At 63.9% G+C, this 45,279-nt stretch carries 40 protein-coding genes, 1 tRNA gene and 1 other RNA gene (1 of these 42 running past the window's edge); 34 read left to right on the forward strand and 8 right to left on the reverse strand.

Going from position 1 to position 45,279, the window contains the following annotated elements; all coding sequences use genetic code 11:
* Positions 1 to 1,715, reverse strand: the 5' portion of a protein-coding gene (tkt, locus tag DRB19_RS04800) for a transketolase (RefSeq protein ID WP_245439282.1). Its footprint begins 220 nt before the window's first position; 1,715 of the gene's 1,935 nt are visible here — the first part of the coding sequence; its start codon is at positions 1,713 to 1,715; its stop codon lies off the left edge, out of view.
* Between the two features lie 239 nt (positions 1,716 to 1,954).
* On the opposite strand from tkt, the gene DRB19_RS04805 reads away from it, so the two are divergent.
* From DRB19_RS04805 to tolB, 17 genes are all read left to right on the forward strand, one after another.
* Positions 1,955 to 2,248, forward strand: coding sequence for a DUF4164 domain-containing protein (locus tag DRB19_RS04805; protein ID WP_114184896.1), 294 nt, complete (start codon positions 1,955 to 1,957; stop codon positions 2,246 to 2,248).
* A 1-nt stretch (position 2,249) separates the two neighbouring features.
* Entirely contained in the window at positions 2,250 to 2,624 is a 375-nt protein-coding gene (locus tag DRB19_RS04810) for a cell division protein ZapA (protein ID WP_114184897.1), read from the forward strand.
* A 12-nt stretch (positions 2,625 to 2,636) separates the two neighbouring features.
* Complete coding sequence (locus tag DRB19_RS04815) at positions 2,637 to 3,407, forward strand: GNAT family N-acetyltransferase (protein ID WP_114184898.1); 771 nt, start codon at positions 2,637 to 2,639, stop codon at positions 3,405 to 3,407.
* 73 nt (positions 3,408 to 3,480) lie between these two features.
* A non-coding RNA gene (ssrS, locus tag DRB19_RS04820) (6S RNA) lies at positions 3,481 to 3,635 on the forward strand.
* 4 nt (positions 3,636 to 3,639) lie between these two features.
* Positions 3,640 to 4,215, forward strand: coding sequence for a 5-formyltetrahydrofolate cyclo-ligase (locus DRB19_RS04825; protein ID WP_114184899.1), 576 nt, complete (start codon positions 3,640 to 3,642; stop codon positions 4,213 to 4,215).
* Positions 4,216 to 4,232: 17 nt separating this feature from the next.
* The gene (locus DRB19_RS04830; protein ID WP_114184900.1) at positions 4,233 to 5,054 is read left to right on the forward strand and encodes a TIGR00282 family metallophosphoesterase; all 822 of its coding nucleotides are present in this window, start codon (positions 4,233 to 4,235) and stop codon (positions 5,052 to 5,054) included.
* Positions 5,055 to 5,127: 73 nt separating this feature from the next.
* Positions 5,128 to 5,799 carry an exopolysaccharide biosynthesis protein gene (locus DRB19_RS04835; protein ID WP_162815585.1) on the forward strand — a complete coding sequence of 224 codons (672 nt, stop codon included), beginning with the start codon at positions 5,128 to 5,130 and terminating at the stop codon, positions 5,797 to 5,799.
* 274 nt (positions 5,800 to 6,073) lie between these two features.
* Positions 6,074 to 6,820 (forward strand): YebC/PmpR family DNA-binding transcriptional regulator, encoded by a 747-nt coding sequence (locus DRB19_RS04840; RefSeq protein ID WP_114184902.1) that lies wholly within the window; start codon positions 6,074 to 6,076, stop codon positions 6,818 to 6,820.
* A 105-nt stretch (positions 6,821 to 6,925) separates the two neighbouring features.
* On the forward strand, positions 6,926 to 7,429 hold the full coding sequence (ruvC, locus tag DRB19_RS04845) for a crossover junction endodeoxyribonuclease RuvC (RefSeq protein WP_114184903.1): 504 nt from the start codon (positions 6,926 to 6,928) through the stop codon (positions 7,427 to 7,429).
* 132 nt (positions 7,430 to 7,561) lie between these two features.
* The gene (gene ruvA / locus DRB19_RS04850) at positions 7,562 to 8,179 is read left to right on the forward strand and encodes a Holliday junction branch migration protein RuvA (protein ID WP_114184904.1); all 618 of its coding nucleotides are present in this window, start codon (positions 7,562 to 7,564) and stop codon (positions 8,177 to 8,179) included.
* Between the two features lie 23 nt (positions 8,180 to 8,202).
* On the forward strand, positions 8,203 to 8,652 hold the full coding sequence (locus DRB19_RS04855; RefSeq protein ID WP_114184905.1) for a hypothetical protein: 450 nt from the start codon (positions 8,203 to 8,205) through the stop codon (positions 8,650 to 8,652).
* Between the two features lie 159 nt (positions 8,653 to 8,811).
* The gene (gene ruvB, locus DRB19_RS04860) at positions 8,812 to 9,858 is read left to right on the forward strand and encodes a Holliday junction branch migration DNA helicase RuvB (RefSeq protein WP_114184906.1); all 1,047 of its coding nucleotides are present in this window, start codon (positions 8,812 to 8,814) and stop codon (positions 9,856 to 9,858) included.
* A complete protein-coding gene (ybgC, locus tag DRB19_RS04865) occupies positions 9,851 to 10,324 on the forward strand; it encodes a tol-pal system-associated acyl-CoA thioesterase (RefSeq protein ID WP_174799925.1) in 474 nt (157 codons plus the stop codon). Before ruvB ends, ybgC begins: the two co-directional genes overlap by 8 nt.
* Positions 10,325 to 10,500: 176 nt before the next feature.
* Positions 10,501 to 11,241: a protein TolQ gene (tolQ, locus tag DRB19_RS04870; protein ID WP_114184908.1), complete on the forward strand. Its 741-nt coding sequence runs from the start codon at positions 10,501 to 10,503 to the stop codon at positions 11,239 to 11,241.
* Between the two features lie 11 nt (positions 11,242 to 11,252).
* A complete protein-coding gene (locus tag DRB19_RS04875; RefSeq protein WP_114184909.1) occupies positions 11,253 to 11,693 on the forward strand; it encodes an ExbD/TolR family protein in 441 nt (146 codons plus the stop codon).
* Positions 11,694 to 11,724: 31 nt separating this feature from the next.
* The gene (gene tolA, locus DRB19_RS04880; protein ID WP_114184910.1) at positions 11,725 to 12,840 is read left to right on the forward strand and encodes a cell envelope integrity protein TolA; all 1,116 of its coding nucleotides are present in this window, start codon (positions 11,725 to 11,727) and stop codon (positions 12,838 to 12,840) included.
* Positions 12,841 to 12,872: 32 nt separating this feature from the next.
* Positions 12,873 to 14,201, forward strand: coding sequence for a Tol-Pal system beta propeller repeat protein TolB (tolB, locus tag DRB19_RS04885; protein ID WP_114184911.1), 1,329 nt, complete (start codon positions 12,873 to 12,875; stop codon positions 14,199 to 14,201).
* 39 nt (positions 14,202 to 14,240) lie between these two features.
* On the opposite strand, the gene DRB19_RS04890 is transcribed toward tolB, so the two are convergent.
* A complete protein-coding gene (locus DRB19_RS04890) occupies positions 14,241 to 14,867 on the reverse strand; it encodes an HdeD family acid-resistance protein (RefSeq protein WP_114184912.1) in 627 nt (208 codons plus the stop codon).
* A 58-nt stretch (positions 14,868 to 14,925) separates the two neighbouring features.
* Positions 14,926 to 16,434 carry a phospholipase D-like domain-containing protein gene (locus DRB19_RS04895; RefSeq protein WP_114184913.1) on the reverse strand — a complete coding sequence of 503 codons (1,509 nt, stop codon included), beginning with the start codon at positions 16,432 to 16,434 and terminating at the stop codon, positions 14,926 to 14,928.
* Positions 16,435 to 16,683: 249 nt separating this feature from the next.
* On the opposite strand from DRB19_RS04895, the gene pal reads away from it, so the two are divergent.
* From pal to DRB19_RS04935, 8 genes are all read left to right on the forward strand, one after another.
* Positions 16,684 to 17,184, forward strand: coding sequence for a peptidoglycan-associated lipoprotein Pal (gene pal, locus DRB19_RS04900; protein ID WP_114184914.1), 501 nt, complete (start codon positions 16,684 to 16,686; stop codon positions 17,182 to 17,184).
* 154 nt (positions 17,185 to 17,338) lie between these two features.
* The gene (gene ybgF / locus DRB19_RS04905; protein ID WP_114184915.1) at positions 17,339 to 18,361 is read left to right on the forward strand and encodes a tol-pal system protein YbgF; all 1,023 of its coding nucleotides are present in this window, start codon (positions 17,339 to 17,341) and stop codon (positions 18,359 to 18,361) included.
* A gap of 41 nt (positions 18,362 to 18,402) precedes the next feature.
* A complete protein-coding gene (gene tilS / locus DRB19_RS04910; RefSeq protein WP_245439278.1) occupies positions 18,403 to 19,428 on the forward strand; it encodes a tRNA lysidine(34) synthetase TilS in 1,026 nt (341 codons plus the stop codon).
* 146 nt (positions 19,429 to 19,574) lie between these two features.
* A complete protein-coding gene (gene ftsH, locus DRB19_RS04915) occupies positions 19,575 to 21,494 on the forward strand; it encodes an ATP-dependent zinc metalloprotease FtsH (RefSeq protein ID WP_114184916.1) in 1,920 nt (639 codons plus the stop codon).
* Positions 21,495 to 21,723: 229 nt separating this feature from the next.
* Positions 21,724 to 23,076, forward strand: coding sequence for a phosphoglucosamine mutase (glmM, locus tag DRB19_RS04920; protein WP_114184917.1), 1,353 nt, complete (start codon positions 21,724 to 21,726; stop codon positions 23,074 to 23,076).
* A 261-nt stretch (positions 23,077 to 23,337) separates the two neighbouring features.
* A complete protein-coding gene (locus DRB19_RS04925; protein WP_114184918.1) occupies positions 23,338 to 24,102 on the forward strand; it encodes an outer membrane protein in 765 nt (254 codons plus the stop codon).
* A 150-nt stretch (positions 24,103 to 24,252) separates the two neighbouring features.
* Positions 24,253 to 24,984 carry an outer membrane protein gene (locus DRB19_RS04930; protein ID WP_162815586.1) on the forward strand — a complete coding sequence of 244 codons (732 nt, stop codon included), beginning with the start codon at positions 24,253 to 24,255 and terminating at the stop codon, positions 24,982 to 24,984.
* Positions 24,985 to 25,065: 81 nt separating this feature from the next.
* On the forward strand, positions 25,066 to 25,290 hold the full coding sequence (locus tag DRB19_RS04935; protein ID WP_114184920.1) for a hypothetical protein: 225 nt from the start codon (positions 25,066 to 25,068) through the stop codon (positions 25,288 to 25,290).
* 419 nt (positions 25,291 to 25,709) lie between these two features.
* Here the strand turns inward: DRB19_RS04935 and DRB19_RS04945 are convergent, their stop codons facing one another.
* Together DRB19_RS04945 and DRB19_RS04950 are read right to left on the reverse strand one after the other, a co-directional pair.
* Positions 25,710 to 28,862 carry an efflux RND transporter permease subunit gene (locus tag DRB19_RS04945; protein ID WP_114184922.1) on the reverse strand — a complete coding sequence of 1,051 codons (3,153 nt, stop codon included), beginning with the start codon at positions 28,860 to 28,862 and terminating at the stop codon, positions 25,710 to 25,712.
* 104 nt (positions 28,863 to 28,966) lie between these two features.
* Complete coding sequence (locus DRB19_RS04950) at positions 28,967 to 30,238, reverse strand: efflux RND transporter periplasmic adaptor subunit (protein WP_114184923.1); 1,272 nt, start codon at positions 30,236 to 30,238, stop codon at positions 28,967 to 28,969.
* A gap of 226 nt (positions 30,239 to 30,464) precedes the next feature.
* On the opposite strand from DRB19_RS04950, the gene DRB19_RS04955 reads away from it, so the two are divergent.
* From DRB19_RS04955 to purU, 3 genes are all read left to right on the forward strand, one after another.
* Complete coding sequence (locus DRB19_RS04955; protein WP_114184924.1) at positions 30,465 to 31,634, forward strand: phosphoserine transaminase; 1,170 nt, start codon at positions 30,465 to 30,467, stop codon at positions 31,632 to 31,634.
* Positions 31,635 to 31,756: 122 nt separating this feature from the next.
* Positions 31,757 to 33,349, forward strand: coding sequence for a phosphoglycerate dehydrogenase (gene serA / locus DRB19_RS04960; RefSeq protein WP_114184925.1), 1,593 nt, complete (start codon positions 31,757 to 31,759; stop codon positions 33,347 to 33,349).
* A gap of 12 nt (positions 33,350 to 33,361) precedes the next feature.
* Positions 33,362 to 34,231 carry a formyltetrahydrofolate deformylase gene (gene purU / locus DRB19_RS04965; protein WP_114184926.1) on the forward strand — a complete coding sequence of 290 codons (870 nt, stop codon included), beginning with the start codon at positions 33,362 to 33,364 and terminating at the stop codon, positions 34,229 to 34,231.
* A 65-nt stretch (positions 34,232 to 34,296) separates the two neighbouring features.
* Here purU and DRB19_RS04970 read toward each other — a convergent pair whose 3' ends face one another.
* Entirely contained in the window at positions 34,297 to 35,199 is a 903-nt protein-coding gene (locus tag DRB19_RS04970) for a DMT family transporter (protein WP_114184927.1), read from the reverse strand.
* A gap of 77 nt (positions 35,200 to 35,276) precedes the next feature.
* Here DRB19_RS04970 and DRB19_RS04975 point away from each other — a divergent pair, with 77 nt between their 5' ends.
* From DRB19_RS04975 to DRB19_RS04985, 3 genes are all read left to right on the forward strand, one after another.
* A complete protein-coding gene (locus tag DRB19_RS04975; protein WP_114184928.1) occupies positions 35,277 to 36,140 on the forward strand; it encodes a type 1 glutamine amidotransferase in 864 nt (287 codons plus the stop codon).
* A gap of 140 nt (positions 36,141 to 36,280) precedes the next feature.
* Positions 36,281 to 37,573, forward strand: coding sequence for an adenylosuccinate synthase (locus DRB19_RS04980; RefSeq protein ID WP_114184929.1), 1,293 nt, complete (start codon positions 36,281 to 36,283; stop codon positions 37,571 to 37,573).
* A 32-nt stretch (positions 37,574 to 37,605) separates the two neighbouring features.
* Positions 37,606 to 38,811 (forward strand): histidine kinase, encoded by a 1,206-nt coding sequence (locus DRB19_RS04985; RefSeq protein ID WP_114184952.1) that lies wholly within the window; start codon positions 37,606 to 37,608, stop codon positions 38,809 to 38,811.
* Between the two features lie 54 nt (positions 38,812 to 38,865).
* On the opposite strand, the gene rpoH is transcribed toward DRB19_RS04985, so the two are convergent.
* A complete protein-coding gene (gene rpoH / locus DRB19_RS04990) occupies positions 38,866 to 39,753 on the reverse strand; it encodes an RNA polymerase sigma factor RpoH (RefSeq protein WP_114184930.1) in 888 nt (295 codons plus the stop codon).
* Positions 39,754 to 39,942: 189 nt separating this feature from the next.
* Positions 39,943 to 40,935 carry an RluA family pseudouridine synthase gene (locus DRB19_RS04995; RefSeq protein WP_114184931.1) on the reverse strand — a complete coding sequence of 331 codons (993 nt, stop codon included), beginning with the start codon at positions 40,933 to 40,935 and terminating at the stop codon, positions 39,943 to 39,945.
* Positions 40,936 to 41,028: 93 nt separating this feature from the next.
* On the opposite strand from DRB19_RS04995, the gene DRB19_RS05000 reads away from it, so the two are divergent.
* The 3 genes from DRB19_RS05000 (at position 41,029) to DRB19_RS05015 (ending at position 44,041) form a co-directional block, all read left to right on the forward strand.
* Positions 41,029 to 41,104 (forward strand) — tRNA-Glu (locus DRB19_RS05000).
* A gap of 1,691 nt (positions 41,105 to 42,795) precedes the next feature.
* Positions 42,796 to 43,011, forward strand: a complete 216-nt coding sequence (locus DRB19_RS05010; RefSeq protein WP_162815587.1) for a helix-turn-helix domain-containing protein — start codon at positions 42,796 to 42,798, stop codon at positions 43,009 to 43,011.
* Positions 43,012 to 43,297: 286 nt separating this feature from the next.
* Positions 43,298 to 44,041, forward strand: coding sequence for a hypothetical protein (locus DRB19_RS05015; RefSeq protein ID WP_114184934.1), 744 nt, complete (start codon positions 43,298 to 43,300; stop codon positions 44,039 to 44,041).
* Positions 44,042 to 45,279 lie beyond the last annotated feature (1,238 nt).

Consider the following 45,279-nt stretch of genomic DNA (forward strand, 5'->3'; position numbering starts at 1 on the left):
TGAGCCAGGAAGAGGTCGAGCGAGGGCACCGATACAACGCGAACGGCGAAGCTTTGTTCATTCAGAAGCTTCTGGGCCGCAAGCGCGATCTCCACCTCGCTGCCCGAGGCGAAGATCGTCGCGCGGGCCTTTCCGCCAGCCGGCGAGAGTTCGTAGGCCCCGGTCGCCGACAGATTGTCGCCTGATGCGTCCTTGCGCACCTGCGGCAGGTTCTGGCGGGTGAGGGCCAGGACGCTCGGTCCGTCCGTGCGCTCGAGGGCGAGTTGCCAGGACTCCGCGGTCTCCACCGCGTCGGCCGGGCGGAAGACCCGCATCTTCGGCATGGAGCGCAGCGCCGCCAAGTGCTCCACCGGCTGGTGGGTCGGTCCGTCCTCGCCGAGGCCGATGGAATCGTGGGTCATCACGTAGACCACCGGAATGCCGGCGAGCGCCGCGATGCGCATGGCGGGCCGGGCATAGTCGGTGAAGACCAGGAAGGTCGCGCCGACGGGCACGAGGCCGCCATGGAGCGCGATGCCGTTCATGGCCGCCGCCATGCCATGCTCGCGGATGCCGTAATGGATGTAGCGGCCGGCGAAGGAGCCGGGCGAGATGGCGTTGAGGTTCTTGGTCTTGGTGTTGTTGGACGGCGTCAGGTCAGCCGAGCCCAGCACCAGCTCCGGCACCGCCTCGGTGATCACCTCCAGGGCGATCTCGCTGGCCTTACGGGTGGCGACTGCCTGCGGCTCGGCGATCAGCCGCTCCTTCAGCTTGGCGACTGCCGCGGCCAGACCCTGCGGGCGGGTGCCGGAAATGCGGCGCTCGAACTCGGCGCGCTTATCGGCCGGCAAGGTGCTCAACCGGTCGGCCCAAGCCTTGCGCAGATTGTTGCTCTTCCGGCCGGCTTGCGCCCAGGCGTCCTTGATCTCGCCAGGCACCTCGAAGGGCGCATGGCTCCAGCGGTAGGCGGCCTTCGCGCCCGCCAGCTCTTCGGCACCGAGCGGCTCGCCGTGGGCCTTCGACGTGCCGGCCTTCTTGGGTGCGCCGTAGCCGATGGTGGTCTTACAGGCGATGAGGGTGGGGCGGTCGGAGTCTTGCGCCCGGGACAGGGCGTCGGCGAGCGCCTTCGGGTCGTGCCCGTCGACGCGCTCGGCCCGCCAGCCGCAGGCCTCGAAGCGCTTCACCTGATCGACGGAATCGGAGAGCGACAGGGGGCCGTCGATGGAGATTCCGTTATCGTCGAACAGAACGATGAGGCGGTTGAGCTTCAGGTGGCCCGCAAGCGCGATCGCCTCGTGGCTGATGCCCTCCATCAGGTCGCCGTCCGAGGCGATCACGTAGGTGCGGTGGTCGACGAGGTCGTCACCATACTCAGCGTTGAGCATGCGCTCGGCGAGCGCCATGCCGACCGCCGTGGCGATGCCCTGGCCGAGCGGGCCGGTGGTGGTTTCAACGCCCGGCGTCATGAAGTTTTCGGGGTGGCCCGGGGTCTTCGAGTCGAGCTGGCGGAAGCGCTTGAGCTCCTCGACAGTCATGCCGTCAACGCCTGTCAGGTGCAGGAGCGAGTAGAGCAGCATCGAGCCGTGTCCGGCCGACAGCACGAAGCGGTCGCGATCAGGCCATTTCGGGTCGGCGGCGTCGTATTTCAGGAATTGCGTGAAGAGCACGGTCGCCATGTCGGCGGCGCCCATGGGCAAGCCCGGATGGCCCGATTTGGCCTGCTCCACGGCGTCCATGGCGAGAACGCGAACGGCATTCGCCAGATCGGAATGGGTGACGCGATCGGCGGAGACGGTATCTGACACGGCTTGATCCACAGGTCTTGCGGGCCTTGGAGGCAGGCCCATCCAAAAAGCCCGGGCTCCTTAACACGCGGGCGGGGCGAGTCAAAGGCATGAACCTGCTTAATTCCCAAAGGACCGTTGCCCGTCGATATCGACGGGCCTAGTGTCTTTGCCGATTCCCGGATGATCCCATGACCTCCACTCTCGACGACGCGTTGAAACGGCTTGAGATGGCCGTCGGCCTGCTGGAGGCCTCGGTCTCGCGCAGGCTCGAGGCCGAGAACCGGCGCGGGGACCTGGAAACCGAGCTTCAGCTCATGCAGGACGACCGGGCCCGTCTCGCCGTGGAGCTGGACAGCGCCTTGACCCGCCTTCATCGGTTCGAGGCCGCCACCGACGACGTGAGCAGGCGCGTCCGCCAGGCGATCGGAGCCGTGCAGAGCGTGCTCGTCCAGGCCGGACAGCTCGAGCCGGAGGAGGGCTGAGATGTCTCAGGTGACCGTGGAGATCGCCGGAAAAACCTACAGAATGGCCTGCGCCGACGGTGAGGAGCGGCACCTGGAAGGGCTGGCGGCTTTGTTCGACTCCAAGATCTCCGAGATGCGGGCAGCCTTCGGTGAAATTGGCGACATGCGCCTCCACGTGATGGCCGCCATCACGCTCGCGGACGAAATGCACGACATGAAACGGCGGATCGCGGCCCTGGAGGCGGAACTCGCGGAGTCGCGTGGCTTCGAATCGTCGGGAGACGAGCGCACGCAGCGGATCGAAGCGAAGTTCGCGGAAGGCATCCAGAAGACCGCGGAACGGATCGAGCGGTTGGCCAGAAGCCTGAACGCGCCAGGGCAAGGGCAGGGCTGAGGCCGGCCCGCCATGGAGCACGCCCAACGAGCCCGCCTGACCCGAAGCGTTGAGGAGGCCTGCCTCAACGGCTGGCCTGCCTTGCGCGAGGCCGTGTTCGACGGTTGGCTGCTGCGCTTTGCCGACGGGTATACCCGTCGGGCGAATTCGGTGCACCTGCTGTCGTCCGGAACCTGCGACCCGCACGAGAAGATCCGCTCCTGTGAGACGGCGTATTCCGCCCAGGGGCTGCCAACGATCTTTTGCGTCTCTTCGATGATGCAATCCACCATTGGCCCGGCGCTGGACGGGAGAGGCTATGGCCCGCCTGAAGATGAAACCCGGGTCCTCTACAGGAGTTTTGCCGATGGACTTCCGTCGATAGGCGAGGTCGAACTCACGGAGCGCCTGCCCGGCGCGGAATGGCTCCGGACCATTGCCCGGTTGCAGGGACAAAGAGCCGACGCGCAGGAGATCCATCGGCGGATCTTGGAAAGCCTCGCAGTGCCTGCGGTGTTCGCTGCCATTCCGGTGGCCCCGGGACGCCTCGGCGCCGTGGCCTTCGGGGCCGTTCACGATCGCATCGTCTGCGTGAATTCGGTCGCGACCGACCCCGACTTTCGGCGGCAGGGACACGCCCAAAGAGTGATCTCGGCCATTCTGGCATGGGCGCAGGACCGGTGCGGGGCGAAGGGGGCCTGCGTGCCGGTGGTGGCCGGCAATGCCCCGGCCGTCGCCCTCTATGAAGGCCTGGGGTTTGGAACCGAGGCCTACCGGTATCACTACCGCCGTCATGCTCTGTAGGCGGCAATTTTAAAAGCTGGCGTCGGTCGATTTCCCTCTTTCCCCGGACCCCTATCGTCCCTACATAAGGAAGGCGGGGCTGCGGGGCGCGTCAGGAGTTCATTCCCCGGGGCCTTAACGATCCTATGGGAGCTGTCCCTGACCCGGTCCCTGGACCGGGATACACGGCGCCCACCTACTTATGTAGGTTCCCGGGATCGCTTCTCCGACGGCTTTTGTGGCTCCGCACTCTATGACTTCTCTGCCCGCTCCCGAGTATAAAGACCAGCTTCGCGCCGAGGGCTTCACCCGCCGCGACGGCCTCGACAAGGCGTTCCGAAAAAAAGCCGCGCAACGTATCGCCGAGCAGGTTCTGTCTCTTCCCGATCTTCGTGAATTGACCCCGGTCGGCTCCTATTGGCCGATCCGCAGCGAGGTCGACACGCGCCCGCTCATGGAGGCGCTGCTCGCCCGTGGGCAGGACGTCGCCCTCTCGCAAATCCTCCACCCCCATTTGAGCTTCCGCCTCTGGCAGCCCGGCGACGTGCTGGTGAAAGGCGGCTTCGGCGTGCGCGAGCCCGGGCCAGACGCGCCCGAGTGCTTTCCCGTGGCGCTCCTCGTGCCCCTGGTGGCCTTCGACCGTTCCGGCGGGCGCATCGGCTACGGCAAGGGGCATTTCGACCGGGCCATCGCGGCGCTCGAAGACAAGCACCCGGTCTTGACCATCGGCTTGGCTTATGCGGTTCAGGAGATCGAACGAGTTCCGGTGGAGCCCCACGACCGGCGGCTTGACGTGGTCGTCACCGAAGCCGAGCTCATTCGGACCTGAGTTTGTAAGGAATTTCCATGCGTCTTCTGTTCCTTGGCGATGTGGTCGGGCGGGCCGGCCGCAATGTGGTGGTCGAGCGCCTGCCTCATCTGCGCGACCGCTGGCGGCTCGACTGCGTGGTCATCAACGGAGAGAATTCGGCGGGTGGGTTCGGCATTACCGAGGCCATCTGCGACGATCTCATCAACGCGGGCGCCGATGCGGTGACCCTCGGGAATCACAGCTGGGATCAGCGCGAGACCCTGGTGTTCATCGAGCGCCAGTCGAGGCTCCTGCGTCCCGTGAACTACCCGCCTGGAACGCCTGGCCGTGGCGCCAACCTCATCGACACGCGCGGGGGCCACCGGGTCCTGGTCGTGAACGTCATGGGTCGCCTCTATATGGATGCCCTGGACGATCCTTTTGCCGCCGCCGACCGGGAGCTCGACGCCTGTCCCCTGGGTCAGGTGGCTGACGCGATCATCGTGGACGTTCATGCGGAGGCGACCAGCGAGAAGGAGGCCATGGGCCACCATCTCGACGGGCGGGCGAGCCTGGTGGTGGGCACCCACACCCATGTGCCGACCGCCGATCACCGGGTCCTGCCGGGCGGCACGGCCTATATGTCGGATGCGGGCATGTGCGGCGACTACGATTCGATTCTCGGCATGCAGAAGGAGGAGCCGATCCGCCGCTTCCTCCAGAAGACGCCCGGGTCCCGCCTGGAGCCGGCGCTCGGCGAGGGCACCCTGTCGGGCATCGCGGTCGAGACCGACGACCATACCGGCCTCGCAACCAGGGTCTCGGCCCTGCGGCTCGGGCCTCATCTCGAGGAAACCTGGCCCCGGTTCTGGGATTGAGGGTCTGGGACTTCCGCACAAGTACCTTGGCCTGAGCGAAAACATCCCCATCTGTGCTCAAACGGAGGATCAGGTGGACGCCGAAATCAAGAGAAGGCCCTATCGCGAGGTGGGCGCCACGGTACCCGAGGTGCTCGAGCACAAGAGCGCGTCGGCTGTCCTGCGCGCGGTCATCAACAACGCCAAGGGCGAAGCGATCTCCATCGGAGACATCATCGAGGCCTTCGGCGAGCGCGCCTTCGGATTCGTCCTGATCCTGTTCAGCCTGCCCAACTGCGTGCCGGCGCCGCCGGGCATCGCGGGCATCGTCGGGACGCCGGTCCTGATTTTCGGCGTTCAGATGATGCTCGGCCACAAGCACCCCTGGCTCCCGGGGTTCATCCGCCGCCGCACCATCTCGACCGCGAAGTTCAAGCGCCTCATCGACATCGCCGAGCCCAAGCTCCAATGGCTCGAGAGCTGGTGCAAACCGAGGCTGACCCAGCTCTTCAGCGCGTTCGGCGACCGCGTCGTCGGGCTTTTTGCCTTCCTGGCGGCCCTCTCGGTCCTGATCCCGTTTCCCGGCACCAACTTCCCACCGTCCATCGCCCTCGTGATCGTGTCCATCGCCGTGATGGAGGAGGATGGCTATCTCCTGGTCCTGGGGTATCTCATCGGCCTGGCGGGCCTCGCCTATACGGTCACGATCCTCGGGGCGTCCTATCACCTGATCCAAGCGGCGATGACGAGCTGGTTCGGCTTCTAGGCTGGATCTCTCATAGGTCTGGGCGTCGGCGCGACGTTCGGCAGAGATGTCCCCTTGCCGGAAGAGCATGGGGGCTTGGCCTCGGGCGCAACAGCGTTTTATAAGCCCCGGAAGCATCTTCAGGCGCGGCGCACGCCCGTTCGCCCCTGGAAAGTGCAGAAACGAAATCAGGAGTGATATCCTCTGCCGGAGGTGTATTGCTCTACCATCAACATCCGTGGCCTGACGGGCTCTTGACCATCAAGACGCTCTCGGCCGCGATCGCGGAGGCCCCATGGCCGGACATTCACAATTCAAGAATATCATGCACCGCAAGGGCAAGGTGGACGCGGTCCGCTCCAAGGTGTTTTCCAAGCTCGCCCGCGAAATCACCGTGGCGGCCAAGATGGGTATGCCCGACCCCAACATGAACCCGCGCCTGCGCGCCGCCATTCTGGCGGCCCGGGCCGAGAACATGCCCAAGGACAACATCCAGCGCGCCATCAACAAGGCGTCGGGCGGCGACAGCGAGAACTACGAGGAGATCCGCTACGAGGGCTACGGTCCCGGCGGCGTTGCCCTCATCATCGAGGCCATGACCGACAACCGCAACCGCACGGCCTCGGACATCCGCTCCTACTTCACCAAGAGCGGCGGTAACCTGGCCGAGACCGGCGCGGTCTCGTTCATGTTCGACCGGGTCGGCTTCATCGAGTTCGGGCCCGAGGCCGCCAGCGCCGACGATATGCTGGAGGCCGCCATCGAGGCGGGCGCGGACGACGTGGTGTCGAGCGAGAACGGCCACGAGGTCTATTGCGAGCAGACCTCCCTCAACGAGGTCACTAAGGCGCTTGAGGAAAAGTTCGGCGAGCCGAAGGCCTCCAAGCTCGTCTGGAAGCCTCAGACCCCAGTGGCTGTCGACGACGAGACGGGCGAGAAGCTCATGCGCCTCATGGAGACCCTGGAAGAGCACGACGACGTGCAGAACGTCTACGGCAACTTCGAACTCTCCGACGCCCTCATGCAGAAGATGGCCGGGTGATATAGCATCGTCGTGGCCGGACTTGATCCGGCCATCCACGCCTTTGCGCGGTTGGAAGACGTGGATACCCGGGACAAGCCCGGGCATGACGGTGGAGATTGATCAGTGACTGAACGCATCCGCATCCTCGGCCTCGATCCCGGCCTGCGCAACACCGGCTGGGGCGTCATCACGATCGAGGGGACGAAGCTCTCCTTCGTGGCTTGCGGCGTGGTCACGTCGGACGGCGACTTGGCGCTTGCGCTTCGCCTCAAGCAGCTCCACGACCGGTTGACGGATGTGGTCGGCACCTGGACCCCCGACGAGGTCGCCGTGGAGGAGACCTTCGTCAACAAGGACGCCCAGGCGACCCTGAAGCTGGGACAGGCCCGCGCCATGTCCCTGCTGGTTCCGGCCCTTCACGGTCTGCCGGTGGCGGAATACGGCGCCAATCAGGTGAAGAAGACCGTGGTAGGCGTCGGCCACGCCGAGAAGGACCAGGTCCAGGCCATGGTGAAAATCCTGCTGCCCAAGGCCGACTTCAAGAAGGCCGACGCCGCAGACGCGCTCGCCATCGCCATCGCCCACGCGCACCACCGCAAGGCCAGGGCTTTGGCGGCGAGCCTATAGGGTGTTACAACGCAACAGCAGCCGTCATCCCGGACGCCGCAGGCGATCCGGGATCGTACGCAGGACAAGGCACCATTCTCGTTGAACGATCTCGGGCTCTGCTTCGCAGCCCCGGGACGACCGGAGACTCAATTGATCGGCAAACTCAAAGGCGTGGTGGATTCTTACGGCGACGACTTCGTCATACTCGACGTCCAGGGCGTCGGCTACGTGGTCCATTGCTCCTCCCGCACCCTCCAGAACCTGCCTCAGACCGGCGAGGCGGCGGTTCTGTCCATCGAGACCCATGTGCGTGAGGACATGATCCGCCTGTTCGGCTTCCGGTCGGATGCGGAGCGCGAATGGTTCCGCCTGCTGCAATCCGTTCAGGGCGTGGGCGCCAAGGTGGCGCTCGGCATCCTGTCCGTCCTCGATCCCGGAGCTCTCGCCACCGCCATCGCCACCGGCGACAAGGCCTCCGTGGCGCGCGGCCCCGGCGTCGGCCCCAAACTCGCCCAGCGCATCGTGTCCGAGCTCAAGGATAAGGCTCCGGCCTTCTCCAGCGTCGACCCAGCCCTCATCCGCCTGTCCGGTTCCATCGAGGATCGCAGTGCCCCCGTACCCGTCTCGGACGCCATCTCGGCTCTGGTCAACCTCGGCTATCCCCAGATCCAGGCCTCCGCGGCAGTCGCCGCCGCCCTGAAGCAGGCGGGTGAGGAGGCCGAGGCCAAGACACTCATTCGGCTTGGTTTGCGAGAGCTCGCGAGATAACATTACACTCATGGAGGTTTTCCATGAGAAGATTTGTTCTTCGGTTCGTTCTCCTCGCCCCTCTGCTGCTTTGGCTCTCGGCAACAGTAGCATTGGTTGCAACAGCTCCGATTTGGCTAAGTTTCCCAACCTGTTGCGTCATTGACGATGCAGCCATGCTCGGATGGCTATATATGCTTCCAAAGCTGTATGTTGTCGCGGCATTCCCAGCAGCGTTCGTGGCGTCCCTGTTGTTCAAGCTATATGCTTGGCACGATGAATTCGAACCTATAGCAATGTTCATAAGCTTGCTGGTGGCTTTGATAGGATTCTTTATTTGTATAGTGGCCATGGACGTGAAATTTAAGTTTTACGAGAGCATCTTTGACGCAACTTCTCTTGTGTTTTCCTGTGCCATATTTGGGATTTTGTTTGTTTCAACCGCACTTTCTGCGCTCATGGCGCGACGGTTGTCGCGAAAGTCCATCAGCTAGCAGCGGTGCAGGTTCGCGTGTTGGAAACCGGCAATGCACTTGTTAAGACGACCCAACTGCGCTGCTGATGACATTGTTTGTGTTCCCGTTTTGATCTTTTTAAGGATTGGCGTATGAGAACGGGTGCGCCCATATCAAATCTCTGAAGGGTACGTTTCTTTGACCGATTCCCGCCGCCTGCTCAGCCCTGAAAAGCGCGAGGACGATGCCGAAGCGTCGATCCGGCCGCTGTCGCTCGACGATTTCACGGGCCAAAAGGCCGCGCGGGCGAATTTGCAGGTGTTCATCAACGCGGCGAAGACCAGAGGGGATGCCCTCGACCACGTGCTCTTCGTCGGCCCGCCGGGGCTGGGCAAGACGACGCTCGCGCAGATCGTGGCCCGCGAGCTTGGGGTGAATTTCCGCTCGACCTCGGGCCCGGTCATCGCCAAGGCGGGTGACCTGGCGGCGCAGCTGACCAACCTGGAAGAGCGGGACGTGCTCTTCATCGACGAGATCCACCGCCTCAACCCGGCCGTGGAGGAGATCCTCTATCCGGCGATGGAGGATTACCAGCTCGACCTGATTATCGGCGAGGGCCCGGCCGCCCGTTCGGTGAAGATCGAGCTGCCGAAATTCACCCTCGTCGGGGCCACCACGCGCGCGGGCCTTCTCACGACCCCGTTGCGCGACCGGTTCGGCATCCCGATCCGGCTTGAATTCTATACGGTCGAGGAGCTGGAGCTGATCGTCCGGCGCGGCGCCCGGGTGCTGGGGCTCGGCATGAGCGAGGAGGGCGCCAACGAGATCGCCCGTCGCTCCCGCGGCACCCCCCGCATCGCCGGCCGCCTCCTGCGCCGGGTGCGCGACTTCGCCATCGTGGACGACGTGAAGACCGTGACCCGCGAACTCGCCGATAGGGCCCTGCGCCTCCTCGACGTGGACCCCATCGGCCTCGACCTCATGGACCGCAAATACCTGACCATGATCGCTAATTCCTTCGGCGGCGGCCCGGTCGGCATCGAGACCATCGCGGCGGCCCTCTCCGAGCCCCGGGATGCCATCGAGGAGATCATCGAGCCCTACCTGATCCAGAAGGGCTTCGTGCAGCGCACCCCCCGCGGCCGCATCCTCACCCCCCACGCCTTCAAGCACCTTGGCCTGCCCGAGCCCACCCGCGAAACGGTGGCGCAGTTCGGGCTCTTCAACGCGGACGAGGATGAGTGATATGCGAGGCGGAGAAGCGCAGGGCCACGCCTTTCCTCACCTCTCCGGTCGCCTGGATAACGGCACCCATATCCTGCCCGTCCGGGTCTATTACGAGGACACGGATTTCTCCGGCGTGGTCTACCACGCGAGCTATCTCCGGTTCCTGGAGCGTGGCCGTACGGACTTTCTCCGTCTGGCCGGGGTGGACCAATCGACGCTGCACGCAGACGGGGAAGGCCTCATCTTCGCGGTCCGGCGCATGACCATCGACTATTTCAAGCCTGCCCGCATGGACGACATTCTGACCGTCGAGACCCACACGGCGGATGTACGGGGCGCATCCCTGGTCATCGCCCAGCGCATCCTTCGCGGCGAAGAGGTTATCGTCACGGCGGACGTGCGCGTAGCGGCCATTTCAGGGGGGCGTCCGGCCCGCATTCCAGATGATCTCCGGGGGATATTGGCCCCTGCCGATCAGGCTTAAACCAAGCCTTAACCCTACTGTGTGCTTAACATGTAACGGACGGAGAGGAAGTGCGCCTCCTGGACGGCCGCCCTTATTTTCGACAGATTCCGGGGCGAACGAACAGTGATACGCAAAAAGATTTTCCTAAGCGGAGCCTTGGCTTAAGGCTGCTCGAAGAGCGAGGACGCGAGATCATGAATCCGGCTGATGTGGCCCAGGCCGCCCCTGTGGTGCACGACATGTCCCTGTTCGGCCTGTTCTGGCAGGCGCATTTCGTCGTCAAGCTCGTGATGGTGGGGCTGCTTGCGGCGTCCGTCTGGTGCTGGGCGATCATCGTCGACAAGACCCTGCTCTACACCCGCACCAAGCGCGCCATGGACCGGTTCGAGGAAGTGTTCTGGTCGGGCCAGTCCCTGGAGGAGCTCTACCGCTCCCTCCAGAGCCGCACGCCCACGGGTCTCTCGGCGGTGTTCGTGGCGGCCATGCGCGAGTGGAAGCGCTCCTTCGAGGGCTCGGGCCGCTCGTTCCAGAGCCTGCCGCAGCGCATCGACAAGGTTCTCGACGTCACCATCCAGCGCGAGGTGGAGCGCCTTAATGCCCGCCTGACGGTGCTGGCCTCCATCGGCTCCGCCGGCCCCTATATCGGCCTCTTCGGCACGGTGATAGGCATCATGAATTCGTTCACGTCCATCGCGGCTTCCAAGAACACCAGCCTGGCGGTGGTGGCCCCGGGCATCGCCGAGGCGCTGTTCGCCACCGCCATCGGCCTCTTCGCGGCCATTCCGGCGGTTTTGGCCTACAACAAGCTCCAGTCGGAAGTGGGCAAGCTGCAGTCGCGGCTCGAAGGCTTCGCGGACGAGTTCTCGGCCATCCTGTCGCGCCAGATCGATGAGCGCATGGGACATGGAACCCACCACCCGGCGAACGCGGCGTAGGGGAAGCGGTCATGGCAACCAGCACAGGCATGGCGGGCGGACGCCGCCGCAGGCGGAGCCGGCGCGGAGGCGCCATCAACGAGATCAACATGACGCCGTTCATCGACGTCATGCTCGTGCTCCTCATCATTTTCATGGTAGCGGCTCCCATGATGACCGTTGGCGTGCCCTTGGACCTGCCGCAGACCACGGCCGCGCCCCTCAACATGGATTCCAAGCCTGTGACCCTCTCCATCAAGGAGACGGGACAGATCTTCATCGGCGACGCCGAACTGACGGACGACGCTATCGTGGGCAAGCTCGCGGAAGTCTCGAAGCAAGGCTTCGACGAGCGTATCTTCGTGCGCGGCGCAAAACAGGTGGATTATGGCCGGGTCGCACAGATCATGTCGCTGGTGACATCGGCCGGCTACAAGCGGGTTGCGCTCGTGACAGAGCCCGACCAGCGCTGACGAGACGGACAAGGGGCAGGCAGCCGTGGCGTTGAAGCTTAAATTCAACCCTTCCGAACCAGGGTTCTGGGTCTCGGGCGTCGCGCATGCGGCGATCCTGGCCGCAGCCATGGTCGGCCTGTCGTCCGTGAGCGAATTTCCCGAGGCGCAGGAAGGTATTCCGGTCGAAATCATCACCGACAACCAGCTCTCCCAGATCACCAAGGGCGAGAAGACCGCCAAGGAAGTCCTGAACAATCCCAAGCCCCGCGCCGACCGGGTCGCCGACAAGACGGAGGAGCGCGATCCCGGCGAGGACAAGCGCGATGCGCCGGCCCCGCCCAAGCGCCCGGAGGAGATGAAGGTCGCCGACAAGGAAGAGCCCGTCGCGGCTCAGCCTCCGCCGCCGCCCCCTCCGCCGAAGCCGTCTCAAGCCGAGGCTGAGGCGAAGGCCGAGGAAGCCCGGAAAATGGCGGAGACGAAAGCCGAAGCCGAGGCCATAGAGCAGGCTGCCGAGAAGGCGAAAGCCGAGGCGGAAGCCAAGGCCGAGGCGGACGCTGAAGCAAAGGCCGAAGCCGAAGCGAAGGCCAGAGCCGTCGCGGAAGCCAAGGCGAAGGCAAAGGCCGAAGCAGAGGCCAAAGCCAAGGCGGAGGCCGAGGCCAAGAAAATCGCCGACGCCAAGGCAAAGGCGGAAGCCGAAGCCAAGGCTCGCAAGGAGGCGCAGGCTGCCAAAAAGCTCGACATGGGCGACATCAAGCAGTTCCTCGACAACAAGGACAGGAACCAGTCCACTGGCGCCACCGGAGCGGAGGTCCAGAAGACCGCCTCGCTCGGCACCGCCACGGGAACGTCCGCCAAGCTCAACCCGAGCATGCGTGACGCCTTGATGGGAATCCTGCGCGAGCAGATCGAGCGCTGCTATCAGGCCCCGATCAGCGCCTCGGGCGGCAATGCGATGCCGCCCGTACTCGATATTCGCCTGAACCAGGACGGGACTTTGACGAGGGAGCCGACCGTCCTGCAGGCAGGTGGCAGCTCCACCGACCGGGCCGTCGCCGATGCGGCCCTTCGTGCCGTGCGCCGTTGCGCTCCATTCCGCGTTCCCTCCCAGTACGCGCCGTACTACACGGACTGGAAAACCCTGAACGTTCAGTTCGACCTTTCCTGATCTGAAGCCCCTCCCGCTTGAGACACGATTCAATGATCACTCGCCTCCTGCCACGTCTTCTCGTCGCGCTCGCCCTCGTCCTGCCGATGGCGGCTCTTGCTCCAGCCGCCCAGGCGCAACTCAGCTTCCGGGTCGGTCCGGGCGGGCAGTTCCAGCCCATGCCCATCGCCATCGCGGATTTCTCCGGCGAAGGCGAAGTCGGGCAGAGGGTGTCGGGCATCATCAGCAGCAACCTCCAGCGCTCCGGCTACTTTGCGCCCCTCGATCCCTCGCGCTTCCCCGAGCGTCCGTCCTTCGACGCCGCGCCACGTTTCGAGGCTTGGAAGGCCGCCGGCGCGCAAGCTCTCGTAACCGGTCGCGTGTCCCGGGACCCGTCGGGCCGCCTCAAGGCCGAGTTCCGCCTCTGGGACGTGGATTCGGGGCAGCAGCTCACAGGACAGCAATACGTGACGGACGCCAATTTCTGGCGTCGCGTAGGCCACATCATTTCGGACGCGGTTTATAGCAAGATCACCGGCTTCGGCGGCTTCTTCGACACCCGCATCGTGTTCGTCGACGAATCCGGCCCCAAGGAGCACCGCCGCAAGCGTCTCGCCATCATGGACCAGGACGGCGCGAACGTGCGCTACCTGACTCAGGGCGACAGCTCCGTGGTGGCGCCGCGCTACTCGCCGGCCACCCAGGACATCACCTACATGTCCCAAGTCGAAGGCCAGCAGCCGCGCGTTCAGGTGATCAACCTGGAGACGGGCTCGCGTCAGGCGCTCGGCAACTTCCCCGATATGGCATCGTCCCCGCGTTTCGGGCCGGACGGACAACGCATCGTCATGAGCCTGCAGCAGGGCGGCAACGCCAACATCTTCATGATGGATCTGGGCTCGCGCGGCACGACGCGCTTGACCTCCACGGCGGCCATCGACACCTCGCCCTCCTTCTCGCCGGATGGCCGGCAGATCGTGTTCGAAAGCGATCGCGGCGGCAAGCAGCAGATCTATTCCATGAACGCGGACGGCTCGGACCAGCGCCGCATCTCCTTCGGCGACGGCTCCTATTCGCAGCCGGCCTGGTCGCCGCGCGGCGATTACATCGCCTTCACCAAGCAGCATTCAGGCGGCTTTGCCATCGGCATCATGAAGCCGGACGGCTCCGGCGAGCGCATCCTGACGGAAGGCTTCCACAACGAGAGCCCGACCTGGGCGCCGAACGGCCAGTACATTCTGTTCTTCCGCGATCCGGGCGGGCAGGCGGGCGGCAAGCTCTACATGGTCGACATCACCGGTCGCGTCGAGCAGCCGGTGCCGACGCCATCATTCGCGTCGGATCCGACTTGGTCGCCGCTCCTGAGCGAGACGAAACAGTAATAGCCACTGGACAGGGCGCTTCGGGCGCCCTGTTTGCCGTCAGGCTCCGCGCGGCGCAGCCGTGCCGCCGACACTGTCGTCCTTGCGTCCCTTCAGCTTGAACGCCAGCATCAAGAGCGTGACGCCGAATACCAGCGCATAGGCTCCAAGCCACCAGGTCAGCACCACGGCTCCCACGAGCGGCGCGATCAGAAGCGCGACGCCGAACAGAACCGACACGATGCCGCTGAAGATCAGCCAGCCACGGCCGTAGGCCGGGTTCAGCCGGAATGCCGCGACGACCATCAGGATGCCGGTGATCAGCGACCAGACGGCCATCAGCGTGATGAAGAACAGAACCGTCAGGCCCGGCATCACGAACGCGATGATGCCCACGAGAATGTTCAGGATGCCCTCGAGGACGAGAAGACCCCAGCGCTGATTGTTCGACGCCGCCCGTACGGCCGCAACGATGCCGAGAACCCCGTCGACCAGCATGTAGGCCGAGAAGAACAGCACCAGGGACAGGATCGTGGCCCCCGGCCAGAAGAACGCGATCAGGGCGAACAGGATCGCGAAGACGCCGCGAAGGGCTACGGCCCACCAGTTCTGCGCCAGAAGCGCGCTCATCGCCTCGGTGCGGTCGAAGGATGGATACGATGGGGAGCTGGATGTTCCGGTCGCCATGAACGCCTCCTCTGGGTTCCCGATAGGACTTGTGCAACGATACGCGGCACCGACTTTCTTATTCCGCCGGGGTCGGCTCCGTGTCCTTGGCTTTCGCCAGCCGTCGCCTGAGTTCGAGCTTGCGCCGGCGGATGCGAACGCGCCGCTTGAGGCGGAAGGCCCGGATCAGAAGGGCGATGCCGAGCCACGCGAGAACGATCACCACCGGCGACACGATCACCACTGGAAAGAGCGAGATCAGAACCGCAAGCGTCAGGAGCGCACAGCCGATAATGGCGATGCTGCTGGCCTCAGTGGCCGTAAGGGACCGGGAGCCGACGGCTTTGCCGACGCTGCCGCTCAGCGCCAGGGCGCCGGCTGCGAGCCTTCGCACTCCACCCTTCTTGGGACGCAGGTTGCGGCGGGAGCGCATGTTCCGGGCCTGGCGGCGGCGGGATTGCCAGCCGGGGACGATTTCGGTCGCGTTGGCCAGATCCTCCAGATACATGGCCTCCATGGCTTGCGCGAACTCCTTGTCCTCGACCACCACGTCGAGTTCCCAGTTCGTTGCCCAGCTTGCGAAATTGAGGTTGGTGGAGCCGACCCGGGCCCAGCGCCCGTCCGCCACGGCGGTCTTGGCGTGGAGCATCGAACCGTTCCATTCGAAGACCCGAATGCCGGCCTCGACCAAGGACCGGTAGCCTGCCCGTACGAACGGCTGGAGGGCCGGAACGTCGCTCGATCCGGGCACGAGCAGGCGCACATCCACGCCGTCGCGCGCTGCCTCGCCGAGCGCCTGCACATAGGACGTGGTGGCGACGAAATAGGCGTCCGTGAGCCACAGGTTACGCTGAGCGGTCGCGGCGACGAACTGGTCGAGCCGGTAGGCGCGGAACATGCCGGGCTCGCCGGAAATCACCCGGGCCGCAACGGTCCCGGCCAGAGGAATCTGGCCGGCCTCCGGCAACTCCTCCCGCGGGATCGGAGCGCCCGCCAGGGCCCAGCTTTCGGCGAAGGCTGCATCGAGATCCGCCACGATGGGGCCCCCGAGGGACAGACCCGTATCCCGCCAGGGCTCGCTGTCTCCCTTGCCGACCCAATTGTCGGAGATGCACAGACCCGATACGAACGCGACCCGCCCGTCGACGGTGATCACTTTGCGGTGATCGCGCCTGATGAAGAAGGGGTCGGCCAGCCGGGGCGGGTTGAAGACCCGGACTTCGACCCCCGCCTCGCGCAGGCGGTTCCAATACGGCGGCAGCGCCCGGAAAGTGGAGCCAAGCCAGTCGTAGAGCACCCGCACGTGCACCCCGGCGCGGGCCCGCTCCATGAAGGCCTCGGCAAAAAGGTCGCCCGTGTCGTCATCGGCGATGATGAAGTTTTCGAAGTGCACGACCCGCTTTGCCGATCGGATCGCTTCGAGCCAGGCTGGATAATTCTCGCGGGAATCCCGCAGCAGCGCCACGGCGTTTCCATAACGCAGGTCGCTGTCCGCAATGCGCGCGAAAGCCCGTTCCAAACGGGGATCGTCAGGGCCCGGGAGGAGGAGTTTTTCCGTATTCGCGAGCTGAGCAGTTACCTTGTCCATGACCTCATAACGCTCGAGACGCCATTTCGGCCCTCATAAGGCCAAATTCCTATTGGAACGGTGTCTTCGAAGGCGTTGCCGCCTCTTTGCCTTATTCACGCTCGATTAACCCTACGCCCAAGTTTCGATCGCAGGGGCCGATTCACCGTATCCGTCAACGCTTCGTCAAGGTTGACGGAACCCTCCCTTAACCATCGACTGGTATAGATCACATAACGTTCGGCAGACGTATGTGTAAGGAGTATTGCCATGATGTCGTTGCGCGCCGTGAAATTCGCCGCAGCCATCGTCCTCGCTCTTGGGGCGGCGGCGTGTTCGTCCAATAAAGATAATATGGCCGATGGGGCCGGCGGTTTTGGGGCAGGCGGGGCCGCGACCCCCGGCAGCGCCCAGGACTTCGTGGTCAACGTCGGCGACCGCGTCTTCTTCGAGACCGACCAGACAGATCTGACGCCCACCGCCACCGCGACCCTGGACAAGCAGGCGCAATGGCTGAATCGCTATCCGAACTACACCTTCATCATCGAAGGCCACGCGGACGAGCGCGGAACGCGCGAATACAACTTCTCCCTCAGCGCCCGCCGCGCGCAGAACGTCCGTGACTATCTCGTGTCGCGCGGCATCCAGTCGTCCCGCTTCCGCACCGTGTCCTACGGCAAAGAGCGTCCGGTGGCAGTCTGCAACGACATCTCGTGCTGGTCGCAGAACCGCCGCGCCGTCACGGTGCTCAGCTCGGGTGCCGGTGCGTAACGTCACCGCACCGTCACGGCGTCGCCCATGGAAGCCTGTGGTTATCTCATGACGGGATTGACGCCCTGACAAGACATTGACGCCGCCACGTCCTCGCCGTGGCGGCGCATTTATGTTATCGGCACGTTCGCTTAGACCATCATGGTACCGAATCATGTTTCGACGCCTCGTTGTCTTTGTTGCTTTCGCCCTTGCTCTGGCGGCTCCCGCCGCCGCGCAGGACGCCGCTGATGCGATCGTGCGCCTCAACCGGCTCGAGGGGCAGTTCCGGCAGATGTCCGGGCAGATCGAGCAGCTCCAGTTCGAGAACCGCCAGCTGAAGGATCAGCTTCGCAAATTCCAGGAGGATGTGGAGTTCCGCTTCCAGGAAAGCCGCGGCGGCGCGCGGCCCTCATCGCCCCCCACAGCCACGCCCTCGCGTCCGGCGCCGCCTCAGGCTCAGCCGCAAGCTCAGCCCCAGCGCCGCAGCGATGTCTTCGACCCGTCGAATGCGCCCGAAGCGCCCGGCGCGCCGCGTCCTCTCGGCAGCACGGCTCCGTCCGTACCGCTGGCTTCCGCCGATGACGTCGACGGCCCGATGCGGCTGCCCAGCGGCGCTATCGAGGAATTGATCGAAGAGGACGAGCCGCGGGCCGACTCCGCGCCCCCGAACCTCGGCCCGGCCAGTCGCACCGCCGCGATTCCTCCCGCTGCGACCGCGCCTGCGCCACGCTCGAATCCGATCCCGATCCCGAGTCCGGCTCCCACGCTGAGCGCCAACGCCAGTCCCAGCGTGGCGGCCACCAGCGTCGGGGATCCCCGATCCGACTACCAGACCGCCTATTCGTATTTCACGCAGAAGCAGTACGATCAGGCCGAAATGGGCTTCCGCCGCTTTCTCCAGTCCAATCCCCGGGACAAGCTGGTGCCGGAAGCCTCCTACTGGCTGGGCGAAACCTATCTCCAGCGCGGCCGCCATCGGGAGGCGGCCGAGCAGTTCCTGAACGTTTCGACCGACTACCCGAATGCCACCAGGGCTCCCGATGCCCTCCTCAAGCTCGGCGTCGCGCTGAACAGCCTGGGCGCTCGCGACCGCGCCTGCGCGGTTTATGCAGAGCTCGACCGCAAGTACCCTCAGGCGTCGTCCAGCGTCCGCCAGGGCTCGGAGCGCGAGCAGAAGCGCGCCAAGTGCATCTGAACGTGCATCCGAATGCGCCCAACCGGCAATGAGCCCGGCGCGTGACCGCTCCTCCGCCCATCGACGCCCTTCTGGCCAGCGACGCGCTGGATGAGCTTTTCGCCTCCTTGAGCCGTGCCGACCGCATCATTGCGGCCGTGTCGGGCGGGCCCGATTCCATCGCTCTGATGCACCTGCTCGCGCGTTGGAATCCGGTTTCTCACCGGCCTCCCGTCACAGTCGTCACGATCGACCACGCTCTGCGCCCGGAAGCCGCCGGGGAGGCGGCGTTCGTGGCCGGCGAGGCATCCTCTCTCGGCTGGCCGCATCGGACCATGATCTGGACCGGGGAAAAGCCCGTGACCGGCTTGCAGGAGGCTGCCCGCGAGGCCCGCTATCGGCTGCTTGTCCAATGCGCCCGGGAGGAGGGGGCTTCCCATCTCGTGACGGCGCACACCCGGGACGACCAGGCCGAGACGGTTCTCATGCGTATGGCCCGCGGCTCAGGGCTGACGGGTCTCGCAGGCATGAGACGGGAGCGCGACCGCGAGGGCATCCGTCATGTGCGGCCGCTGCTCGACTGCCCGAAGGAGGCGCTCCTGTCCTTATGCGCATCGCAGGGGTGGCCTTATGTGAGCGACCCATCCAACGCGGATGAGCGCTTCGCCCGGGTGCGCTGGCGCAAGGTCATGCCTGTTCTGGCGGCTGAGGGGCTGACGGCGGGCCGCCTGGCTCGGCTCGCGCGCCGGGTCGCGCAGGCCGAGGAGGCTCTGGACGCCAAGGCGCAGCAGGCCCTGGGGGACGCCGAGCCGGAGCTGGGTCCCGGAGGGTTCTCGTTTCAAGCCGGTATCCTGGTCCGAGAGCCGTTTGAGATCGCCCTCCGGGTGCTGGCCCTTGCGCTTGCGAAAGCCGGGCTCGACCTGGAAAGCCTCCGTCTGCACAGGCTGGAATCCTGTGCGGTGAAACTTCGGGCGGCGACCGGGGATGGGGACGCTCTGCAAGTCACGATTGCGGGAGCCCTGGTTCGCCTCGACAGGTCCGGTCGGCTCGTCATTCGGCCTGAACCGCCACGCCGGCGAGGGCGTTAGCCCATTCTCTTGGTCAAAATCCTCTAAGTTGACGCCCCACGCCCGCCTCATTCCCTTGGCAAGGCGGGACGGTGTGCCTACATTGAGTTTAGCCGCGTGAGGGATGGCCTCGCGCTTCCTCTCCCTCTGGGGCAGAACCTGATCCTATGAATTCAAATTTCCGCAACTTCGCTTTGTGGGTTGTCATCTTCCTTTTGGTGCTGGCGCTCGTGACCTTGTTCCAGAGCCCTGGCCAGCGCGGCGGGGGCAGCGACATCGCTTACAGCCAGCTTCTCAGCGAGGCGGATGCCGGACGCATCTCGAACGTCGTCATCTCCGGACCCGAGATCCACGGCACCTACACGGACGGCCGGACCTTCACGACCTATGCGCCAAGCGACCCCATGCTTGTGTCGAAGCTGCAGCAGAAGGGCGTCCAGATAACCGCGCGGCCGCAATCCGACTCGACCCCTTGGTTCATCGCGGTGCTGATGAACATCCTGCCGATCGCCCTGTTCATCGGCGCCTGGGTGTTCCTGTCGCGCCAGATGCAGAACGGGGCTGGTCGCGCCATGGGGTTCGGCAAGTCCAAGGCCAAGCTGCTCACCGAAGCGCATGGCCGCGTCACCTTCGACGATGTGGCGGGCGTGGACGAGGCCAAGGAAGACCTGCAGGAAATCGTCGAATTCCTGCGCGACCCGCAGAAATTCCAGCGCCTGGGCGGCCGCATTCCCCGCGGCGTGCTCCTGGTCGGTCCCCCCGGCACGGGTAAGACCCTGACGGCCCGCGCCGTCGCCGGCGAGGCCAACGTGCCGTTCTTCACCATCTCGGGCTCCGACTTCGTCGAGATGTTTGTGGGCGTGGGCGCTTCCCGCGTGCGCGACATGTTCGACCAGGCCAAGAAGAACGCCCCCTGCATCATCTTCATCGACGAGATCGACGCGGTCGGCCGCCATCGCGGGGCGGGCCTGGGCGGCGGCAACGACGAGCGTGAGCAGACCCTCAACCAGCTCCTGGTGGAGATGGACGGCTTCGAGGCCAACGAGGGCGTGATCATCATCGCGGCCACCAACCGTCCCGATGTGCTCGACCCGGCGCTCCTGCGCCCCGGCCGTTTCGACCGCCAGATCGTGGTGCCGAACCCGGATGTGGTCGGCCGTGAGAAGATCCTGCGCGTTCACGTGCGCAAGGTGCCGCTGGCTCCCGACGTGGACCTGAAGGTGATCTCGCGCGGCACCCCCGGCTTCTCCGGGGCGGACCTGATGAACCTCGTCAACGAAGCAGCCCTCCTGGCGGCGCGGCGTGGCAAGCGCATCGTCACCATGAGCGAGTTCGAGGACGCCAAGGACAAGGTCATGATGGGCGCGGAGCGCCGCACCCTGGTCATGACCGACGACGAGAAGCGCCTGACCGCCTATCACGAGGCCGGACACGCCATCGTGGCCCTGAACGTTCCGGCGACCGATCCGGTCCACAAGGCCACGATTATCCCGCGCGGCCGGGCTCTGGGCATGGTCATGCAGCTGCCCGAGCGGGACAAGCTGTCCATGAGCTATGAGCAGATGACCTCGCGTCTGGCCATCATGATGGGCGGCCGCATCGCCGAGGAAATGATCTTCGGCAAGGAGAAGGTGACCTCCGGCGCCCAATCCGACATCGAGCAGGCCACCCGTCTTGCTCGCATGATGGTGACCCGCTGGGGCTTCTCGCCTGAGCTCGGCACCGTGGCCTATGGGGAGAACCAGGAAGAGGTGTTCCTCGGCATGTCCATGGGCCGCCAGCAGAACCTCTCCGAGGCCACCGCGCAGAAGATCGACTCCGAGGTGCGCCGTCTGGTCGAGGACGGGCTGAACGACGCCCGCCGGATCTTGACCGAGAAGGAGCATGATCTCGAAGCTCTGGCCCGCGGCTTGCTCGAGTACGAGACCCTCTCGGGCGACGAGATCAGGAACCTGCTCGACGGTCAGCCGCCGATCCGGGATTCCGGTGACACCACGACTCCGGCGCGCGGCTCCGCCGTGCCGACCGCAGGCCGTGGCCGTCCCCGCGAGACCGATGGCGGCATGGAGCCTCAGCCGCAGGCTTGAGTCTCTACCACCAAAGCGTAAACCACGAAGCGCCCGCCCCACCGGCGGGCGTTTTTTGTTGCTAAAAGCAAGTTTTTAATCCTGAATCGGTGATGAAACCGGCGAAGTGTAACAATCGCTTATCTCTTGTGATGCCAACTGATGGCCTGAGGCCTTGACCCGTTTCATGGAGGTTGCTTTGAGAAGACCAAAGCGCACATCGGCGCGACAGACTTCGGAGGCACAACAGGTGCGCAAGTACTTCGGGACAGATGGCATCCGCGGGCGGGCCAACGGGCTCATCACGCCGGATCTCGCCCTGAGGGTGGGGCAGGCGGCCGGGCTCATCTTCCAGCGGGGCGATTACCGCCACCGCGTCATCATCGGCAAGGACACCCGCCTGTCCGGCTACATGATCGAGAACGCCCTCGTGGCCGGGTTCACCTCGGTCGGCATGGACGTTCTGCTGCTCGGCCCCATGCCGACGCCGGCGGTCGCCATGCTGACGCGCTCCATGCGCTGCGATCTCGGCGTCATGATCTCGGCCTCGCACAATCCTTACGAGGATAACGGCATCAAGCTCTTCGGCCCCGATGGCTTCAAGCTCAACGACGATGTGGAGCTCGAGATCGAGGCCCTGATCGATTCCGATCTGACGCAGCGGCTCTCCGGATCGGCGACCCTGGGACGGGCCAAGCGCATCGAGAGCGCCGACGCCCGCTACATCGAGTTCGCCAAGCGCACCCTGCCGCGCCAGCTCGATCTCGAAGGCATGCGCGTGGTGATCGATTGCGCCAACGGCGCGGGCTACAAGGTCGCGCCTGAGGCTCTCTGGGAGCTGGGGGCCGAGGTCATGAAGATCGGCGTGGAGCCCAACGGCTTCAACATCAACCACGACGTCGGCTCGACCGCTCCGGACGCCCTCATCAACAAGGTGCGGGAGCTGCGCGCCGATATCGGCATCGCTCTCGATGGTGACGCGGACCGGGTTCTGATCGTGGACGAGAAGGGCCAGAAGATCGACGGCGACCAGCTCATGGGCGTGGTGGCGCGCTCCTGGAAGGACGACGGACGCCTTACCCAATCGGGCATCGTTGCCACGATCATGTCGAATCTCGGCCTTGAGCGCTACCTCGGCGGCCTCGGCCTTGACCTCGTGCGCACGGCGGTTGGCGACCGCTACGTGCTCGAGCACATGCGCGCCCATGGGTTCAATCTCGGCGGCGAGCAGTCCGGTCACATCATCATGTCGGACTACACGACCACCGGCGACGGGCTCATCGCGGCGCTCCAGCTCCTGGCTGTGGTGAAGCGGCTCGACAAGCCGGTCTCAGAAGTCTGCCACTGCTTCGAGCCCCTGCCGCAGGTGCTCAAGAACGTCCGCTACAAGTCGGGCGCTCCGTTGCAGGAAAGCTCGGTTGTCCAGGCCATCGAGGCAGGGCGCGAACGTCTCGGCGCGAGCGGCCGCCTGATCATTCGCCCGTCCGGCACCGAGCCGGTGATCCGGGTGATGGCCGAGGGCGACAACAGCGACCTCGTTAATCTGGTGGTCGACGACGTGGTCGATGCGGTGACCCGGGCTGCCTCCAAGGTCGCGGCCTGATCGTTCATCGGCGTTTCCCAAGAAGGGCATGGATGGCGCACCCATCCATGCCCTTTTTCGTTGTGTCCGGCGGATTGCTGCGATCCTGTGGTGGACGGCCTCAGAGAAGCGATCCACCTCCCGGAACGGCTTCGGTCAGCGTCCCCGTAAGAAAAAAGTAAGCTCAACAATTAAGCTTAACGTTCTCTTCACTGGCTTGGGTTACTGAATAACGTGTCCGTTGAGGAATTCGGCGGTGTGTAGCCTGTGGAGTGAAGAAGAATGTCCCTGAAGCCCATCAAGACTGTGATCCTGACCGGTCTTTTCACAGCAACCGCTACAGCCGCCATGGCTGCCGATCTTCCCCGCGCGTTCTATCCTTCGGCTCCAACGATGAGGAGCAGCAGGGACACTTCGGACAACTGGTATCTGCGCGGCGATATTGGCTATGTTCACCACAAGCGTCCCGAAGCGGACTTCATCAACGGCCCGGTCAGCGGCAATTTCATCCGTGAAAGCTTGGGCAACACTGCCGTCGTTGGCGTCGGCCTTGGCTACCGCTTCGGCCCGAACTTCCGGATGGACGTGACGGCGGATCATCGCTTCGACGCACGCTTCAAGGGGATCGCGCCAATGCCGGCCCTCGCGACGGCATCCATGGCCGACCGAGGCCAGTTCCAATCCTCGACATTCATGGCGAACGGCTATGTGGATTTCGGGTCCGCCGGAGGCTTCACGCCGTATGTGGGCGCAGGCATTGGCGTCGCGCATAATTCCATGTCCCAATATGTGCGGACGACTTTCGACGCGGAGACCGGCGTCGAGACCCTCCAGCGTCTTGCAGGCGGCGACGATTACAGCTTCGCCTGGGCGCTCATGGCGGGCGTCGGCTACCGGGTTGCTCCGAACTTCACTCTCGATCTCGGCTATCGCTATGTCAGCCTGGGAGACATGAAGACGCGCACTTACGTCTCGGGTGTGGGAACCGACGTCGAATCCCTTGGGGCTCACGAGGTGCGCCTGGGCGTGCGCTACAGCCTCAAATAAAGCATGCCGTCCACTCAGGCGCGCCGCCTGCCTCCTTCGCCAGCCGTTATGGTTAAGCGCCACTTAACCACTCCGTCCTATGGTTCGGCCGAAAGGCGCCCTGTGCCGGCACGGAGTGCGAGCGTCACCAACCAACGCGGAGGAACCGGCTTGCGTCCGATCATGATAGCCCTGATGGGTCTGACCTTCAGCCTGTCGGCCCTTCCGGCTCATGCGGTCGATCTTCCGCCTGCTCCCATTCTCGACGATGCGGACGAGCCGTCCGACGCTGGGTTGTATCTTCGTGGCGATATCGGCGTCATCGACCAGCTTGTCACGCGGGGAGGGCGGGACCCTGCATCCACGCTGCCCCTCGTCCGGTCCCGTTTCGACCGCGACGTGGTCATCGGCGGCGGGCTTGGTTACCAGCTCTCGCCTTGGTTCAGGGCCGACGTAACGGTAGATCATCGTTTCGAGGCTGCGTTCAAGGGTACGCGCCTTGCTCCGGTGACCCTCCAGGTGCTCGATCGGGCTGATTTCGAAGCCACCACGCTCCTGGTGAACGGCTATGTGGATCTTCCCCTCTGGAGCGGCGTCACGCCCTATTTGGGCGCCGGCATCGGCGCGAGCTACAACCGACTGAGTGGCGCAGAGCGGCAGGTCTCATCCGATCTGGTCTCCGGCAACCTGCACCTGCCGTCCCGAACCGAAACCGCTTTCGCCTGGGCGTTGATGGGCGGCCTCGCATTCGACATCGGCGCCAGCTTCAAGATCGATCTCGGCTACCGATACACCCATCTCGGCAGCGCCCGCACGCACTCGACCGGGCTGGACGCGCCTATCCGCGCCAAGGACATCGACGCGCACGAGTTTCGGGTCGGTGCCCGCTACATGTTCGACTAAGCAGGCCGCGGTCGAAACGGAAGCTTGAGCGTTAACCACGCCTTCACTAAATTCATCTGCGAATCAGCGCGGAGTGAATTGATGTTGGGTCCTGTCCGTATCGAACCCGCTCCACCGATCCGCTTCACGCAGCCGACAAGTCGTTCCTCCATCGCCGAAGAGTCGATCCGCACTACGCCTTCGCCGCAGGTCCAGGTCGCCGTCAGCCAAATCCTGATGACTGCCGAAAGCCTGATCGCGTCCGTGATGGGCGTGAAGGCGAACGATGTCAGCATCAGTTTGAATGTCGGACGATACGAGTTCTGACATGGCTTTTCCGGGTGCGCGGGGGCGCCCTTCTGGGTAGGGCTCGGCCTCCGGAAGAGCTGTCTCGGAAACGGCCGGGCTCCGCTAGCCTGGATGGCTCACGATAAGGAGCCAGGCAGTGAAAATTCTGACGTTCGCTTCCGTTTTCGTCCTGTGCGTCGTCGCTCAAGCATCTCAGGCTCAGGATCGATCGGCCAAAGTCGATCAGGCGTCGCGGCTGAGCCAAACAAGCACGACCAACATCAGTCAGAATTCCGCTGCGATGGCGGATGCGGCGCGCGAAAAGGCCGAGGCTCTCGAACGCACCCGGGATCGTCGATTGAAACGGACCACGCGGAGCATCTGCAGCGGGTGCTAGGACGGATAATTGCCGGTCTGCAAAACGGAACACGGGGCCGTTCGGCCCCGTGTGTCTCTGCCTACTCCGCCGGATGGGCCGGCGGCCGCGCCTGCGGTTCCAGGTCATCCCCGTGGGCCCGTATTCCGGTCTGCGCGCGCAGCTTGTCCAGCATGTCGCTCACATAGGTGGCAGGCTTGGTGAAGCCGCCAATAAGCAGGTAGATCGACGGCACGACGAGCACCGTGAGCAGCGTCGACACAGTCACGCCGCCCACGATCACCGAGCCGATGGCGTTGCGCGCCTCGGCGCCCGCACCCGTCGACCACGCCAGGGGGATCGCGCCGCCGATCATGGCGATCGACGTCATGAGAATCGGCCTGAGACGCAGCACCGACGATTCGATGATGGCCTCCCTGACGGAGTGGCCGCGCTCACGCAGCTGGTTGGCGAACTCGACGATGAGGATGCCGTTCTTCGTCATGAGGCCAATCAGCAGGATCATGCCGATCTGGCTGTAGATGTTGAGCGATTGTCCGGTGATCGCCAACGCCGCCAAGCCACCGGTGACTGCTAGCGGCACCGTCAGCATGATGATGAACGGGTTGATCCAGCTCTCGAACTGCGCCGCCAGCACGAGGAAGACCACGAGCAGCGCCAACCCGAAGGTCACGTAGATGGCGTTGGAGGATTCGCGGAAATCCTTCGATTGTCCCGAATAGCCGATGCGCGCCTCCGCCGGCAGGTTGTCGCGCACGATCTGCTCCAGGGTGTTCAGAGCCTCGCCGATGGACACCCCCGGTCTCAGAGCGGACGAAATCGTGATGGCGCGCAGGCGGTCGAACCGGTTGAGGGTCTGCGGCGCTGCCGATTCCACGAGGGTCACGAAGGACGAGAGCGGAACGAGCTCGCCGCCGCCGGAGCGCATGAACATGTTGGTGAGATCGCTCGGTGACGCACGGTCCTCAGCCCGGCCCCGGATGATGACCGGATATTCCTCGCCACGGCTGACGAAGGTCGAGATTTCGGTCTCGCCGAACATCAATTCGAGGGTGCGGCCGATCTCCTCGATCGAGATGCCGAGATCGGCGGCGCGCTGCCGGTCGATCTGCACGCGGATATCAGGCTGGGACTCCTTGTAGTCCGAATCCATGTTGACGAAGAGTCCGGTATCCTGAGCCTTCTGCATCACCGTATCGCGCCACTCGCGCAACGTGTTGTAGTCGGGCCCACCGAGGACGAACTGCACCGGCTGCCCGATACCGCGCTGACCAAGGGAGCCCGGATTGACCGGGAACACGCGGGCGCCCGGGAAATTCGTGATCTTGCCGAACAGCTCCTGGGTCAGGGCCTGCTGCTTCATGGTCCGCTGGTCCCATGGGACGAGGCGCAGGATGATCATGCCGGCGTTGACCGGCGAGGGCCGCGCGAAGCCGGGGGCCACCTGGCTCGTGATCGACGCCACGATGCCGCGCTCCTGATAGGGAAGCAGTTCCTTCTCCACCTCGCGGACGCGCTCGCGGGTATAGTCGAGGCTCGCGCCCTCAGGTGCGTCGATGCGGATGAGGATCGCGCCACGATCCTCGACCGGGGCGAATTCCTTTGGGATGATCTGGAACAGGCCGTAGGCCGACAGCGAAACCAGGAAGCCCATGGCCAGGATCACCAGGGGCGCCTTCAGGGCCCATGACAGGATCCGGCGATAAACGTTGTTCATGCCGGTGAAGAGGGGCTCCGTCATAAGCTGGATGCGGCCGTGGGCCGGCACCATCAGCTTGGAGCAGAGCATCGGCGTGAGCGTGCGAGCCACGACCCCCGAGAAGAAGATCGCAGCCGCGAGCGTGATGGCGAATTCCCGGAACAGACGGCCTGTATTGCCGGTCATGAAGGCCAGCGGCACGAAGACCGCCATGAGAGTGGCCGTGGTGGCGATCACCGCGAAGCCGATCTCGCGCGCGCCGTCGAAGGAAGCGAGCAGCGGCGGCTGGCCTTCCTCGATGCGGCGGTGGACATTCTCGATCTCCACGATGGCGTCGTCCACCACGATGCCGATGGCAAGCACCACGGCGAGCAACGTCAGCACGTTGATGGACGCACCGAAGAACGCCATCACCATGGCGGCGGCGATGATCGAAACCGGGATCGCCACCATGGCCACGATGGTGGAGCGCCAGTCGCGCAGGAAGACCAGGATCACCAGGATGACGAGCACGAGACCCTCGATAAGGGTCTTCAGCACGCCGTTGATGGAGGCGCTGATGAACCGGCTCTCGTCGTAGGACACTTCCGCCGTGGTGCCGGGGGGCAGAGAGGATTTCAACTGCTCGAGCTCGGCGCGCACGCCGTCCGCGACCGCCAGCGTGTTGGCGGTGGACTGGCGCACGATGCCGAGGCCGATGGCGGTCCTGCCGGCTTCGTAGAACTCGAAGCGGGTATCCTCCGCGCCAACCTCGATGCGGGCGACCTCTCCGAGACGAACCAGATAGCCGTTCTTGCTCGTGACAATGATCTGCTCGAATTCCTGCGGGGTCGCGAGGCGGGAATCCGTCTTCACGGTGAACTCGCGCTGCTGGGATTCGATGCGTCCGCCCGGCAGCTCCACGTTCTGCCTCTTGATGGCGGACTCGATGTCCTGGACCGTCAGAGCGCGGGCGGCTAGCGCCGAGCGGTCGACCCAGATCCGCATGGCGTAGCGCCTCTCGCCGCCGAGATTCACGTTGGCCACGCCCGGAACCGTCGAAAGGCGATCTACATAGACGCGCTTGAGGAAGTCGCTGAGCTCGAGCGCATCATACGTGGAGGACGTGACGCTGATCCACATGATGGCCGAAGCATCGTTGTCCACTTTACGGATGACAGGCTGATCGGCGCCGTCCGGCAGACGGCCTACGACGCGGAAGACCGCGTCACGCACGTCCGAGGTCGCGGCTTCCGGGTCGCGGGAGACGTTGAACTCGATGTTCACCGAGGAGCGGTCGTTCTGGCTCTGCGACCTGATCTGCTCGATGCCCTCGATGCCCGCGACGGCGCCTTCGATCACCTCGGTCACGCGGCTCTCGATCACCTCGTTCGAAGCGCCGCGATAGATCGTCGAAACCGACACGACGGGCCGGTCCACGCTCGGATACTCGCGCACAGGCAGATTGATGACCGACGCGAGGCCGCCAACGATCAGGAGCAGGCTGACCACGACGGCGAAGACGGGACGGCGGATGAAAAGGTCTGAAACCTGCATGGTGCTGTTCGATCTGCGTTAGGACCCGCGAGCGGTTAGATTGGGCGACGCTGCTGGCCTCCATTGGACAGGAGGCGACGAAGACTTCAGAGCGGCAGTCGAGGTTATTTCCGTTCGGCCGCGAAGGCGCTGCCGATGGCCTGGGGTAGATTGAGGGAGCTGCGCGACGGTTGCTGCCTGTTGGCGGCGGGCGTCGGCTGCGACTCCTGCGCGCCCGAGCCGAGAGGCCGTGCAATGACCTCCGCGCCGGGACGAACGCGCTGGACGCCAAGCACTACGATGGTCTCGCCGGCCTGCAGGCCTTCCACGACCTCGGCCTTGCCGTTCTGCCGCTGTCCGAGGCGCACGACGCGGCGCTCCACCTTGTTGTCCTTGACCGGATAGACGAGCTGGCGAAGACCCTCGCTGACGACCGCCTCCTCGGGGACGACGACCGCATCCTCCTTGGTGGTCACCTCGAGCCGGACCGACAGGAACATGCCGGGCCTGAGGGCCTCGTCCGGGTTGGGGAATTCCGCCGTCAGCTTGACGGTTCGGGTGGTCGCGTCCACGCGGGGGTCGATGGTGGTCACCGATCCGTCGAAGGTCCGTCCCTGATAGGCGGCTGACGTCGCCTTCACTGTTTGGCCGGGCTTGAGGCGGCCGAGAAGGTTTTCAGGCACCGAGAAGTCGAGCCGGATGCGGGACAGATCGTCCAGGGACGTGATCCGGGTGCCCGGCGGGATATAGGCTCCGAGCGACACCGAGCGCGTGCCCACCCGACCGGCGAAAGGAGCCCGGATGGATAGCTCTTCAAGGCGCGCTTCCGCGCCCCTGCGCTGTGCCTGCGCGGACGCGATGGAGCCTTCAAGCGACTTCACCTGCGCGGTCAGATCCTCGACCTGGGCGCCGGTCCCGGCGCCGGTGCGGTTGAGGGCCTGGGCGCGCTCCAGCTTGATGGCGACCTCGTTGCGCAAGGCAACGGCCCGATTGGCCTCAGCGACGGCCTGCTCGATCTCGGCCTTGCGTTCGGCGGCGTCGAACTGGACCAGGAGGTGCCCGGTCTTGACCTTCTGGCCTTCCTCAAAGCCGATTTCGGTGATCAAGCCTGCAACTTTGGCCGTCACGGTGATGGATTCGTAAGCACGCACCGTGCCGACCGCATCGCGTGTTTCGACGATCCGGCCGGTCTTGACCGTATCAACCTCGACGGTCGCGGGACCGGACTGGCCTCCACGTCCGCCGCGTGCGGGACCGGCAGCTTGGTCGGCAGGCTTGGCGAAATATGAGCCGATCACCGGCGCATTCGCCAAATAACCGCCTTGGTACGCATACCAGCCGCCATAGCCTGCTGCACCCAGCATGGCGATGACGGCAAGCTGACCGGATACTCGCATGCTTGCTCCTTAGGACGTCTCAAATGTCGGCGTTCTCCTAGCACAATATATGCCAGGTGGAGTGATGTTACCGTAGCAAACACGATGTTTTGTATTACGATTTCGTAATCTGGGTCCGGCGTATCCCTTTGCTCTCATGCCTTGACCGCAGCCGTTGCCTCCGTCATACCGGTCGGCGGGACACCTCTCCCCACCGAGGGGCGCCCATCTGTAAGGATGGATTAACATGACAAACCTGCCCGCCGCGCGTCCGCGCGCGCCTTTCTTTTCGTCCGGCCCCTGCGCGAAGCGCCCCGGATGGTCCCTGCAAAACCTGAAGACCGACAGCCTTGGCCGTTCGCATCGCGCCAAGCTCGGCAAGGCGCGCTTGAAGCTCGCCATCGACCTCACGCGCGAGGTGCTGGAGGTTCCGGCCGATTATCGCATCGGCATCGTGCCCGCTTCTGACACCGGCGCGGTCGAGATCGCCTTGTGGTCGATGCTCGGGGCGCGTCCGGTCGACATGCTCGCTTGGGAAAGCTTCGGCGAAGGCTGGGTTACCGACGTGGTCAAGCAGCTCAAGCTCGACGCCCGAGTCATTACCGCCGGATACGGCGAACTGCCCGACCTTTCGCAGGTCGACACCAAAAACCGCGACGTGGTCTTCACCTGGAACGGCACCACCTCCGGCGTGCGCGTGCCCAACGCCGACTGGATCGCGGCTGACCGCGAAGGCCTGACCATCTGCGACGCCACCTCGGCGGCTTTCGCGCAGAAACTCGATTTCGCCAAGCTCGATGTGGTGACGTTCTCCTGGCAGAAGGTGCTGGGCGGCGAGGCCGCGCACGGCATGCTGATCCTGTCCCCCCGCGCGGTCGAGCGGCTGGAAACGTACAAGCCAGCCTGGCCGCTGCCGAAGATCTTCCGCATGACCAAGGGCGGCAAGCTCATCGAAGGCATCTTCCAGGGCGAGACCATCAACACCCCGTCGATGCTGGCGGTGGAGGACTACATCGACGCGCTCGAGTGGGCGCAGTCCGTCGGCGGGCAGAAGGGCTTGATCGCCAAGGCCGACGCCAACGCCAAGGTTCTCCTCGACTGGGTCGCCAAGACCCCGTGGATCGCGAACCTCGCCAAGGATCCGGGCACCGCCTCCAACACCAGCGTCTGCCTCGTGGTTGCCGATCCGGATGTGGTCGCCAAGGGCCCCGAAGCCGTGGCGCAGGTGGCCAAGGGCATTACGACAGCGCTGGAAAAGGAGGGCGTCGCCCTTGATATCGGCGCCTATCGCGATGCGCCTCCCGGCCTTCGCATCTGGTGCGGCGCGACGGTCGAACAATCGGACCTCGAGGCGCTGACGCCATGGCTCGACTGGGCCTTCGCGCAGGAAAAGGCGAAGCTCGCGAAAGCGGCTTGATTGCCAAAATGCGTCATCCCGGACGCGGCTCGCCCGCGATCCGGGATCTCCTGAACCAGCCAGACTCCCATTACGATCCCGGCTCGCGCTGCGCTTGGCCGGGATGACGCCAAAGGTGCACCATGCCCGCTCCCCGCGTACTCATTTCCGACGCTCTCTCGCCCGCCGCCGTACAGATCTTCAAGGATCGCGGCATCGACGTGGATTTCCAGCCCGATCTCGGCAAGGACAAGGATAAGCTTAGCCAGATCATCGGCGATTATGACGGCCTCGCCATTCGGTCCGCCACCAAAGTCACGGCCAAGATCCTGGAGAAGGCCACCAACCTGAAGGTGGTCGGCCGCGCCGGCATCGGCGTCGACAATGTCGAGATCCCCGCCGCGACCGCGAAGGGCATCATCGTCATGAATACACCCTTCGGCAATTCGATCACCACGGCCGAGCACGCCATCGCCATGATGTTCGCGCTTGCACGCCAGATCCCACAGGCGGATGCCTCCACGCAGGCCGGCAAGTGGGAGAAGAACCGGTTCATGGGTGTCGAGTTGACAGCCAAGACCCTGGGCGTCATCGGCTGCGGCAATATCGGGTCGATCGTAGCGGATCGCGGCGTTGGCTTGCGCATGAAGGTCATCGCCTACGACCCGTTCCTGTCGCCGGAGCGCGCCATTGAGCTTGGTGTCGAAAAGGTCGAGCTCGACGAACTGCTGCGCCGGGCCGACATCATCACGCTTCACGTGCCGATGACCGAGAAGACGAAGAACATCCTGTCGGCCGAGAACATCGCCAAAACCAAGAAGGGCGTGCGCATCATCAACTGCGCCCGCGGCGGCCTTGTGGATGAGCAAGCTTTGCGCGCGGCATTGGACTCAGGCCACGTTGCCGGCGCCGCCTTCGACGTATTCATTGAGGAGCCTGCAACCTCCAACCCGCTCTTCGGCCATCCGAACGTGGTGTGCACGCCGCATCTGGGTGCTTCGACCTCGGAGGCGCAGGAAAACGTGGCGCTGCAAGTGGCCGAGCAGATGTCTGACTACCTGCTCCAAGGCGCGATCCAGAACGCCGTGAACTTCCCGTCGATCACCGCCGAGGAGGCTCCGCGCCTTAAGCCCTTCGTGGCGCTCGCCGAAAAGCTCGGCTCGTTCCTGGGCCAGCTGACGGAAGCGCCGATCAAGGGCATCCGGATCGAGTACGAAGGCGCGGTGTCCCACATGAACACCCGCGCGCTCACCTCGGCGGCGGTGACCGGCGTGCTGCGTCCCTTCCTGCAGGACATCAACATGGTGTCGGCCCCCGTGGTCGCCCGCGAGCGCGGCATCACCATCGAGGAAGTAAAGCGCGAAAACGCCGCACGGGACTACGAGAGCTTCGTGCGCATCATCGTGGACGCCGAGGACATGCCGCGGCATGCGGGCGGCACCGTGTTCCAGGACGGCAAGCCTCGCGTCATCGAGATCCGAGACATCGCGGTGGATGCCGAGTTCGCGCCGCACATGATCTATGTGCGCAACGACGACAAGCCCGGCTTCATCGGCCGCTTCGGCACGCTGCTGGGCGAATCCGGCGTGAACGTCGCGACCTTCGCGCTCGGGCGCGACAAGCCGGGCGGGGACGCCATCTGCTTCGTGTCGGTCGATCAGCCCGTGACGGAGGATCTCCTGCGCAAGATCGAGGATATCCCCCAGGTCAAGCGCGCCCGTTCGGTGCGGTTCTAAAAGGAACCAGACATGTCATCCCTGTCACAGCGCTTCGTTCTCACGCTCGCATGCGCAAACCGCCCAGGCATCGTCGCCGCCGTGGCAGGGCACCTGTCGAACGCCGGCCTCAATATTCTCGATGCGCAGCAATACGACGACACGCAGACCGACCGGTTTTTCATGCGCGTCGTCTTCGACCCGGTCTCCGGCGGAGCCGACGTCGAGGAGTTGAAGAGCGGTTTCGCGCCCGTGGCCGAGCGCTTAGGAATGACCTGGACCCTGCGGGACCCGAGTGAGCCGCGCCGGGTCATGCTCATGGTATCCCGTTTCGACCATTGCCTGGCGGATCTGCTCTATCGCTGGCGCATCGGCGAACTTCCCTTCGAGCCTGCTGGCGTCATCGCCAATCATCCAGCCCACACCTATAGCCACGTGGATCTTGGTGGCATCCCGTTCCACCATCTGCCGGTCACGCGGGATACCAAGCTCGAACAGGAGGCGAAGGTCTGGGAGGTCATACGGGACTCCAAGGCTGATCTCGTGGTGCTGGCCCGTTATATGCAGGTTCTGTCCGATGGGCTCGCGGCAAAGCTCGCAGGCCGCTGCATCAACATCCACCACTCGTTCCTGCCCGGCTTCAAGGGCGCCAAGCCCTACCATCAGGCGCATGTGCGCGGCGTGAAGCTGATCGGCGCGACCGCCCATTACGTAACGTCAGACTTGGACGAGGGCCCGATCATCGCTCAAGACGTGGAGCCGATCACCCATCGCGACACGCCAGACGATCTCGTGCGCAAGGGCCGCGACATCGAGCGGCGCGTGTTGGCGCGGGCCGTGCGGCACCATCTCGAGGACCGGATCCTGCTCAACGGTTCGAAGACGGTGGTATTCGCGGATTAATCGCGCCCCGTCATTCCGGGGCGCTCTGCGAGCCGCCCCGGAATGACGAAGCGGGTGGTTTGACGTTACTTCCTCTCCGCCAGCCAGATGCCGCCAAGCACGAGCGCCAGGCCGAGCGCGTGATAAGTCGCGAAAGGCTCGCCTAGCAGGACGACCGCGAGCAGCGCGCCGAAGACCGGGACGAGATTGACGAACAGCCCGGCCCGGGCCGGGCCGATCAGCTCCACGCCGCGAATGAAGAAGATTTGCGACAGAAGCGAGGGCAGGAGGGCCACATAGAGCAGGACGATCCAGCCCTTGAGGGTTGGCCATTGGGCAGTTCCGTTCGCCATCTCGAAAGCCAACGGTGGCAGCGACGACAGAAAGGCGATGACCGCCAGCGACGTGAAGAAGACGAGCCCCGACGCCGCCGGGCGGTGCCGCAGGGCTAGCGTATACCCGGCATAGAATACGCAGGCGATCAACATCCAGACGTCGCCTATGTTGAGCGCCAGGGTCTTGAGAATCTCCAGGCTGCCCTTCACCGAGACGAGCACCACACCCGCGATGGTCACGGTCATTCCGAGGATCTGAAGAGGCAGGATGCGTGTTCGGAAGAATAGGACGGTTCCGAGCAGCACAAGAACCGGGATCGCCCCCTGGAAGATCGTCAGGTTGACCGCGCTGGTGTGGTGGGCCGCCACATAGAACAAACCGTTGAAGGCGGTAAATCCGAAGACCCCCATCAGGACGAGGGTGAGCCAGCGCTCTCTCAGGACGTGCCATTCGACCGAGAGCGACCGGGCCGTCAACGGCACCATGACGATCACGACCACCACCCAGCGCAGGGCCGTGAGAACCATGGGAGAGATTTCGCCGACTGCGAGACGCCCGGCAATCGCGTTGCCGCCCCAGAAAAGGGCCGTCAGGCTGAGCAGAAGGTAAGCCTGTCCGAACAGCCCGACCCAGAGGGAATGCAGGATTTTCATAGGGCGCAAGACCTCGGAGCGCTTGCTGCGGCGCGCCATTCCGTTAAACCGGCGCCGAGTGGAGGCGTGGAAAGCATATGGGCTTAAGGTTTCTGGTCGTCGAGGGCAATACGCGTGGCGCAAGGCAGGCCCACAAGGACGCCTATGGACTCATGCCGTCCGAGTCCTATGCGGCCGTGCTTCAGCACATCGAACCCGACGCCATCTGCGACCTTGCCTTCCCGGCGGACGAAGGCGCTAACCTGCCGGAGGCCTCGGGCCTCGAAGCCTATGACGGGATCGTGCTCACCGGCTCGCATCTCAGCATCTACGACCGTACCCCCGACATCCTGCGCCAGATCGACCTCATGCGGGCAGTTTATGCGTCCCGCACCCCATGCTTCGGGTCATGTTGGGGCATCCAGATCGCGGCCGTGGCGGCGGATGGCGAGGTGCGGCCGAACCCCGTGGGTCGCGAGGTCGGCTTCGCCCGCCGGCTCACGCCCACGGATTCCGGCCGCTCGCATCCCCTGCTGGAGGGCCGGCCAGCGGCGTTCGATGCGCCCGCCATCCATCTCGACATGGTAACGGCGCTGCCGGGCGACTGCACGGTGCTGGCCACGAATGCCGTCTCGGCCGTACAGGCGGCGGAGATCCGCCATGAGGGCGGGGTCTTCTGGGGCGTGCAGTACCATCCGGAATTCAGCCTCGGCGAACTCGCGGTGATCTTGGGGCGGCGGACCGAAATTCTGATCAGGGAAGGCTTTTGCAGGACGCCCGAGGACGCGGCGGCCTATGTGGCCGACCTCGCGGCGCTGCATGAAAGGCCCGACACCTTCGACCTGGCCTGGCGGCACGGGCTCGACGCGGAGGTTCTCGACCCCGTGCGCCGCACCCGTGAAATCCGCAACTTCGTGGAGCATCGGGTCAAGCGGGAAAAGTCCGCGCGGGGACGGGCCTGAGCGCCATTCTCATGCCAAACTCTTGGTGAGAGTGCGGCTCTTCAGCCTTGACCTCCGGCGCGTGATCAACCATGAGGGTTTGCAAGGTTTTCCCCAACCCTGGCCTTGCGCCGGGGTTTTTTATTGTGAGGCATTGAGCAATGGCGAACGTGGTTGTCGTAGGCGCCCAGTGGGGCGACGAGGGCAAGGGCAAGATCGTCGATTGGCTGTCCGAACAGGCTGACGTGGTCGTGCGATTCCAAGGCGGCCACAATGCAGGCCATACCCTGGTGATCGGCGGCAAGGTGTACAAGCTTTCGCTGTTGCCGTCGGGCGTCGTTCGTCCCGGCAAGCTCTCGGTCATCGGCAACGGCGTCGTTCTTGATCCGCATGCCCTGGCCGGCGAGGTCGAGCGCCTGAGCGAGCAGGGCGTCACTATCACCCGCGATAACCTGCGCATCGCCGAAAACGCCACTCTGATCCTCTCGATTCACCGCGAACTCGATGCCCTGCGCGAAAGCGGCAGCGCCGGCACGAAGATCGGCACCACCAAGCGCGGCATCGGCCCCGCCTACGAGGACAAGGCCGGCCGGCGGGCCATCCGGCTCATGGATCTCGCCGACCTGTCCACGCTGCCGGACAAGATCGACCGGCTCTTGACCCACCACAACGCCCTGCGCCGCGGCTTCGGACTCGAGGAGTTCGACCCCAAAGCGATCTACGAGGAACTGGCCTCGGTCGCCCCCAAGGTTCTGCCCTACATGGACGCCGTGTGGCGGCTTCTCGACGAAGAGCGCCGTGCCGGCCGCAGGATCCTGTTCGAGGGAGCGCAGGGCGCGCTCCTGGATGTGGACCACGGCACATACCCGTTCGTCACCTCCTCCAACACCGTCGCCGGCCAGGCCGCGACCGGCTCGGGCCTCGGCCCAGGCGCCGTGGGCTATGTGCTCGGCATCGCCAAGGCCTATACGACCCGGGTGGGCGAGGGGCCGTTCCCGACGGAACTGTTCGACGAGACTGGCGAGCTCATCGGCCAGAAGGGCAAGGAATTCGGCGTGGTCACGGGCCGCAAGCGCCGCTGCGGCTGGTTCGACGCTACCCTCGTGCGCCAGACCGTTCGCACCTCCGGCATCGACGGCATCGCCCTCACCAAGCTCGACATTCTCGACGGTTTCGAGACCATCAAGATCGGCGTCGGCTACCGTCTCGACGGAGAAACCATCGACTACTTCCCGGCAAGCCAGGGGGCTCAAGGACGGGTCGAGCCGATCTACGAGGAGATGGAAGGCTGGAGCGGATCGACGGCTGGAGCGCGCTCCTGGGCCGATCTTCCGGCTCAGGCGATCAAGTATGTCCGGCGGGTTGAGGAGCTGATCGGCGCCCCCGTCGCCGTGCTGTCCACATCGCCGGAACGCGACGATACAATCCTCATGAAGAACCCCTTTGAGGGTTGACGGCGCGGTTTCTCCGCGCCATCCCAAGAGCAATGGCTGATTACTATCCCCTGATTGCCCGAGCCGTCGAAGGCTTGTCCGAAACGTCGCCCGACATGCGGCGCGCCGTCTACGAGCGCGCCCGCACGGCGCTGATGGAGCAGTTGCGCAATCTCGATCCGCCTTTGTCGGAGGCCGATATCCGTCGGGAGCGCCAGTCGCTCGATGCGGCGATCAGCCGGGTCGAGGCCGAGTATGCGCCCGAGCCGGCGGCGTCAACGTCTCCTGCGCCGGCGGACAATCCCGTCCTGCGGGAAAGAGCCCGCCCGCCTCATGACGATGGGTCGAACGACACAGCCGCCCGCGCCAATGGATCTCGCGAGTTCCTTGACGAAGAAGCTGCCGGCGAACCCGTGAACGCCTACCAGGAAGCGGCCCCGGCGCGGCCAAGGGTGGAAAGCCGCCCGCATCCTGGAATGCAGAACAACAGGCGCACCAGAACCATTATCCTGGGAGCCGTCCTGGCGCTCGTGATCGCCGCCATAGCGGCTTTCGCGTTCATCCGGCGCGACAAGCCCGAGGACCTCGCGGCCCAGACCCCGGTTGCCGAGGCTCCGGCGCCGGCTGCTCCCGATGCGGGCAAGATCAACGAGCGCGTGGGGGGGCAGGCACCCCCGGCGCAGGCCGCCCCGCAGCAAGCTCCGAGACAGGATATCAGCGTTGCCCAGCGCGCGGTCTTCTATGAGGAAGATCCCACCAATCCGCAGATTCCCAAGGCCCAGGTCGGCCGGGTCGTCTGGCGCCTTGAGGATGTGAACCCCGGCCAGGGCCAAGCCCTGGAGAAGGCCGTGAGCGCCAACATCGACATCCCCGATGCGGGGCTGAACATGAAGCTGCTGCTCCGGCGCAATCTGGACGCCAGCCTTCCGGCCTCGCATACGGTGGAGCTCACCTTCACGACCCGCTCCGGCGAAAGCGGCCGCGTGATCCGGGATATCGGGCTGCTGCAGTTCAAGAACGAAGAGGCCGCGCGGGGCACTCCCATCGCGGGCCTGCCCGTGCCGGTGCGCGAAAACCTGTTCCTCATCGGCCTGTCGAACCTGCCGGGCGACGTGGAGCGCAACACGGAACTATTCGTTCGCCGCAGCTGGATCGATCTGCCGGTTCGGATGGCCTCGGGCCAGCGCGCTATCTTGAGCTTCGAGAAGGGCGCGTCCGGAGAGCAGATTCTGAACAGCGCCTTTAGCCAATGGCAATAAAAAAAGCCGCGGTGAACCCGCGGCTTTTTCTTCAGTCAGACAACCCTGCCTGGATCAGGCATCCTCTTCGGCCGAGGTTTCGATCTGGGCCAGGTTCTTCTTGACGGCCTCCTGAATCTTCTCGAAAGCCCGCACCTCGATCTGGCGCACCCGCTCTCGGGAGACGCCGAACTCGGTCGACAGATCCTCCAGGGTGATCGGGTCGTCGGAAAGGCGGCGAGCCTCGAAGATCCTGCGTTCGCGCGGGTTAAGGACCGTCAGCGCGCTTCGAAGGGCCGCGAGCCTGTTCTGGCCTTCCTCCTCCTCGACGAGGATCTGCTCCTGGCTCTGGCTGTTGTCGACCAGCCAATCCTGCCATTCGCCTTCACCCTCTTCCCGAAGGGGAGCGTTCAGGGACGCATCGCCGCCAAGGCGGCGGTTCATGTCGACCACGTCCTGCTCGGTCACGCCGAGCTGGGTGGCGATCTGCTTGACCTGATCCGGCCGCAGATCGCCTTCTTCGAACGCCGAAATACGTCCTTTGGCTTTACGCAGGTTAAAGAACAGCTTCTTCTGGTTTGCGGTGGTGCCCATCTTCACGAGGGACCACGAACGCAGGATGTATTCTTGAATCGCTGCCTTGATCCACCACATGGCATAGGTGGCGAGGCGGAATCCCTTCTCGGGCTCGAAGCGTTTAACGGCCTGCATGAGGCCGACATTGCCTTCGGACACGACCTCGCTGATCGGCAGTCCATAGCCGCGGTAGCCCATGGCGATCTTGGCGACCAGACGCAAATGGGATGTCACGAGTTTGTGAGCGGCTTCACGGTCTCCGTGCTCTCGCCAGCTCTTGGCGAGCATGTACTCCTCATGCGGTTCAAGCATGGGGAAACGACGGATTTCGTCGAGATAGCGCGAAAGACCCCCTTCATTGGCAAGCACGGGTAGCGCTGCAGCCATAATCCTTCTCCTCCTTTGGCTCCCTCTCCATGAGGCAAGCCTGAGGCGGCCCCCTCAACCGGCCAGCCGCCTCTTGAACATTATAAGCGGTCCGAACTTATCCGAATAGAGGCGTCCAGGCTTCAAGACCGGTTCAACGCGCCAGGGGCGCAAGTGTGCCGGTCAACCGACGATTTGCGACGCATTGACTCAGCCGCGCAGGGCCTCGAGAAGCCCGGCCACGTCGGCCGGAAGCGGGCTTTCGAACTGCAGGAACTCTCCGGTTCTGGGATGCTCGAAGCCGAGTACCGCCGCGTGAAGCGCTTGTCTTCCCAGGGTTTTCAGCGCTGCCTGTTGGGCTTCGCCCAGCCGATTGGCCTTCGTCTTGAACCCCGAACCATAGACCAGATCACCCAATAGGGGATGACCGATATGGGCCATGTGAACCCGGATCTGGTGGGTGCGTCCGGTCTCGAGCTCGCACCGCATGAGGCTCGCTACGGGCTCGCCGGGCGGAAGCGGTTCGATCAATTCATAGTGAGTGATCGCGTAGCGGCCCCGCTCCGTGGGGACGACGGCGATCTTCTCGCGGTTGTGCAAGCTGCGCGCCAAGGCTGCCTCCACAGTGCCATTGTGCCGTTGCGGCACCCCCCACACCAACGCCAGATAGGCTCGCTCCAACGGTCCTGTCCGGCCGTGGTCGGCGAACTGGGCGGCAAGACCCTGGTGGGCGCGGTCGTTCTTGGCGATGACTAGAAGGCCTGACGTATCCTTGTCGAGGCGGTGCACGATGCCCGGCCTCTTCACTCCACCGATGCCCGACAGGCTCTCGCCGCAATGGGCGATGAGAGCGTTGACCAGGGTGCCGGACTCGTGCCCGGCGGCGGGATGCACCACCAACCCGGCTGGCTTGTCGATGACGATGAGATCGTCGTCCTCATAGGCGATCTGGAGCGCAATGGCTTCGCCCATCGGCTCGGCCGGTGTGGCGGGAGGTACCACGAGCGCGATGCGCGCGCCTGCCGCGACCTTTCCGCTGGGGTCGAGGGTCGGTACTCCGTTGACGGTCACCTGCCCGTCGCGGATCAGCGCCTGAAGGCGGCTGCGGGACAGGTCGCTCCACAGGCGCGCCATGACTCGATCAAGGCGCTCCGGCCCTATGCCCTCTTCAAGCGTCCATTCTCGCTGCGTTTCGTCGTTCACCACACCCTCGTTCGTTCGCCTGTCGCATTTTTTCAGCAAAAGGACTTGTAGGCTTCCGCAAGGGTGGTTATACGAACGGCCTTCGCCTTGCCAGCTCCCTTCGTCTAGCGGTCTAGGACGTCGCCCTCTCACGGCGAAAACAGGGGTTCGATTCCCCTAGGGAGCGCCAAGGATTTCAAGGACTTAAGCCCGTAGGCTTCCTTTCGTGTCCTGTTTGTGTCCCGCTCGTAGCCAACCCTAGTCAGGTCCCAGCCCGGACGCGCGATGCTGCTCCGGGTTGATTGCCGTGGCAGCCGGAGAGCGCCCTTCAAAGTGGCCGATAACTCACCGCTCTCGGTTCTTTTCGTGGCCGCTTCGATGATCAGAGCGAGCAAGCCGGTGAAGAAAAGAGCCTGCTTCGCGGCTTCGGTGGAAGTAATTTCAGAGAGTGCGAGGGCGCTCCTGAAGCTGTGGGCCTCCCGTCGCAGATAGCTCTGAGCGGCACCCGCCTCAGGTTGATGCGCAAGGCGGAGCCGTTGCCGGATACCAATTCCCCCTGCTGTTTTGTTGTTATGAAACACTGCGGCCAGTTGCGAGTTGTACCTTGTTAGAAACTATGTATCTGGAGGTATTGATGAAAATGCAATTATTATAGCTAATACAGAAACTTCCCTTGGAAGTAGTGGATAGACGTTCTCGACTTGTCTAGCTAGACGCGCAGCGTTGCGCATGCCACTCGAGGAACGCCCATGGATATATACATTGGTATGTATTACTGTGGGTGTTCCTCGCGGGGCGTGGAATCCTCTCAGTGATACTTAAATATGAGAGAGTTCTATGAAGAGCGACAACGTTTACAAGTTTCACCTTGCGGCCATGTGCGCCGGTCTTTGCGCCTGGTTCGCGCTCTCAACGGGAGACCAGTCGTTTTCTGCACGCGCCTTTGCGGCCTTCTTGGTTGTGTTTCTGATCCCGGCAGGAGGACTTAGTAAGTGAGTGCAGGAGCTATGCGGCTTCAGCTTCCCGGGTGAGTACAAACCAAACGGATGCCAGGTGGCACTTCCCGCCCCGCGCGATCTTGATGCCCAGAGCATCCAGGGCCTTCGCGATTTCCGGGAGGGAGTGCGCCCTGGCAGCTTTCACCGTCTCGATGTACGGACGGATTGCCGTGACGAAGGCGGACGCCTTCGCGTGCCAGGGTGGCGGTTCCGCGCAAGGCTTGCAAGGGGCCGCGGGTTGCCTAGTCGGGTGCCCCGCGCTCATGCTCCGCCACGGCGGTCATGGTGAAGGCTGAGCCGGTTCGCTGTCTTGCTGTGCTTGTACACGTTGACGATCACCCTAAGAGGGCGCTTGTCCATGTCGAGAGCACGGGGGCTGCCCTCATTGTCAGGCTGCCTGCACTCGTTGGCATGGCTCTTCGCCGCCAGCACAGCGGGGAACGCCTATCACTTGGCTGGGCACACCCATCTCACCCCTCGCTATCACTGTCCCACGATCCCGTCCTCTCACACGGTGCTGGGCGTGGGTTTATACACCACAGGCAGGTTGGACCTGTGCGTCAGCCTGTCGCGAAAATGTGCGGCGGCGTCCGCTGGTGTCCGCGACCGTTCATCCTACCTCTCAGGCGCTCATAATTATGCCAGTCACCGAGTTGCTACCAACCCTTGGACACCTTAACTTAAGCCTAGACTTTGAGCATCCTGAACGGTCTCTAGCCGACGACAGCCTGACCTCCATGGGGTCGGCACGCCACTTAAAAACTGGCAATCGCGTCGGGACCTCTCCATCAACCTGGCCCTTGGGCCACAGTGCGGATAGGTCCCAATGTTGAGAAGCATGTTGAGTACGGGCAGTATTTACACTGCCGCAAGCAGTAACTTGATGCATCCTCCCCTCGTTCACAGCGTGAATGAGTTCTGCGCTTTGCTGCGCATCGGGCGGACGATGGCGTACCAGATGATGGCCGCGGGAGAGATCTCCTACGTCCTGATCGGTCGTCGTCGCAAAATCCCGCACGCTGAAGTCGTTGCGTACCTGAACCGCAGCATCGAGCAGTGCAAGTCGGATGCTGCAAGTGGCGGCGGGCCAAAGCCGTAACCGTGCCTCAGTGACGGCCGTCCTCACAACAGGGGTTGGCCGTCACCTCGTCAATCGGCGCACCTTGAAGGACATACCAATCACTGCTTCCGGCACTACAGCAGCCGAGTCCTTTCATCGTGCGTGTGGGAGTAAAAAGTTCGCGTCTCGCGAACTTTCGTTATGCTTTGTAATGGAGCCCATTATGACACACGAGAGTGATCCCATCGAGGCACTGCGCCAATGTCGAGTAGAATTTCGAGCAAACCGAACGGGGCTATATGGTCTCATTGGGAGAGGCTATGAGATGGCCCTGTGGCTGCACAAGGACGAGGATGCTCGCAAGCGTTTTTTCAACGAGGAGTACTTCAAGCGCACACGCACGTGGGCAAGAACGGAGAAGCGTGATCTATTCCGAGAAGTGTTCAAATACCTGCTCGACGCCTACTCGCTGGATGAGAAGAAGCGGGCGAGCAAGTACGCAACAGTGGTTTGGCATCTCGATAGCAAGGGGATCTCTCCAGAGGTTGCCGCGGCAAACATCGAAATATACCACGGGATCGACGCCATCGCCCGCCACGGCATTCCTGATCCGGTCATTCTCGATCCACGGGACGTTGGTGATGGCATGACCGCGACCGGCGAGAAGATTGACTATGGTGATGATGACGACGAAGAGTCCGAGGAAGACTTAGAGGCAGAGACGACAGAACCATCCGGCGAAGCAACTGAAGTGACGCATCCCGGAAACCCGGATCAGAGCGGAGGCAAGTCCGAGAGCGACGGAGGCGAGGCGGGGGACGCTGCCATGCTCATACGGGTGATCGGCTCCGAGCGACAACTTCAAAAGCTCTCCTCAGTCCCGCTCGGCTGGGAACCCAAAGTTCGGCTCATCCGAGTGGAGGTGGACGGACCCGAACTTGTCTTCAGATTACGCCGCGTTGTCCCGCCGAAGCTGCCGGGTTGGTTAGGGATCCGTTCCATCGAAAAAGACGACGAGGAGTGGTACGCGCCCGATGAATGGGAGTATCCAGAGGAGCTTTGCGACTGAAACTTTAACCGGCGCTAGGGCAAGCGGTTCGACACCTGGTTGGCTCGCTTGCCCTTCCTCCTCCCGCAGCTAAAGTCGTTTGTAGCTTCAAGGCTGAACGAGACGCTGCGATCTTACTGAGCGGCCTAAACTTATCGTGCTCTCAGCCCTGATGGCTAGATTGCACACCTGATAAGGTCGGGCGTGCAAGTTTGTAAACGGCACGAGTCTTTCCACTCCGTTGATCCAGTCCCCCGTTGACAATTCGTAACCTCGTTCAAGGCTCTTGGAAGGATCAGAAAATCGTGAAAGGTGGCCCGCCGACGAGGAACGGCCTTGAACCCGTATCCAACCACCTTTTTGGGAGTGCGGGTGATTGGTGTTGCGGTGACACTCCGAAGCGCACCTCCGGCCTTCACATAACGATCCTGATATTCCAAGAAGTGCAGATCAAGACTGGTTCTGAGGCGGGAGACGGGAGGATGAAGACCGGTTCCTTGCGTGTGAAACCCGTCGTTGAAGGTGACATCCTGCAGGCTCATCTTGGTGCGCTTAGGAACGGGTAAATCGGGACAAATGATCCAACGGGGGAGAAATGCTTGGTTCTTCGGGTGAGTGGGATCGCGAACAACCCTGGTGACCAAGGTCGCATACACTCTTTCAACCTCTCTCTCCATCTGCCTTAACAATCCATCTCCGCTTCCCCTGAATTGGTTGAACATGAAGGAGAGAAAGTATCCATCCCACCTCTGTCTCAAGTAGTCCTCAACCATTTCTCCATAAGCATCTATCATCAGGTGGTTTTGATCCATTTAGGCAAACCTTCCACATGTATGGTTTAGGGATAAGGCAGAACCGGACACCCGACGGCACATCCTGAAGGGGTCTGCGAACTGCGAATTGAAGTTAGTTTACCGAGGTGATTTAAATCCCCGTTCTGGGCTCTACGCAGCGACTTTTGCGGCATCTGGCTAGCCGCTGTGCAAAACTACATCCAGCAGCATGGTCACCTTCCAGCGGCGCTCTTGGTTACATGATCCGCACTCGGATGCAGGGACCGCGCCGCAACTTGCTCCCCCATCATAGCTGTCTTCAGGAAGAGCAATCCTCCGGATACTCGGTTAAGCCGCACACCAAATCACACTACCTGAGGATCGAATGCGGGTTGGTAAAGTAACGGCAGGGTGGATTCTATTCTGAAGTGCGAATTCCGTTACAAACAAGGGATTTACACTCGGAGGCTGAATGACCCTGCCCTA

The organism is Microvirga aerophila (assembly GCF_003332305.1).
Lineage (GTDB): Bacteria > Pseudomonadota > Alphaproteobacteria > Rhizobiales > Beijerinckiaceae > Microvirga > Microvirga aerophila.

Coding starts and splice junctions, on each gene's coding strand:
- DRB19_RS04805 (WP_114184896.1), top strand. CDS start 1,955: ATGACCTCCACTCTCGACGACGCGTTGAAACGGCTTGAGATGGCCGTC.
- DRB19_RS04810 (WP_114184897.1), top strand. CDS start 2,250: ATGTCTCAGGTGACCGTGGAGATCGCCGGAAAAACCTACAGAATGGCC.
- DRB19_RS04815 (WP_114184898.1), top strand. CDS start 2,637: ATGGAGCACGCCCAACGAGCCCGCCTGACCCGAAGCGTTGAGGAGGCC.
- DRB19_RS04825 (WP_114184899.1), top strand. CDS start 3,640: ATGACTTCTCTGCCCGCTCCCGAGTATAAAGACCAGCTTCGCGCCGAG.
- DRB19_RS04830 (WP_114184900.1), top strand. CDS start 4,233: ATGCGTCTTCTGTTCCTTGGCGATGTGGTCGGGCGGGCCGGCCGCAAT.
- DRB19_RS04840 (WP_114184902.1), top strand. CDS start 6,074: ATGGCCGGACATTCACAATTCAAGAATATCATGCACCGCAAGGGCAAG.
- DRB19_RS04855 (WP_114184905.1), top strand. CDS start 8,203: ATGAGAAGATTTGTTCTTCGGTTCGTTCTCCTCGCCCCTCTGCTGCTT.
- ybgC (WP_174799925.1), top strand. CDS start 9,851: ATGAGTGATATGCGAGGCGGAGAAGCGCAGGGCCACGCCTTTCCTCAC.
- tolQ (WP_114184908.1), top strand. CDS start 10,501: ATGAATCCGGCTGATGTGGCCCAGGCCGCCCCTGTGGTGCACGACATG.
- DRB19_RS04875 (WP_114184909.1), top strand. CDS start 11,253: ATGGCAACCAGCACAGGCATGGCGGGCGGACGCCGCCGCAGGCGGAGC.
- tolB (WP_114184911.1), top strand. CDS start 12,873: ATGATCACTCGCCTCCTGCCACGTCTTCTCGTCGCGCTCGCCCTCGTC.
- DRB19_RS04890 (WP_114184912.1), bottom strand. CDS start 14,867: ATGGCGACCGGAACATCCAGCTCCCCATCGTATCCATCCTTCGACCGC.
- DRB19_RS04895 (WP_114184913.1), bottom strand. CDS start 16,434: ATGGACAAGGTAACTGCTCAGCTCGCGAATACGGAAAAACTCCTCCTC.
- pal (WP_114184914.1), top strand. CDS start 16,684: ATGATGTCGTTGCGCGCCGTGAAATTCGCCGCAGCCATCGTCCTCGCT.
- ybgF (WP_114184915.1), top strand. CDS start 17,339: ATGTTTCGACGCCTCGTTGTCTTTGTTGCTTTCGCCCTTGCTCTGGCG.
- ftsH (WP_114184916.1), top strand. CDS start 19,575: ATGAATTCAAATTTCCGCAACTTCGCTTTGTGGGTTGTCATCTTCCTT.
- DRB19_RS04925 (WP_114184918.1), top strand. CDS start 23,338: ATGTCCCTGAAGCCCATCAAGACTGTGATCCTGACCGGTCTTTTCACA.
- DRB19_RS04935 (WP_114184920.1), top strand. CDS start 25,066: ATGTTGGGTCCTGTCCGTATCGAACCCGCTCCACCGATCCGCTTCACG.
- DRB19_RS04945 (WP_114184922.1), bottom strand. CDS start 28,862: ATGCAGGTTTCAGACCTTTTCATCCGCCGTCCCGTCTTCGCCGTCGTG.
- DRB19_RS04950 (WP_114184923.1), bottom strand. CDS start 30,238: ATGCGAGTATCCGGTCAGCTTGCCGTCATCGCCATGCTGGGTGCAGCA.
- DRB19_RS04955 (WP_114184924.1), top strand. CDS start 30,465: ATGACAAACCTGCCCGCCGCGCGTCCGCGCGCGCCTTTCTTTTCGTCC.
- serA (WP_114184925.1), top strand. CDS start 31,757: ATGCCCGCTCCCCGCGTACTCATTTCCGACGCTCTCTCGCCCGCCGCC.
- purU (WP_114184926.1), top strand. CDS start 33,362: ATGTCATCCCTGTCACAGCGCTTCGTTCTCACGCTCGCATGCGCAAAC.
- DRB19_RS04970 (WP_114184927.1), bottom strand. CDS start 35,199: ATGAAAATCCTGCATTCCCTCTGGGTCGGGCTGTTCGGACAGGCTTAC.
- DRB19_RS04975 (WP_114184928.1), top strand. CDS start 35,277: ATGGGCTTAAGGTTTCTGGTCGTCGAGGGCAATACGCGTGGCGCAAGG.
- DRB19_RS04980 (WP_114184929.1), top strand. CDS start 36,281: ATGGCGAACGTGGTTGTCGTAGGCGCCCAGTGGGGCGACGAGGGCAAG.
- DRB19_RS04985 (WP_114184952.1), top strand. CDS start 37,606: ATGGCTGATTACTATCCCCTGATTGCCCGAGCCGTCGAAGGCTTGTCC.
- rpoH (WP_114184930.1), bottom strand. CDS start 39,753: ATGGCTGCAGCGCTACCCGTGCTTGCCAATGAAGGGGGTCTTTCGCGC.
- DRB19_RS05010 (WP_162815587.1), top strand. CDS start 42,796: ATGCATCCTCCCCTCGTTCACAGCGTGAATGAGTTCTGCGCTTTGCTG.
- DRB19_RS05015 (WP_114184934.1), top strand. CDS start 43,298: ATGGCCCTGTGGCTGCACAAGGACGAGGATGCTCGCAAGCGTTTTTTC.